We start from the raw sequence: 57,671 nt of genomic DNA, 5'->3' as shown, positions 1-57,671 counted from the left end.
AATATCGGAATCATAGTACATATTTAAAGCACCAGAAGCTCCTGCTCCCATGGCTATAGCAAAAATACTAATAATACCCTTTAAAAAACTAATATGTCCGGACGCTAAAACAATTCCAACAAGAGCAGTATACACTGCCAAAGACATAACGCGTGGTTTAAGAAGGGTAATAAAAAAATTAATCCTCAACCCTTCAAAATGCATTTCCTTATCCCCCAATTCCATAGGATTTGGTACTAGAAACCTTGCTCATAGCTATCTCGTTACATCGTCAAATATTTAAAACAGACTGAATTACTATCATAGTCAATCTAAATACGAATTATAAATCTTCCATTGAAGAAAGTCTGTGCAAAATGTAATACCAGTATAGTACGTACCAAAGTAAAGACAACTATCATCCTGCCATATTGGAAGCTGATACAAACCATTATGGGTGGATATGCAAACGAGCGCTACAAGGAATATCATCTCTGTAGAAGCGACAATAATGATCTTTTCTCTTCAAAGGCTTATAGAAATATTTTAATCAAAAAACATAATATTTCTAATAATTTTTTCTATTTAAACATGTTTGCAATAATCTAAAAATGCTCAAAAATCCCTGTAGATCCAAGATATTTTAATTAGAATGAACAACTCTATATAAAAACACTAAACCAGATTAATCCGCCCCCTTCAAACCTGTATTCTGTATTTTATATTGTTCATCTAACCAAACTAAAAATGATTAGGTTCATCTATAAAGACAATGATCCCAGTTATTCTTTATTCTTTACAACAAAAACCTGACGCCCACGATACATACCTGTTTTCATGTCAACATGATGGGGACGCCGTAACTCTCCTGATTTTTTATCCTCTACATAAGAAGAAGGAGGTAGAGCATCTGCAGAGCGACGCATACCTCGTTTTGATGGACTAGTTTTTCTCTTAGGTACAGCCATATAAAATTACTCCTTCATTACAAAATTCAAAATACCATCTTTAAATCTAAAAACCGATCTGATACGCCCCAAATCCCTTTCCAAAAAAAACCACATAACCCTTTTGGATTGCATAGTTTTCTAATATTTATTTTAAAGCATCAAAGTTATAGGGAACAGATAAACCATATCTCAATCATTATAATTGCGCAATTTAAAAAGAAGGAAACAACATATAGCATTTCTCTACACTCAATTTACATGCACATAAAAATTACTATAATCTCTTTTATAACAAGATTACAAAATATGCAATTTACCTGTTATCTAAAACCAATGAAATAATTTTCCAATACTATTTATTATAGGGGGGCATTTTCTTATGTATCATTTTTATGTTCCAGCAAATCGATTACTAACAAATATTCAATCCCTTATACGTCAAGATAATTTTACTGGCATCTTATTGATCAGTACGACTATCATGACAATCATAGTTGCTAATATATCGTTTTCTTCTTCATATTACTTTGATTCTTTAGAGTTTAAGATCTTTCATCTCACTCTTAAGGATTGGATTAATGATATCCTGATGGTATTTTACTTCTTCATGATTGGATTAGATCTCAAACATGCACTCATCCACGGAGAATTATCAAGCTGGACAAAACGTTCTCTCCCCTTATTAGGAGCCATCGGAGGGATAATATGCCCCGCTTGCATATACCTGCTCATTAACCGCCATACAGAAACTGCAATGAGAGGATGGGCTATTCCTACAGCAACAGATATTGCATTCACACTAGGAATATTATCATTGATAGGATCAAATTTTCCCCCTTCTCTCAAAATATTTTTTACAGCTCTCACAATTATTGATGACTTCTCCGCTGTTGCCATCATGGCAATTTTTTATACTCAAAATATAAATTTATCTGCTTTGAGCATTGCAATTGCACTAATCTCTTGGATTTTTTTATTAAATCTCTCTGGTATCACTCACTGCTTTATATATGGATTTTTAGGATTTTGGCTATGGTATTTCATATTCCAATCCGGAATACATACAACAGTCTTTGGAATTATTTTTGCCATGCTTCTTCCTGACATAAAGAGCTGTTGTGGACGAGCCAATAAATTATCATTTTATTTACTAGGAGATGGACTAAAATATTGGGTCAATCTTCTTATATTACCCGCATTTGTATTCGTTAATACTGGTTTTACCATATCTACGATATCGTACACAGATATCTCTAATCCTATTATATGGGGAATAACACTAGGACTTTTCATCGGGAAACAAATGGGCATTTTTTTATTTTCTTTTGCTACCGTAAAAATAGGATGGGGAGATATCCCCAAAAACTCCAGCTGGAATCTACTATACGGAGGATCTATTCTATGTGGAATAGGCTTTACAATGAGCTTATTTTTAACTGTACAAGCCTTTCCAAATGCCAATGACATGCAAGAAAAAGCAAAAGTCGGAATTCTATTAGCTTCTATAATATCAGGAATATTTTCTTATTTAGTGCTAAAATATCCTTGGAACAGAAAAGTGATATCTAGAAAAAATCTTGGATAATTCTGAATTTCACTACAATCTATTTAAGAGAAAACGCGCGTTCTATAACAAAAGTTCCAGCCCTACTATTAGATCCTTCTCTGAATTTTTGTGTTATCAACAAATTCTTCATATCAACTATCATACTAGGAGAGCCACAAATCATTACCCTATCAGTTTCGGGATTCAGCGGGGAAAGATCCATATTGCGATAAAATTCCCCTGATAATATTTGATCAGTAATACGGCCTTTATACAAATAATCTTCTTGAGTAACCGTCGTATAGTATTTAAGCTTTTGACCAACAAATTCTTTGAAAATATCATTTTCAGATATTTCACGTATCACATCAATCCCATATTGCAATTCAGAAACCTTGCGACAAGTATGCGTAACTATAACTTCATTAAATTTTTCATATGTTTCAGGATCACGAATCACACTTGCAAAAGGAGCAATACCTGTGCCAGTGGAAAATAAATATAGCCTTTTCCCAGGAATTAAAGCATCTAATACCAAAGTCCCTGTAGATTTCTTGTTCAACAAGATAACATCGCCACATTGAACATTCTGAAGATGCGTTGTTAACGGACCATTCTCTACTTTTATAGAAAAAAATTCTAATTTATCATCCCAACAAGGACTTGCAATAGAATAGGCACGAAATATCCGTTTTCCATTTATCGTAAGACCAAGCATCACGAATTCACCAGATCGAAAACGGAAACCCTTTGGGCGGGTTATGCAAAAGCCAAATAATTTATCTGTATAATGCTTGACCCATATAACATTTTCACAGTACACATTTGCAGGTTGTTTAGTAGGAACATCATACATCGTTTTTAAAAAGTCCATTTATTATAGTCTATACCCTGATTCCAGTATATCCCTATTCCAACAACCAGGCAATAAAGAAGCAATCCCAAGATTGCCCTATCGTTGCCCAGAGATAAAAATAAAAGTCATCCACAGTCAATGCTTCGCATCTAAAAATTGATTTTTAATGGTATTTAAACCTCTCAGACATTAATACTCTCATATTTTTATCAACTACCTATAATCACCACAATCAATGTGCATATTATAAATTCCACTATTTCAATGCGGATACAAGCGCCTTTAGATCAGTCTCTATATCAGAGCAAATATCTTGTCTAGCAAGAGCAAAAACAATATTTGCGAGAACAAATCCTTCTTTCGAGCCACAATCATATGTACGCCCTTTAAAATGATATGCAAAAAAAATCTGCCTTTCAGACAACTGTCGCATAGAATCTGTGAGATTTATTTCACCTTTATCTTTCTGTTGCTTCCAATTTTCTAAAATTCCAAAAATATCAGGATGTAAAATATAGCGACCATTAATATAAAATTTAGAAAAAAATGTATCTGGATTTGGCTTTTCAACCATGTCGGATATAAGAAAAGCTTGATCATCTACTGATTCTCCTACTTTAACCATCCCATATTTATAGGACATTTTAGGATCACATTCTGAAACAGCTATAATATTTGCGCCTTTTTTTTCATATAATTGTACCATATTTTTCATACAATTTTCCCCTTCAAAAGGAGATATAATCATATCGGGAAGCAACAGAGCAAAAGGATCATCTCCAATAATATGCCGAGCACACCATACTGCATGCCCTAGACCTTTTCTCTCATATTGTCTTGTAAATACAGCATTTTCAATTTTTGGAACAGCTTCTGTCAACAACGTTAATTCAGCTGTTTTTTCTCTTTTTTTAAGAGATTGTTCCAACTCAAATTGAATGTCGAAATAATCTTCGATCAAATTTTTTCCACGTCCTGTAACAAATACAAAATGCCGCAATCCAGCTTCCAAAGCTTCCTCTACAACATATTGAATAACAGGCTTATCCACTATAGCCAGCATTTCCTTAGGAACTACTTTAGAAATAGGAAGAAAACGCATTCCAAAGCCCGCAATAGGAAAAACAGCTTTTTGAATCTTTTTAAACGACTCCATTGTATTTCTTTTCTCATCCTCTTAGATATTTTCTATCTACAGATATGTTTTTTACTGTCAGTTATAACATGGAATACCATCACCATAAAAAAGACATTTTTGATCAATCGTCACTAAAATCTATCTACAAAACATAGCCTTACCCAAAAATAACCGTCTTCTTCTAGCAATATTATCCTGACAAAGAACAAACCCTGAGCATACGCTTAATTATTTATTTTTCATCTTTATTAGGTATTGTGGGAATCAAATTATTTTTCACAAAAAACAGGACAAATACTTTTTGCGCTATTATAATATACAATATTCGAAGATAGAACAATCATTTTACTTGCGCCTGCAATTCTCAAGTAACCATCGGGGCGTAGCGCAGCCTGGTAGCGCGCTTGGCTGGGGGTCAAGAGGTCGCTGGTTCGATTCCAGTCGCTCCGACCATAATTATGTCATCTAAAAAAATGTTTCAGGGGAAAAAACTATTCCCTTTAGAAAAAAGACACAAAACGCTCCATTAAAATATATAAAACGATAAAAACCCTAAAATAAAGATACTTTTTATCAAATAATAACTTAACATCCTTCATAGTATATTGAAATATTCACACCTACTTGAGTGCACATACTCAAAAAATAAATTGTCTTTCCTCAATGGGAGAATCTTTCCAATGATTAAATCGTTGTTATCTAAATTAGAAAATATATATATTATAAGAATTATAACAACAATCATTGCAGGAATAATTATCTCTTTTTTAACCATTCAACACGTTGGAGGATATGCTCCTTGCGATTTTTGCCTCCGCGAACAAAGACCCTATTACTATTGCTTTTTAATGGCCATAGCCGCAAACTTTTCTATCCAAAATAACCGCCTATACAGAACTACTTTTTTTCTATTAATGACAATTTCCTTGGTTATGCTGTATGACACAATCATTAGCATTATTCATGTTGGAATTGAATGGAATATATGGAGAGAAAACACAATTTGTACGAACGATTCTAAAATAGAATCGGTTAAAAATACAATAGATTTACTGACCCACATGGAACGAGAACATATTCTACGGTGCAATCAAACAAAGTTGTATATTCTAGGATTATCCCTTGCTTTTTGGAATGTCATCTTGAGCTTTATGCTTTCTGTTCTTTCCTACATAGCTGCGGGAAAAACATCTTCATTTTCTGATAATAATTTCAAGAAATAACATTTTCTAAACCTATTCATTTTGGATTCTAATATTCTTCTATTTCAAATACTATATTTTACTAAAATATTAAAATAAAACCATGTAACAATTGAAGCAGTACGAGATGTTGTTGTATCAAAAATATACTCGCCATGGAAGATAAATATTTTACTTTTACCATCAAGGTGGAAAACACACTTGTTTACCTGATTCAAAATAACCTGAATTTCAGCAACATATTCTTTGTCGTATATAGAGTTTTTAAATTAGGCAATTAAGCAAGAGTATATAAAAAACAATCCTTGCCTAGAGATAGAAAAATAAAAATACAAAAGAGATGGTTTTAAGCCATAGACAAGCAAAGACATGTATACATTTCAAAGTTATTGGAAAGAAAGCATACTGCTCACTTTGCTTTTTATTTTTTCTTTATTCAGCGCTACGGTGCTCAGGCAGCATGGAGAAAAGGACAATAACATTTGAAAGACAGTATCTTTTCTATTCAAATGCAAAAAGTCGAATCTCTTATGGAGAAAATAATGAAAAAAAAATTATTTATGCATTTTTTTACTATTATTACTTTCATATTAACTTTTCCATCCAATGTGTTGAGTGTTGTAATAGACGTTGATCCAATAGATGTATTGCGCAATTATGCCACCATCGCACATGCAAAATATGAAGATGCTGTTATATCTGCCCGTACGTTAAATCGTGCTATCGAAACCCTTGTTTCCTCTCCTAGTCAGAAGAATCTCGATAACGCACGTCTGCAATGGATTAAAGCACGAATTCCATATCAACAATCCGAGATATATCGCTTTGGAAGTACTATCGTTAATGCATGGGATAAAAAGATCAATGCATGGCCTATTGATGAAGGAGTTATAGATTATGTTGATATCTCATATGGCAAACATAATGATGAAAACGAACTATACGCTGCCAACATCATAGCTAATACCAAAATTTCCTTCGACGGAAAAGAAATTGACACATCCATTATATCCCCTAAATTGCTCAGGAAATTACATTTCATAAATGGCATAGATACCAATATTACAACTGGTTATCATGTTATAGAATTTCTCTTATGGGGACAGGACTTAAAAACAAATGTTCACGGATCAGGTGAGAGACCTTATACTGATTTTGATATAAAAAAATGCACAGGTGGAAATTGCCAAAGACGCATAGAATATCTCAAAGTTGTCTCAAAAATTCTCGTATCGGATCTGGAAGAGTTAATGAAAGTTTGGAAGCCTGATGGAGAAGAAACCTTAAATATTATGAAAGATACCAACCTAGGATTAGATACCATCATTACTGGCATGACATCTCTATCTTACAATGAATTGGCCGGAGAACGTATGAATCTTGGTCTTATACTACATGACCCTAAACAAGAACTTGATTGTTTTTCAGACAATACATATGCATCTTATTTAAATAATGTTATTGGGATACTCTCCAGCTATACAGGAGAATATACACGCATTAATGGAGAAGAAATCCATGGACCATCAATACACGATTTAATAAAAAACAAGAACAAGAATTTATCTGCAGAGATAAAAAATAAATTTGCTCATACTATGAAAGATTTTTATGCCCTAGCAGAACGTGCTGAACATATCGAATCCTACGATCAAATGATCAGTGCAAATAATCCTGAAGGGAATAAAATAGTACTCAATCTTATAGATGATCTCATTACACAAACAAATTCATTGAAAAAATTACGCATAGCATTGGATTTAAAAGAAATAAACGATTTATAGGGCAACCTCCCTTAGAAAAAAAATTGATTATTTGAAAATATTGGAAATTATTACTTTTACTATTGCTTCCAAATGTTTTTTAGGCGATACCATACCATGTTTTCTTTGTTTTAAAGGAAGTCAAGTTGAGCGGGTGTAGCTCAGGGGTAGAGCACAACCTTGCCAAGGTTGTGGTCGAGGGTTCGAATCCCTTCGCCCGCTCCAAAATTTGTGCTTTCTTGGCTTTCGCATCTTATGCCCAATAAATATAAGTGCAATAATCCTTAAAGATGGCATCTAATGTATGCTATTTTCCCTGAAAATATTGCATATGTATACTTGTTTAAACTAATCTGAGCCGTGTGAAAAAATATCAATATTATCCCAGCCTAATAGATCTAATTCGGCCCTACTCATTAAAAAATTAAAACAAGCTGAAGCAACGTCTGAACGCCCTAGACTTTGAAGTTTTGCTATGAATTTCTCACGCAGTGCATGCAAATGCACTACATCCGAAGCAGCGTATTGGAGCTGTTCATGAGATAAATCATCCTCACTCCAGTCAGATAATTGTTGTTTTTTCGATATATCCACCCCTAACAATTCTCTCAAATTATCCTTCAACCCATGACGATCTATATAAGTTCTAGTCAACCGTGAAGCAATCTTTGTACAAAAAATTGGTTTTACCCTTACTCCAAAAGTATAAAATAATACTGCTATATCAAAGCGAGCATAATGAAAAATTTTTTCTTGCGTTTCATTTGCAAGCATTGTTACAAGATTAGGCGCATTTTTTTGTTCAGCAGCAATCCGAATAATATCAGCGGTCCCATCTCCTGGAGATAACTGCACAACACACAGACGATCTCGACGTGGAATCAGACCAAGCGTTTCCGTATCAACGGCAATAGGGCCAGTATATCTTGCAATACATTCAGTGGGAATATCCCCATTATGCACACGTATAGTTGTCATAATATGAAATTTTACCTTTCCAAAACTATATCATAAAATTGAAATGAGAATTATTGCTAAATATAAAAAAAGAAGATACCATCTATTTTTAATGGTATCAATCTTTCATTTCAATAACGCTTATCTAATGAAAAATGAAAAAATATTTAGTTTAAAATAACATTGTATGTCCTTGGTAAGCATTAAAATTTTTCTAATATGTCATCTTTTACTGAATTCTTATTCAAACTGCTTCTTGTAGTTATGAAACTCCCTCCTTATATGTATTCAAGTAGTCATATTTGCGTTCATCCACTGTATTTTTATTAGGGGCTGTCAATGGAATGCTCTTGAAGAGGTCCAAGCAGCCTGCTTAAAGGAGAAAAGACCATGTCAAAAGTCATAGGTATTGACCTCGGCACAACCAATTCATGTGTTGCTATTATGGATGGGAAAAATGTTAGAGTAATCGAAAATGCCGAGGGAACTCGCACCACGCCTTCTATGGTAGCATTTACTGACGAAGGAGAAAGGCTTATAGGGCAGCCTGCAAAACGTCAAGCTGTAACCAATCCTTGCAATACAATATATGCGGTAAAACGCCTTATAGGGCAACGTTTTGCTGATAGCACTGTATCAAAAGACGCTAATTTAATTCCTTTTAAAATTATTGAAGGAAAAAATGGAGATGCGTGGATTGAAGCCCATGGAAAACAGTATTCTCCATCTCAAATATCAGCAATTATATTGCAAAAAATGAAAGAAACGGCTGAGAATTTCCTTGGAGAAAAAGTTGACCAAGCCGTTATTACCGTGCCGGCATACTTTAATGATGCTCAACGACAAGCAACCAAAGATGCTGGTCGTATAGCTGGGCTTGATGTATTGCGTATCATCAATGAACCAACTGCTGCCGCACTTGCATATGGATTAGATAAAAAAGACGGAAAAATCATTATCGTTTTTGATTTTGGTGGTGGAACTTTTGACGTTTCGCTTCTAGAAATGGGCGATGGTGTTTTTGAAGTAAAAGCAACTAACGGTGATACATTTCTCGGTGGAGAAGACTTTGATTCATGTCTTGTCGAACATATCTGTGACAATTTTCAAAAGGAAAATGGCATAGACCTGAGAAAAGATACCCTTGCTCTACAACGCTTAAAAGAAGCAGCGGAAAAAGCAAAGATTGAATTATCATCAGCACAACAAACAGAAATTAATCTTCCTTTTATTTCTGCCAATAGTGCAGGTGCTCAGCATCTCAACATGAAGCTAACCCGTGCTCAATTTGAACGCTTAGTTGATCATCTTATACAAAAAACTGTTGAGCCATGTAAGAAATGCTTACAAGACGCAGGATTATCCCCCAACGATATTGATGAGGTTGTATTGGTTGGTGGTATGACTCGCATGCCAAAAATCCAAAAGTCGGTAGAGGATTTCTTCCATAAAACTCCTAGCAAAGGAGTTAATCCGGACGAAGTTGTGGCGATGGGAGCCGCTATACAAGCCGGAGTCCTTCAAGGAGATGTTAAAGACGTTCTTTTATTAGATGTGACGCCTCTTTCTCTTGGTATTGAAACCCTGGGAGGAGTTTTCACCACTCTTATTGAACGTAATAGTACAATCCCAACGAAGAAATCCCAAGTATTTTCAACTGCCACTGATAATCAATCGGCAGTTACCATCCGAATCGGACAAGGTGAAAGAAAAATGTTTACTGACAATAAGTTATTAGGTCAGTTTGATCTTGTAGGAATACCCCCTGCACCTAGAGGAATGCCGCAAATAGCCGTGACGTTTGATATAGACGCAAACGGCATAGTACAAGTATCTGCGAAAGACAAAGGAACAGGGAAAGAGCAACAGATCAGCATTCAAGCCTCTGGCGGTCTCTCTTCTGAAGAAATTGAGAATATGGTCAAGGATGCAGAGATGCATGCTGAAATGGACAAAAAACGCCGTGAAACTGTTGAATCAAAAAATCAAGCAGAAAACTTGATACACTCAACAGAACAATCGTTAAAAGAACATGGCGATAAAATTTCTGAAGAAGATCAAAAGTCTATCCGAGAATCGATTGATGCACTACAATCTATCCTCGATGACAAGGATTCCGAAGAAGGGAAAATAAAAGAAGCAACTCAAAAACTGATGGAAGTATCTATGAATCTTGGAAAAGCTATTTATGAAGCACAAGCGAAAAAAGATGCAACAGCAGCAGAAGATGCTACTACAACTACTACAGAAAAAAAAGCTGAGGATGATGTCGTAGATGCTGATTATGAAGAAATTAAAGATGATAAAAATGACAAGAAAAAAACCTAATTTCTTAATATTATATGTAACATTATAAGAAGAAATCCGGTCATTTTAAAATGACCGGATTTCCATCATCGGAGGATAAATTTAGCATGACAAAGCCTGATTTTTATCAAGTACTGGGTGTAGAGCGCAATGCTAATGATAAAGAGCTTAAATCTGCATTTCGATCTCTGGCAATGAAATATCATCCTGATCGGAATCAAAATGATCCTAAAGCAAAAGAGAGATTCGGACAAATAAGCGAAGCCTATGAAGTGCTACGGGATCCTCAAAAACGTGCTCTTTATGATCAAGGTGGTCATGATGCTCTTGAACATGGAGGGCAATCATACAGCGCTGGAGGATTTGGAAATAACATGCATGGAAGCAGTGTTTTTTCCGAAATTTTCGAAGATATTTTTGGCGGTATGATGGGATCTGGGCGTAGCCATAAACGAAGCACAGCAACAGGAGAGGCCGGCGCAGACCTTCGTTATAATTTAGATATTTCTCTTGAAGAAGCTTTTTCTGGAAAAGCTATACAAATTAATATCCCTACTGCTGTAAAATGTAATTCTTGCTCTGGATCAGGAGCAAAACCAGGAACTAATCCAAAAACTTGTAATATTTGCAACGGATCTGGACGCGTTTATACTACAGCTCAAAATTTTTTCTCTATTGAGCGTGCATGTGTCACCTGCCAAGGATCTGGAAAAATCATCTCTAATCCTTGTTCTAAGTGTCATGGTCAAGGTCGTATAGCAGAAGAAAAGCTCTTGTCTGTCAACATTCCACCTGGTGTTGATGATGGAACACGTATTAGGTTATCTGGCGAAGGTGAAGCTGGTATTCATGGTGGTCCTCCTGGAGACTTGTATATTTTTATCTCTGTAAAGAAACATCAATTTTTTCAAAGAGATGGAGCTGATTTGTACTGTACAGTCCCCATTTCTATAGTCACTACCGCAATTGGAGGAACTTTTGACGTAGCAACGTTAGATGCCACACATTCGCGTGTTAATATTCCTGAGGGAACTCAGACTGGGAAACAGTTTCGCCTTAAGGGAAAGGGTATGCCAGTAGTCAATTCTACTCGCAAAGGAGATCTTTACGTTCAGCTTCAGGTAGAAACGCCACAAAAACTAAACAAACGTCAGCGTGAGCTATTAAAAGAATTCGAACAAATATCTTCAAAAGATAATAATCCCCAATCTACAGGTTTTTTTGTACGAATGAAAGATTTTTTTGATTCTCTAGGAAGATAACCGTATAAATCAATACTTAAATTCTTTTAAAAAGGCTATAATGATGTAGAGACTACACTAAAATTAAACATGTACACGCAAGCACTGAGAAGTAAGATATAAAACTGATCATATGCTTAACGAAAGTAGTAATGAACATTACTTTTTAGGAAACACAGTGATCTCTCAAATGATTAAAAATGTATCGAACACATTTTCTCTTATAAAATAAATTTACTATGGTTCATAATGGGACATAGCATAATTATCCAGCCATAGTTGCTACAATGTATCATAGAATAGAACCGCTATCTTTCATCAGAAAACGACATATTGAATAGCTCAAAGTGGAGCAAGCCATGTGTTTTTACCCGATTCATTAAAAATATCCCCATGGAAATTGATATTAATAGCACAAAAAGACGCATATCCCAATTATATAACCCATTACATATCGCAAGCGCAAAAGCCATTTGATCAACCTTTTTTGCAAAAAAGCAGATAATCATATTTTAAGAATAGTCGTTCCTATAAAATTGGGATAAGCGTTAATTGATGGAGGAGAGAGGGGGATTCGAACCCCCGATACCCTTAGGTACTCCGCATTTCGAGTGCGGTACATTCAACCACTCTGTCATCTCTCCATTAAATAAACTAATAACTTAATATAAATATGCGAACTTGCCTTAAATCTCATACTTTCCTTGACATAGAATTCAGGTTTGATTAGCTACTATGTTAGGATAGATTAGTAAATTATAAAATAGAATGTCATGATTGTTGCTTAACTTCAACGGATAATTTAGTCTTCACTAGTATTTGTTGATTGTGCTAACGAAAAAATCGCGCGATATTCAATATGATTGAAGAAGAAAGGAAATGCGTTATGTTTGCAATTATAAAACATGGAGGGAAACAGCGTCGTGTGGCTGCTACCGATACCATCACGGTAGAAAAAATCGTCGCTCAAGACGGTGATAATATACGATTTGATAATGTTCTTGCGATCGGAAATGATCAATCTCTTTCGATAGGGACTCCTTGCGTAGAAGGCGCTTATGTTGAAGCTGAAGTTATAAAACAGCTCCGTACGAAAAAAGTAATTATTTTCAAAAAACGCCGTCGGCAAAATTCCAAACGAACTCAAGGACATCGTCAAGAAATGACAATGGTACGTATTACTAATATTGTTGCTTAAGATAAGTGTTTTGAAAAAATTAAGATTCTATAGGAAAATATAATGGCACATAAAAAATCTGGTGGATCAACGCAAAATGGAAGAGATTCTGCAGGACGAAGGCTCGGTTTAAAAAAATTTGGTGGAGAATTCGTCACCGCAGGAAATATAATCGTACGTCAACGTGGAACACGTTATCATCCTGGATTAAATGTAGGCATAGGGAAAGATCATACTATTTTTGCACTTGTCGATGGCAATGTGCATTTTAAAACTATCGCTAAAGGAAGACCACGCGTATCTGTTATTCAAAACACAAAAGATGCTAAACAATGAGGATTCTATCTTAATTTACAAACACCTTCACTGCTGAAAGAAATACGTATTCCTTTATTGGATGCCCATATCTATTTCTGAAGAGATATTTAAAATAAAATAATGTTCTAAAACAAATAGGAAACATACCTGTATCACCTTAGCGTGTTCTATAGGAATATTTCTTAAACCATTCAGCTATACAAATTATTCTAATCCTAGCGGTATTTAATGAAATTTCTAGACGAAGCAAAAGTTTATATTAGATCAGGAGATGGAGGTGCCGGAGGTATTTCTTTTAGACGTGAAAAATTTATTGAGTTCGGTGGACCAGATGGCGGATCAGGTGGGCGTGGCGGAGACATATGGATAAAGGCAATTAATAATCTTAATACCTTGGTAGATTACCGCTATCAACAACATTTTAAGGCCCAATCTGGAACAAAAGGGATGAAACGCAATCGAACTGGAGCAAAGGGATCAGATGTCGTCCTTACCGTCCCCGTTGGAACACAAGTTTTTGAGGAAGATAGAACAAGCCTCATCTGTGATCTCGACCAAGAAGGACAATGTGTTTTATTAGCTCCTGGTGGCAACGGAGGTTTTGGAAATCTTCACTTTAAATCATCTACTAATCAGTCCCCTCGTTATGCTAATCTTGGCATACCGGGACAAGAGAAAATTATTTGGCTTAAATTAAAGTTAATTGCCGATATTGGTATTATTGGTCTTCCTAATGCAGGAAAATCTACTTTCTTAGCATCTGTAACCAGGGCAAAACCTAAAATTGCCGATTATCCATTTACCACCTTATATCCCAACTTAGGAATCGCAAAGGTAGGATACGAAGAATTCGTACTAGCCGATATTCCTGGAATCATAAAAAATGCCCATAAGGGCGCAGGCATTGGAGATCGATTTCTAAAACATACCGAACGCACCTATATCTTACTACATATAATTTCTGCCCTTGAAGAGAATATTCAAGAGGCATATCAATCTATCTTACATGAGTTGCATTCTTATAATAGCGAATTACGCCAAAAAATAGAGATAGTCGGACTTTCTCAAATAGACACGGTAGATAGCGATACTCTGATCAGAAAAAAGAATGAACTTGCTTCTATATGCGGACAGATGCCTTTTGCATTTTCATCTATTACAGGAAGTGGAATACCACAGATACTAGAATGTCTTCATGATAAAATTGTATCTATAAGGAAATAAAAAAATATAAAAAATACTATCGAAAGTATTCTGCGTTATTAACTACTGAATACGTGATAAAAAATCATTGAATACATTTATTTATATGTCATTTATTAAAAAACAAAAATAAATATTCTGAAAAAATACTTGGGGGCGAGTATCTCAAACATATTCAATTGAATAGCTTACTCTCTTTAACATAATAGATCTAAAAAAATTAGAGTCGCAATAATGCAGTACTATCAATCCCTTAAAGACATTACACGCATGCCAAAAGTAGAAGCCGGCATGAAGATTGGTCTATTCGGAGGAACTTTCAACCCTCCACATTACGGACACATAGAAATAGCTCATATTGCTATTAAAAAACTCAATTTAGATCAATTATGGTGGATAATAAGCCCATATCATCCTATTAAAAGTTATAACTCCCCTTCTCCGTTGATAAAACGGATTGCTTTAAGCAAGTCGCTAGTCAAAAATCCACGTATCCGTATTACTGCTTTTGAAAAACCTCTTTCTCTTAATCATACACAGACTTTTCACACAATACTTCAAGTCAAAAAACATAATAAATTAGTGAATTTTATCTGGATTATGGGAGCAGATAATATAAAAAGTTTTCATCACTGGCATCACTGGAAAAGAATTGTCATGACAGTTCCTATCGCAATCATTGATAGATTTGACGTAACATTCAACTATATATCATCTCCGATGGCAAAAACATTTGAACATGCTCGACTAGACGAATCATTAAGTCATACCTTATGCGAAACACCTCCGCCTTCTTGGACGTTTATTCATGATAAACATCACATCATAAGCTCTACAGCTATTCGAAAACAACAATTAGAGGAAAATAAATACAGCATCAAAAACAATAACTCAATCAACACTTATATTGATTGACTGTAATGATTCAATTATGACAACATCCCTCTTTTGAATTGAATATACACAAGCAAAGAAATAAAAATCACAAACCACCAAAAGAACAGATGATATACTGTTGCAGTCACTATCTTGTACTTGTAAAAAAAGAGAACTATGGAGAGAAAAAACGATTTTTAATGGCGATATAATAGCAATAATCATATAAAATAAAAGTTATATGTTATCCGAAATGTTATACTAGTAAGTAATGGTGCGCCCGAAGAGATTCGAACTCCTGACCCCCAGATTCGTAGTCTGGTACTCTATCCAGCTGAGCTACGGGCGCTTATAAAACACATATCTGTTTAAATGGATACGGGCAAGATTACAAGAAGATATGATCAAAAAAATAAAGTAATTTAAAAAAAGAATTTTTCGATTACTTTAAAAAATCTAAATCACAAGATAAAAAATATTTTACAAGAAAATAGTTTAGGATACTTATAACTTATATCCATTACGAGATACCCATCTAAATAACAAATAGCATAAATCTAAAAATTTTCAAAACAGGCTTCTAATAATTTAATTTGTGTTTGAACATGATTGGGCTTATGCGATACATCATTGAGATCTGTCCGGTATATTTCTTTATCTAGCAAAACTACTCGCTTTTGAAGTTGTAAAGAACGTTCCACAAGATTTCTAAAAAAAGATGGAAGATCGCTCCACTCAGGAATAGTATAATCCAAATGAGAAGAATCAAATTTTATTTTCTTTTTCTCTGCTATAACCTGTTCCAGAGTCATATTCCCATCTTCTAAAGCACGCCGCAGCAATAACCAAGAAACCATCTGCATTAAGCGCGTTGTTAACAGTACTGATTCAGAAGTATATAACGATGAAACTACACGTGACAATGTTTTGGATAATGAAAGTCCCTCTTCATCAAAATAACAAGACGTCTCTTCTACAAGAGACATACACTCTTTATAAAGAACTTTCAATCGAATAGAAGATACCGTTCTATCCATAAAACTAATTGCACCCGAAATACGATTAGACATAGATTAATCCTTATCTAAAATGCCCTAAATATATCAATTTTCAAGAAAGTGAGTATCTCTACTCACACTTTAAAATGAAAGGTCACCATTACTACAACATTATTGAGAAAGAATATCTTTCCAATAGAAGACCACTTCTTATGATTTTTAAATAGCCTATCATTCTTTTTCCAAAATTATTTATCATTATTTCTTTCTAGATGTCTTTCCCAACATCCTTTAGTTGCCAAACTATTCATCTGAGCACGATGTGATAAAACACGTTGTGCAGCAATGATATTTTCCTGTTTTCCGTTCCATACACGTAATGCAGATTCCTGTAATGCACGACCATAGGAAAAACTTAATCGCCAAGGAGAGTTTCCCATAGCATTCATTGCCGACAAACGTGCTGTAGCATCTTGTTCAGACTGTCCCCCAGATAGAAATGCTATACCTTGGACAGAACAAGGAACTACACGCTTAAGTATTCGTATGGTCTTGTTCGCAATTTCTTCATCTGATACTTGAGGAGCATCTTTTCCTGGAAGAATCATATTTGATTTTAGAACCAAACCTTCAAAACAAACTCTCATGGTGTATAATTCATCAAATAACGTACGTAACACAAATTCTGTCACTTCCGCACAACGTTCAATTGTATGATCTCCATCCATAAGAACTTCAGGCTCAACTATCGGAACAATTCCAGCACTCTGACAAAGAGCAGCATAGCGCGCTAATATGTGCATATTTGCTTTAACAACAGCCACACTTGGTAATACATCAGAAACAGACAAGACCACGCGCCATTTAGCAACACGAGCCCCAGCATCTTTATACAACTTTAATCTCACATCTAAATCATCTAGGCCTATAGTAATACATTCCCCTGGATATAGCGGACAAGGCTTTAATCCACGATCAACTTTGATCCCGATCAATACACCAGAAGAAGATATAAGATCCACTAATGGCGTACCATCCTGAGATTTCTGATAAAGGGTTTCTTCATAAAGGAGAATACTAGAAATGTATTGCATAGCATCTTTTGAACGAAACAACATTTCTCGATAATCACGTCTCAAATTTTCTGTTGATTCTACATTGATCGCATTAAAACGCTTTTGTATAGTAGCATTAGACTCATCAGCGGCAAGGATTCCTTTCCCTTCTTGAAGTATTGTAGCAACATTCCTTTTCAGTTCTTCGACCATTATCTGTTCTCTCCATAAAATATTTTCCGGCAATAATTTGTTTATTGTAGTTTAGTTACAACTCAACGGATACCTGATTCTTACATACGACAAAATCTCTTTCCCTAAGGAGTAAGCGTCCATCACTAGAAGATAATGCTGCTAGACCAGGTAAATCTTTTCCTTCTAACCATTCAAAAAAAGCTCCTCCAGCCGTGGAAGCATAAGTAAATTCATCAACAATACCTGCATGAGAAAGTGCGGTTATAGTATCCCCTCCCCCTGCAATTGAAATAATTTTTTTTTCTTTTGTAAGTTTAGCCACATAACGCGCTATCTCAACCGTAGCCAAGTCGAAAGGTTCTATTTCAAAAACACCAAGCGGCCCATTCCATATAACTGTTTTAGCTTGTGAAATTACCTGTTTAATATACTCTATCGTTTTAAAACCAATGTCCAAAATCATAGAATCTGATGGCACAGACCTCGTTGAAACACTTTGTGTAGCAATACCTTTTTTCATTTCTTTAGCGACCACAACATCTTGCGGCAAAATAATTTCACAAGAAGATTTCTGAGCTTCAAAGACTATCTGGCGCACACTTTCAGAAAAATCACGTTGACACAATGATCTGCCCACTCCCATTCCATCCGCCACTAAAAAACTATTAGCCATACCACCGCCGATCACTAGCTTATCAACTTTTTTCACCAGATTACCCAGCAAATCAATCTTTGTAGAAACTTTAGAACCCCCGATAATTGCAACCAAAGGTTTTTTTGATACGCTAAAACAAACTTCTAGCATACTAAGCTCTTTTTGCATGGCACGACCCATATAAGAAGGCAATAAACGAGATAAACCCTCAATAGAAGCATGAACCCTATGAGAAACAGAAAAAGCATCATTTATATAAAAATCTCCGTTTTCCGCCAACATATTGACAAAATCTGGATCATTATTCTCTTCTCCTGGATAAAAACGAACATTCTCAGTAAGAATAATACCGCCTTCTGACAAAGAGGATACCGATTGAGACAATGAAAAACCAATGCAGTCTTCAACAAAAAGAATCTTTTTTTTAAGGATGGATTCTGCAATAGGAATTACTTGACATAAAGAACTATCTTTATCTGACTTATTGTTGGGACGCCCTAGATGAGACAGAATCACAATTTTTGCTTTTTTCCTTACAAGCTCAAGGATTGTAGGAACTGAACGCTCAATACGCGTAACATCTGCAATCTTACCCTCTATAAAAGGAACGTTCCAATCAACACGCAACAAACAACGACGCCCTCTTATATCATTAAGGTCATCCATGGTCCTAAGATAACTCATAACTTCAACCTTTCCATACAAAACTCAGAACACATGAAAATTAGATCAATCTCATAATAAATTTCTCATTTCTTTTTTTAAAAGAATCTGCGATGAAAAAAGCTCTCACCTCTACAACAACTTTGCAATTGCTGATGCAGTATCCAACATACGATTGGAAAAACCCCATTCATTATCATACCAAGCCAAAACACGCACAAGATTGTTAGCGACTACCTTCGTCTGATCAGCTGCAAATATAGACGAATAGGCATTATGATTAAAATCTATCGATACTAAAGGCAGAGCAACATAATCCAGAATATTTTTCATATCCCCTTCAGCAAAATCTCTCATCGCCGCATTGATTTCATCAACATTCACATTGCGACTGGTTACACATTTCAAATCTACCATTGATACATTAGGCGTAGGAACTCGAACGGACGAACCATCCAATTTTCCTTTAAGATGAGGCAAAACCAATTCCACAGATTTAGCTGCTCCAGTCGACGTAGGAATCATTGATATCGCTGCTGCACGCGAACGATAAGGATCATCATGCCCTGCATCTAGAATATGTTGATCACCCGTATAAGAATGAACAGTCGTCATATATCCTTTTTCAATCCCAAACATTTTATCTAGAACATAAACTATTGGAACCAAACAATTTGTAGTACAAGAAGCATTCGAAATAATAACATCTCTTTCATTTAACGATGTATGATTGATACCATAGACAATAGTCTTATCCGCCCCCTTACACGGAGCAGAAACCAAAACACGTTTAGAACCATTAGATAAATGCAGCGAGGCTTTTTCCTTCGTTGTAAAAAAACCAGTACACTCCATAGCTATATCAACATCATTCCATGGCAGATTCTGCGGATCACGAATGCTTGTTACTTTTATTGCCCCAAACCCAACATCTATAGTATCCCCCGAAATCTTCACTTCTCCTGGGAATCTTCCATGCACCGAATCATAACGGAACAAGTGAGCAATTGTTTCTATGGAATTAAGATCATTAATAGCTACAATTCTAATATCATCACGCCCAGACTCAACTGCTGAACGCAAAACACATCGTCCAATACGACCAAAACCATTTATAGAAACCTTGCTAACCATATCTTTTCTTCCCCTTGTACTTTAAAAAAGAAACATCTAAAACAATTAAAAATTATGTTAATAATTTCCTCTCCACCAAAGCCACTATTGCAGTAGCAGTTATACCAAAATGTTGATAAAGAAGATCGCAAGATCCTGAAGATCCAAAACCTTTCATGCCAACAAAATCCCCATCACTTCCTATCAAAGAATCCCACCCTTGACGCAATCCTGCCTCAACAGCAATCTTAACGGGAGATGTCCCTATAATTTGTGCACGGTATGCGTCTGATTGTTCAAAAAACAATTCAAAACAAGGAACTGAAATCACACGAGCAGAAATATTCCTAGCAGATAAAAGATTACGCGCTTCTACAGCAATCTTTAATTCAGAACCTGAAGCAAAAATCGCTACTTGTGCATTAGGACAAGCAATATAATCATAAGCACCTAAAGAACATAAATTTTTTTCTTCATATTGAGTACGGAGAAAAGGCAAATTTTGTCTAGACAAAGATAATACAGATGGACAACTTTTCTTCTTAAGAGCTACCTGCCAACATTCTAATGTTTCTATCGAATCCGCAGGTCTAAAAACAAGAAGATTAGGTATAGCTCTCAATGCCGCCATATGTTCTACGGGTTGATGTGTAGGTCCATCTTCACCTACCCCTATAGAATCATGTGTTAAAACATGAACAACCCTTATTCCCATTAAAGACGCCAACCTTATAGAAGGGCGACTGTAATCAGAAAATACCATAAACGTTCCCGAGTATGGCACTAATCCCTTATGCAATGCTATGCCATTCATCACCGCAGCCATAGCATGTTCACGCACACCATAGTGTAAGTAACGACCTGAAAAATCACTCCTAGAAATAGATTTCATTTGACTGGTTTTCGTGCCGTTAGAACCAGTAAGATCTGCCGATCCTCCGATGATCTCTGGCAAACAATCATTAATCACTTCTAGTACCATTTCAGAAGATTTGCGTGTAGCAACTTCTGGCTTAGATTCCCCAATCTTTTTCTTCAATTGCATAATAGTATTATCAAAACAATCAGGCAATTCATCTGAAAAACGACGATTAAATTCTTTTTGCACATCACTCTCAATAGAAGAAAGATGGGATTGCCAATCTGCCCTTATTTGAGAAGAGCGTAATCCAACCGAACGCCATTCTTTCATTATTTCATCAGGAATCAAAAAAGGATCTAAATTCCAATTCAGAGCCTTACGAGTAGCTTTTATTTCTTCTTTACCCAAAGCAGAACCATGGACTTTATTCGTCCCCGCTTTATTTGGAGATCCAAAACCAATAACCGTCTCACAAGCAATCATCGTAGGTTTGTTGGATTCTTGGGCTTCTCTCAAGATAGATGCAATAGCATTATAATCATGTCCATTAACAGACAATGTATTCCATCCAGACGCACGGAAACGAGCATGCTGATCTGTAGAATCAGCTAAGGAAATAGAACCATCAATTGAAATACCATTATTATCCCAAAGAACGATCAGTTTATTTAATCCAAGATGCCCTGCTAAAGAAATCGCTTCTTGACTAATACCTTCCATCAAACAACCATCACCGACCAATACATAAGTATAATGATTGATCAATGCATCACTAAATTCATCTCTTAATTTACGCTCGGCAATAGCCATGCCGACAGCATTGGCAATTCCTTGCCCTAAAGGTCCGGTAGTAGCCTCAATTCCAGAAAGAAATCCATATTCAGGATGCCCTGCTGTTTTAGAGCCAATTGTTCGAAATTTTTTGATGTCATCAATTGTTATGTCCTGATACCCTAAAAGATAGAGCAATGAGTAATACAACATGGAGCCATGCCCCGCTGACAAAACAAAACGATCACGATTTGGCCATGATGGACATTTAGGATCAAACGCCATGAATTGTGAGAAAAGAACAGTGATCACATCTGCCATTCCCATAGGCAATCCTGGATGCCCAGAATTGACGTTCTCTATAGCATCCATTGACAAAAACCTAATGGCATTAGCCATCTTTTTATATCCATCGCACCGCATCAACATCTCCTCAACGACAAAACTACATTCCTTTGATTTGGCTCATAAAATTTTACTCAAAAAAACTAAGAATACCTTCATAATCAAAGATAATATTGACAATTATCTACGCGAATATACAACTGATGAATCCCATCCTTTTTAATGCCTTTTTTTTATGATCATGACCTAGAAATCTACACTAAACCAATAAAATAATTTGCTCAATAAGAACACTAGAATTTACTGAAGAAAATATTATAATTGTTGTAAGATGCTTAATACCTCTATGAGAATATCGAATCGACTATCGGGAATACTCTTTATTAATACTTTATAAGCGCAAAAGAAAACAAGAACTTAAACCTTTGCTTATAGTATTATTAAAAATTAATTGATTGATATTAATCTTGACAGCATACAATAGTATCGTAAAAATGAGATCTATAAAATATAAATTGAATGCTAAAATAAGCCGTCTCAGAAAACCGCCCTCTTATTATGCAGCCATGTTGAGGATTTCACATGATCTCGAAAGACCATAAGAAGCTAATACGCAAAAAAAAAAATAATACGTAATCTTCTCTCCCCCACATATCATCACACGAGAAGCGTTGCTCTAGCAACGCTCGGAGCAAAAAAAATACCGTTGAAAAATGGTATGAAAATTGCTACTTTTTACCCTATTCAGTCCGAAGTCAATGTAAAAATCTTTATCGAAAAAATAAGAAACAAAGGATGTTCTTTCTGTCTCCCAGCAATAAAAGGAAACAAAATGATTTTTCGCCAATACGATGATCCAAAATATCTGGTGAAGGAAAAATTTGGCATCCTATCCCCACCACGACATGCTCAGGAAATTAATCCAGATCTCATCTTGATGCCACTTGTTGCTTTTGATTCTCATGGCAATCGTATAGGATATGGTAAAGGATATTATGATCATGCTATAGCTAATGCTCGCCTTGAGGGGAAAAATCCTTATCTCGTAGGTATTGCATTTGATGTTCAGGAAACCTCCTACATAAAAGTGGAATCTACTGATATTCGCTTACATGCAATTCTAACTGAAAGTAGATTTGATCAATTTAATTAGATATAGGAAAAGTATGAGACTTTTATTCCTTGGTGACATAGTTGGAAAAGCAGGCAGATCTATTGTATATGACACACTACCTCGCCTCATTCGAGATTTTAAACTTGATTTCGTGGTAGCAAATGGAGAAAATAGTGCTGGTGGTTTTGGTATCACTGAAAAAATATTCCTTGAAATGATAGAGATTGGAATAGATGTCATAACCACAGGGAACCATTCTTGGGACAAACGAGAAGCCCTTATATTTTCTCAACGTCACCACCATTTCTTACGCCCCGCAAATTATCCTCTTGATACTCCTGGCAATGGATCTGGACTTTATAAAGCTAAAAACGGTGCGAATGTCTTGGTCTCAAATATTATGGGGAGAATTTTTATGAATCCTATATTAGACGATCCATTTAGAACATCTGATAAAATTTTAGAAACATGTCCTTTAAAAGAACAAGCCGATGTTATAGTCTTTGACTTTCATGCCGAAACAACCAGTGAAAAACAATGCTTTGCCCATTTTGTAGACAGTCGCGCTAGCCTTGTAGTAGGAACCCATACTCATATTCCTACTGCTGATGCACAGATTCTTGATGGTGGTACTGGCTATATATCCGATCTCGGAATGTGCGGCGATTATAATTCATCTATCGGCTTGGATAAAGAAGAGCCTATTAATCGTTTTATTTCACAAATTCCACATAATCGCTTCGTTGTTGCGAATGGACCCGCAACGTTATGTGGTATCTGTGCCGATATTTCCGATGTCACTGGACTAACCGAAAAGATTGCCCCCATACGTATTGGCGCTCGTCTTCAACAAACAAGCCCAGATTTTTGGACATAATAAACAAAAATTAAAGAAATAAATTTAATTTTACATCTTAGTAACTTCACAATTCAAACGAGATTATATTCATGGCTGGACATTCTCAATTTAAAAATATTATGCATCGCAAAGAACGAAAAGATGCTATGCGATCAAAAATATTCTCTAAGTTATCTCGTGAAATAACAGTTTCGGCAAAATTATCTGGACCTAATCCATTAGAAAATCCACGTCTAAGATTGGCTATTCAAAATGCTAAGAGTCAATCGATGCCCAAAGAAAATATTGAACGTGCCATTAAAAAAGCTGGGAACAATGATCTAAACAATTATACTAACATTCGATACGAAGGCTATGGCCCTGAAGGCATTGCTATAATTATTGAAACCCTAACTGATAATCGTAACCGTACTGCATCTAACATCCGCGCTATTTTTACTAAAGCCAATGGATCTCTTGGCGCCATAGGATCCACAACTCGTTTCTTTGAGCAAATTGGAGAAATTATTTACCATTCAACAGTTGGAGATCCTGATACAGCTATGGAGGCAGCTATTGAAGTCGGTGCCAACGAATTTCTAGACGAAGATAAAGAATATATCTTTCACTGTGATTTCAGCAATGTAGGGCAAATATCGAAACAATTAGAACAAAAATTTGGAGAAGCGAAAAGTATTAAAATTATATGGAAACCTCTAAACTTAATACAAATATCGGACGAAAATAAAGCAAAATCTATTATCAAAATGATTGATAATTTTGAAAATGATGAAGATGTCCAAGACGTATATTCCAACCTTGATATTCCCGATGACATAATGAAAAATATATGTCATTAAAAGGATAAAGTAGTTGGAGCCGATCCAACGCTTATCTTGTTTTTGATCATTATGCCGCTAGCTTTATGGCACTAAATTGAGCTTTTCGGCTTACTATAATCTAATGATCTTCAGAACACTTAATTTCCTAAATTTGTTCAAAATTCAATCAGTCCATAGAAAAACAAGATATAAAAACAAGACCTAATACCGTAGCAATGCTCCTTGTTATCTCAAGAACTTCTATGACAAAACTTAAAAACACTGAATTTCAATCAAAAAAAGAAACAACGATCGATTACTGGAGGAGAGGAAGGGATTCGAACCCTCGATACGTTTCCGCATACGCCCTTAGCAGGGGCGCGCCTTCAACCACTCGGCCACCTCTCCATCTAACTAACGAATATGTTGAGATTTCATCAAATAATCAAGCATTTTATTCTATAGAAGACAGAAAATAATCATTTTAAAACGATATGTTAAAACTTATCCATTAGCCCAATTTTATACTAGCTCCTTTTTCAGTCAAAATATTTTATTGATTAGGCATAAACTTTTGGAACAATCAGTTGGAGATAATCAAAAAGCAATTGAACCAAGCGCTCTTCCCGCTCGTTGCTTTTATAAGCGTTAAGGAGAGTATGTAGCTTGTTCTCATATTCTTCAATTCGAGACCGAGTAAAAATCGCCTTGCGATGTTCTAGCCAAGCCTGCTTCTCTTTACTATCTAATGTATGAGGAAAATTACGCGCTCTATACCGAAACAATAACTCAGGCAATCTCTGATCAGTAAATTGAAAATTTAACGTCGATAATTTTTCTGGTTCAGTCAACGGTATACAATCTCTCATTTTACAATCTTCATCACTCAAAAAACCATCATACAAACGAGAATCTACGTCTTCTGATAAAGAAACAAAAGGCTTATCATATATCGCAATGACTTTTTCTTGTAAGTCGACTTGTTGACGCAATAATTTCAAATTGTCTACACAACGCTTATCATCAATCCCTAAACGTTCAAATTTTTTTGAATGGAAAGAACCAATAGGGAAAAGAACTGGACATCGGTTAATATGTACTGATTTTAGAGGAACAGGAGATAATCCATTCAATTGATCATGACGTGTAAATAACCGTTTACCTAATTCGATGCTATCCAAATCTTGTAATACCTGCATATCCCCACTCAAATTACAGGCGATTATTTCATTAGCATTACGAGGATGCCATGCTATAGGAGCAATCAAAGCAGTATTTGCCTGAGCAGCCCCGAACTTACTCGAAACATGTACTAATGGAGTTAAATTCCTGATATCTATCAAACTTTTTAGATGCATTTTATTCCGCGAATTATATAAATAATTAAATAATTTAGGCTTTTCTCGACGCACTAACCGAGCTAGCGCAAGAGTAGCATCAACATCTTGCTCTGCATCATGTGCATTGACATATTCAATGCCATTAGCAAGCGCTAAATCCTGAAGCTTAAAACTAGGGAATCCATCGTCTCTATGTGGCCATTGAATCCCATCAGGAGAAAAAGCATAAATAGCACGCATAACATTTATTAAATCCCATCGAGAATTACCATTCTTATAACTCCAACCATAAGGATCATAAAAATTACGATAAAAAATGTTCTGACTATATTTATCATCAAATCGAATGTTGTTATACCCAAAGATACAAGTATTAGGCTTGCAAAAAAATTGATACACGCGTTGGGCAAATTCATGCTCTACAACACCATCACGCAATGCTTTTTGTGGCGTAATCCCCGTTATTAATACTGATTCTGGATCTACTAAATAATCATCAGAAGGCTTGCAAAAAAATACTTCTTTACTCTGTATTGTTTCCAATTGGTGATCAATGCGAATACCAGCAAACTGTGCTGGACGATCCCGAGCCACATCCAGACCAAATGTTTCATAATCATATATTACAAAGTGATCCATTTCAGGTTAAAACTCCATAAAGATGCAAAAATTATATCTTTTTAAAATAATAAACCAAGCAGAGAATACTTTTCTTGATTTCATAAAGATAATATTGATATTTCTGTCAAATCCCAACACTGAATAAAAGTAAAATAGGCTACCAACAGAATGAGCATCTTATTCATATACTGCAACCAATAATTCTACGCAAATGACAAGAAATCTTTACGCTAGAATATCTCTTTTGATAAACCCATTAAATCTTCAAGAGAAATCCTGATAAGAGATGAGTCGCAACAGTGATCTGAGCAACAGTCACTTCTTCCTCTTCAGTAGAAAGAATGTCAAAAACCTGATCTTTTACTTCTTGCCATTTCTCATTTTGCATAATAGTAGCAACAGAACTACCAGCAGTAATAGCCTTAGCAATCATCTCACGTCGCGCAGAATACATCCAATCTAAACCCGCAGACAATGCAAGATTCTCATAATGATCGTCTACAACAACGTTGTTAGCCACAGATAGCAATCTATCAACACCTAATCCCGCTGAAATAGCCGACCACATATCTAGAACTACTAACAAACTCGTATTACATGTTTCTGATATATCAATTAAATCTGGGACAACCATTAAAAATTGCATACGAACAATTTTGTTGGCAATATCGGGTGGAAAACCATTGCTAATGAGATTCATAACACGTTTATTGAAGCGCTCCGACCATTCCTCTGGTATCTTTTCCTGCAATAAGGCATCAAGCTTATGAAATGCTGTCAGAAGGCGCTTGACCGCATTACCTATATCCCCAATAAACGTTCCATTTTTTATGAGAAGACGTGTAAGATTAATAAAAATAAATCTAATCTCTTCATATATCTTGTTCTGTAGCTCACCACTAATCTGGTTATCCAATCGATCTACCTCTTTCCAAAGATAATCCAATTCATAACCAGCATACGCTATCACAGCAGAACGAACAACATTTTCAATTGAAGAACTAGTTTCTTTAGATAAGCTTACAACAAAGCAAGACCCTCCTTTATTAATAATCCTATTAGCCAAAACTGTCGCAATTATCGCCCTACGCAGTTGATGATTCATAATGTCTTCAGAATATAATTGGCTTAACTTCTCAGGAAAATAGTTCAGTAATAGATTAGTAAACCATGGATCATCTATAAGAGTACCCTCCAATAATTTTTCTGATAATTTAAGCTTAGCATACGAGAGTAAAATTCCAACTTCCGGACGACTAAGAGGAATATCCGCACTAATACGCTCTTCAAAAGCCGCAATGCTTGGCAAATGTTCAATTTTTCGATCAAGAGAACCCTCTTTTTCCAAAAACTTCATAAGTTGTGCAAAATTCCACATCATCGCCATACCCTTACGAACTTCCAAAGATATGGCTAAAGACTGCAAATAATTATTACGCAAAACAAGAGCTATCACTTCAGAAGTCATCGAGCTTAAAAGTTTATTACGATCCTCTAAAGTAAGCCTTCCATCACGCATCGCCGAAGCTAATGCAATTTTTATATTGACCTCTAAATCAGAACAATTCACTCCAGCTGAATTATCAATTGCATCAGAATTAATGCGCCCGCCACTTAATGAGTAAACAATACGAGCTCTCTGCGTAAGACCAAGATTAGCTCCTTCTCCTATAACCTTTGCCTGTACATTATCAGCAGTTACACGCACAATATTATTTGCTTTATCCCCTATATCTGCGTCACTGTCTTGAGATGAACTAATATAAGTTCCAATACCTCCAAACCACAAAAGGTCTACCGGAGCCATCAAAATTGCCGATACAATCTCAGAAGAGGTGTTTATCGCCTTCGAAACTCCTATTACAGCAGCAGCTTCCGGAGTCAACCGAACGGATTTCTCTCTTCTCGAAATAATCATCCCACCCTTAGATAAAACTTTCCGATCAAAATCCTGCCAACTTGAAGAAGGGGCATTAAAAAGCCTTTTACGTTCATTAAAAGTAGTTTCCAAATCTGGATCTGGATCAATAAATATATCGCTACGATCAAAAGCAGCAACAAGTTTAATCTGCCTAGATAAAAGCATGCCATTTCCGAACACATCTCCGGACATATCACCAACACCAGCTACCGTAAAAGGCATGGTTTGAATGTCAATATCCATCTCACGAAAGTGTCTCTTAACTGTTTCCCAAGCACCACGTGCTGTAATCGCCATTTTTTTATGATCATAACCCTTTGACCCACCTGAAGCGAAGGCATCATCTAACCAAAATTTTGCCTCTTGAGACAAGCTATTTGCTGTATCCGAAAAAGTTGCTGTTCCTTTGTCTGCAGCAACAACAAAATAAGGATCATCCCCATCCAAACACACAGTATTTGCAGGATGAATAATCTTTTGTCCTTCAAAATTATCTGTTACAGATAGCAATGCACGAATATAGGTCTTGTACGCTTTACGCCCTATTTTAATAATTTCATCGCGTGGACCCTCAGATGGCAATCTCTTCGGATAAAATCCTCCCTTAGCACCAACGGGCACAATAACAGCATTCTTAACTTTTTGAGCCCTCACTAATCCAAGAACTTCTGTACGATAATCTTCTGCTCTATCAGACCAACGCAAACCACCACGCGCTATCTTTCCACATCGAAGATGAACACCTTCAACCTCAACACAATATACAAAAATCTCTCGATGAAGTTCTTCTGCGCCAAGACTTTTTATTTGACTAGAATCAAATTTAAAGACGAGTGCAAGATCATAAGGATGTTTTTGAAAGTAATTAGTTCGCAGTGTCCCGATAATCAAATTGACATAACAACGCAATACAGTGTCGTCATCTAAACTAGAAACCTTTAATAAAGAAGAATCTATTTCCTTCAAAATTCCCTTAATGCTCTTATCCCTCTCCTTATTAGACAGATTGGGATCAAAACGGCTGTGGAAAAGACTGAACAATAACTGACTGATAGAAGGATTTTTACTCAAAATCTGTGCAATAAAGTCTTGCGACCATATAACAGATGTCTGCCGAAGATACCGAGCATATGAACGCAAAACGCTTATCTCATATACACGCAAATCCGTAAGCATAATCAAATGATTAAAAGAATCATTGTCCACTCTATCCTGGAAAATATATTTAAAAGCTTCAACAAGAGCATCCCTGCGATTTTCAAGATCAAACTGTACAGCATTAGCTGGCTTTAAATCCATCTGATACAAAACGACAAGATGTTCTCCATCATCTGCAATCATTTTAATTTCAAAAGTATCTTCACTAATGACTGTAAAACCAAGGTTTTCAAGCAATGGCACACGTTTTGATAACGAGAAAGGCTCATTTGCATGAAAAATTTTAATCTGAATGCCCCCATCTTCTTTACTAGAAAAATCAACGCATAGCTTTTCTTTTCCTTCAGTACAATTGGTAATATAGTGCAAATATTTTACAGCTTTTTCAGGAGAAAATACATCTTGAAAAGTCTGAGAAAATACAAAACGCGGAATCCCATCTCCAGCGCTTTTATAAAATTTCTCTTCCCAATATGCGACTATAGAACGCACTCCTTCTTCAAGATACTCTTGAGATGGATTAGGCGTCTCCCCCCCTGAACGGCCTATAACAAAATGAATCCTAACCAATCCTTCTTCAAGAAAGCTAGAATAAAACGCTGATACATGACCCACGTAAACTTCTGATAGATAATTGCCAATCTTCTCGCGAACAGAAGAATCAAAATATTCCCGCGGTATATAGATAAGCAACGAAACAAATCGATTAAAACGATCAATGCGAGGAAGAACGCGTGTACGCGGCCTATCAATAATATCAATAATTTGTTCACAAAAAGATGCTAAGAGCATTGGATCAATTTGAAATAACTCATCTCTTGGATAACTTTCCAACATATTTTGCAACATACGATCCGAATGACTGTCAGGATAAAAATTAAGAAGATTTTGAACCTTAATAATTTTTTCACGCAACAACGGGATCTTTGTAGCTCTCTGTGAATATGCCAAATGGGTGAAAAATCCAACAACATGTAACTCGCCAATGAGTTTACCCTTTTCATCAAAATGTTTAATGCCTATAAAGTCCATATATGCACGACGATATACAACAGACATAACATTTGATTTCGTGACAATTAAAAAATCCGGACCCTCTAAGAAATCACGAACTTCTGGCTCAACTAGCTTGTCTTCCCGATAAAAACTCAAAATCAAAAGATCGGGATTCTTCAAAATCCCTAATCCTGACGCAACGTCATGATTTAATCCTATTTTTTCTTGTTCCACTCCCTGAGAATAATAGCGCATTCCCATGAATTTAAAATTATCTTCTTTTAGCCAATCAAGAAAGGTCAGAGCCTCAACTATATCCTCTCCTTTGTTTTTATTACTAACATTAGTGAAACGCGAAAGAGAATTTTGTATCTCATCAATAGACGAATGCATCGCCTGTGAATCTTGTGCGATTAACTTGAGTTGATCAATAATAAAGATCAGTTGTTTTTTAATATCTTCAGCTTCTGCCGGCGATATTTTCGGAATATGAACTTGTATTAAACTGATTTGTCGTTGGGAAATATCATGGATTTCAGGAGAATATAAATGCCAATCACTATTTTTATCTTTTACCAAAACTGGATGGATGGCCATCATAATATTACGATGACTTGCTACTATCTCTCCTATGACAGATTGGTATAAGAAAGGAAGATTATCTACAATAACCGTTACAATACTAGTTGATGCACCAGAAGGATTAATGCCTTCTACCTCCCTAATATCTATACACTCCGCACTAGGAGAGGAATCCCAATCCATCAAAATATCGTGTGATACAATAGCGGTCAACGCCAGCATTAGTGGCGTATACCTCTCAAGATCATCAATGTTAGCTTTTTCAAACATCACAGAAGAACTAAATGATGGAAGTCCTAAAACAGCTATTGCTGCATTAACATCATCAATGATTCTACTACGTTTTAAATTTCTCGAAAACACCGTTATTATCCTTTAAGAATCACTCTTATTTCACTAACGAAGACGTACATAATCAAATTATTACTATCGCCTGGATTATGTAAATATATCAATAAAAACAATAAAACATTTATTTCTCATTCAAATCAATCATCATATTAATAGATCAATCAAAACTTGACCACTTTAATCTTTAATTATTTTTTCCATTATCATTTCCTCTATTTAAAGAATTTGTGAGTTTTAATCATATCACACTTGATTTTTACGATAAAAAACACATAACTAAGAGTTATGAATGAATTTCCCAAAAAACTACTTAAAAGCCACCGTCACTTCATCAAAAATCATTATGATGCAAAGTTATTCCAAACACTAGCAAACAAACAGAAACCTAAAATAATGATTATCTCCTGCTGTGATTCGCGCGTTACACCTGAGACAATATTTGACGCTCAACCTGGCGATCTTTTTGTAGTACGCAACGTTGCGAATATTGTACCACCTTATGAACCAGATGGACAACACCATGCGACCTCTGCTGCAATTGAATTTGCAGTTCAAGCCCTTGGTGTAGAGCATATAGTCATCATGGGGCATGGTCGTTGTGGAGGCATACAAGCCATCTTAGATCCCATAACCCTTCCTCTATGCCCCGGGGACTTTATTGGGAAATGGATGGATATCGTACGCCCTATTGCTCAAAAAATAATGACAAATGACCCTGTTGAAAAACAAACTATTCTCGAACAACTTTCAATTCGCAATTCCTTACACAACATACGGGGCTTCCCTTTTGTTAGGGAATTAGAAGAACAAAATTTGCTACACATCCACGGTGCTTGGTTTGATATTAGAACTGGTGAATTGTGGATTTTAAATCCTAATAGCAATGAATTTATTCTTAATACTCAGTGATGAATTCCTAATTTTTTACAATATCACTCAGTATTATTAATGACGAAAATGCCTTATCCCTGTAAAAACCATTGCAATATTATGCTGGTCTGCAACTGAAATGATTTCCAAATCTCGTATAGATCCCCCAGGCTGAATAACGGCAGTAACCCCCGCCTTAATGGCCTCTAGAATACCATCAGGAAAAGGATAAAATGCTTCTGAAGCAATAACAGCACCACTCGTTACAGATTTAATTCCTTCTTGTGCAGAAATTCCTTGAGATTTTATCGCCGCAAAACGAGTCGAGTCTACTCTGCTCGTTTGACCAGAACCAATTCCAATAGTACGACCTTCTTTAGCAAAGACAACGGCATTAGATTTGACATGTTTTACTATCTTAAGAGCAAATTTCATATCACTCAACTCTTTAGGAGTTGGGCTTCTTTTTGTCACTACCGTCAACTCTTGATCATCCACCACATTATTATCACGCGTTTGTACGAGAATACCACCCGAAACCGTTTTAAACACAATATCTTGAGCACGAGGATCAGATAACTCAAATGTCTTTAAAAACCGCATGTTCGGCTTCTCGGAAATAACAACCTCAGCCTCCTTAGAAATGTTAGGAGCTACAATAACTTCAGTAAAAATTTTTATTACTTCCCGCGCGACTTCTTGGTCTAGTGCTTGATTAAATGCAACAATTCCACCAAATGCAGACATAGGATCACATGATAATGCCCGACGATATGCTTCAAGAAGGGTATCGGCAATTGCTACACCACATGGATTAGTGTGTTTTACAATCACACAAGCGGCACAATCTTCGGAACTAAATTCTGAAACAAGTTCATACGCAGCATCAAGATCATTGATATTATTATACGAAAGTGGCTTTCCTTGAACCAAAGTAGCATTGGCTATTCCGGATTTTTTATTAAGGATAGAATAAAGTGCGGCTTTTTGATGAGGATTTTCCCCATAACGCATCTCTTGCTTCTTTGTGCCAGTAATATTCAAATAATCAGGGAAATCCTCATTTTTGGCATTTGCAAACCACCTGCAAATCGCCGCATCATAAGAAGCAGTTCTAAAAAAAGCTTGTAAAGCCATTTTTTTTCGAAAATTAAGCAACACCTTTCCATTATTGGATTCCATCTCAGATAGAAATAATGGATAGTCTTTTGAATCAGTTAAAACAGTCACATAATCATGATTCTTAGCAGCTGCTCTAATCATAGATGGGCCACCAATATCAATGTTTTCTACTATGGTATGATACTCATCTTCCCTCAAACAAGATTCTTCAAATGGATATAAGTTAACAACCACAAGATCAATTGATTCCAATCCATGCTCCCGCATAGCCATCATATGTTCTGGATTATCACGAATACCCAATAGCCCCCCATATATCTTAGGATGTAAAGTCTTGACACGCCCATCCATTATTTCAGGGAATCCTGTAATGTCAGAAATATTTGTGACCGGAATATTTTCTTTTTCAAGCAGTTGACAAGTTCCACCTGTTGATACGAGTTTAATCCCCCATGAAAGTAGTCGCCTAGAAAATTCAACAATACCAGTTTTATCATATACAGATATCAGTGCATTTTTTACCAAAATTTCATCGGAACCACAATATTTTCTATGAGAAAAATCCATGAAAAGATCCCTATTTTATATAGTACTTAAAAGATAATGAGCTATCATGCCCAACGTTTCCAACATATAAAAACAAAATCATCCCTATTTTTGAGAAAGTCACTAAACCGATTGATTGAACTTTTTACAAAAATGACAAAGTGTAACTATCATGTCAATTAATATAATTATAAACACAATATCCCCCTCTTTTAAAGGCTATATCCAACAAAAAATCATCCTTCATAATTTTAAAAAATGATAATGACAAACAACATCCTAACTATAGAAAAATTCCAATATTATCATTAATTTTGAACAATCAGCCGACGCAATGCAACAGCAAAGAAACCATCCATCCCTGAAGGCACTCCTTCAATCTCTCCCAACATGTCTGGAGTAATACGAAGCCATCCTTCAGGGGTAATCGCCATAGCCATATTATTCCAACTAGCATTGTTCAAGGACATTATCTCAACTGGAATCAACGAAGATCGAAGAACTTTCCGTACAACATCTTCACTATCTTGTTTGTCTAAAGAACAATTGGAAAAAACAACGATTCCTCCAGGCTTGACAAGAGCCAATCCATGTAAAAGCAATCTTTCTTGGAAACATGCCGACCTTACGATATCTTCCGCATCTCTCGTCCATAATACATCAGGATGACGCCTCATTGTCCCCGTAGATGAACAAGGAGCGTCTACAAGAACAGCATCAAATAATTTTTTAGGACGATAATCAAAGGCATCACCTTCAATGATATTATCAGCGCACAAACGCAACCTATTCAAATTATGTTGAAGTTTTTCTAAACGATTATTTGAAATATCAAGAGCTGTCACTTTCGCCCCCGACAAAATAAGTTGAGCGGTCTTTCCCCCAGGAGCAGCACATAAATCCAAAACAGAAAGACCATTTAATGGCCCAAATAGTTGCACAGGAATAGAAGCTGAAGCATCCTGCACCCACCACACACCTTCCGCAAATCCAGGAAGAGAAGAAACCGATCCCCGAAATTCCCTGAGACGTATTCCTCCGGTAGGCAACACAACAGCATTTAATTTATTCGCCCATATTTCAATATCAGACTTTACTGTTAAATCAACATAACTAGGGGTAAGACAAGCCTGAGATATACAGTAAGTAGATTCCTTTCCATAGAAGTCTTCTAAACGTTTCTTAAACCATTGAGGAATAACTGATATGCTTGAAAAACGCTGTAATAATTCTGTTTTTTCTCTGGAAACTCTACGCAAAATAGAATTGACAAGATTTGAAAAATGCCGATTTTCTTGATCGCGCTTAGCTTGTTCTACTGCCAAATCAACAACAGCATAATCCGCAACATCTAAATAAAGAATCTGAGCAATAGAAATGCGAAATAACTGCCGCAAAGATTGTTTTTTCTTTGAAAGAGAAGATACCAGCAACAAATCAAGAACAGCATCAATACGAGGAAGAAAGCGCAACGTTGTGCTTAAAATAGCACGAACTAATGCCTGATCCTTATGTGAAAGCTTCCGAAAGGCAATATCTCCACGCTCTGGATCCAACAAACAAGTTAAAGAAATACGTTTTCTCGTTACACAAGATAATAAATGAGCAGCAACAAGACGTGCATTCATCCCAGATTTCAACAATACCACCAATCTACAAACATCGTATCTTATCCTTAGTGTTAATAAATTATAGGGAAAAAACAATACTTCGCCACAAAGAAAGGAACACACAGTACATAAATGTTCCTACAAAATAACATGATTGGCATTATATCCATACTGCAATATCACGATAAAAATAACCTATATGCCCTCAATCCCCTAGAGCAATAACATCTATCAACCAACAAATAAGTTCGTATCATATAGCATGCAATATTACCAAAAATATTCTATAATAAAGTTCATTGTTCAATGATTATAATGTTTTATCCGCCCATATTCAAAAAAAAAAGCAAGATGGTTCATGTCCCTATTTTTAAACCTTTGCAAAAATTTCTCAATGCTGTAGGAGAAGATAGAGATACTTTCGTTACTTCTTCGCACGGCAAACATTTTTTCACTCTTAAATCTTTTGGGAACTAGTTTAAAAGCAGAGGCGCAGAAGCAAGGTTACCTATGAATGTACGATACATGGATTTAAGAGGAGCAACTATTTAGCCAATGCAAGAGCTAATCCTCATGAACTTATGGCAATGTATGGATTGGTCGACAATGGGAATGGCTTTATATATCAGAGAAGTTAACCTGAGAAAACTTACCTAAAAACAGCGACAATAATAGCAGAATTTGCCAAAAAAAGTTAGAAAGTGTATTTTATAATCAGTTCATTCTACTTATTTTTATTTTGGCACTAATTTTGCCTAATCTTAAGCTAAACACGTGAATATAAGTTATAATGACCAATACCATCATTCAAAATAAATACAGATCATATGAAAAACGAAAAAGTCGAGGATTTATGAACAATAATACAACTAAAAAATCGAAAGAAACTCTTTCTTCTATCGCAAAACGCGCCCTAGAAGAAGCACGTCAACGTCGCTCAGCTGAAAACAAAAACGCTAAACATCCAGTAGAAATAGGAGGAAGAGACGGTCCCGACCCTACTCGTTTTGGAGATTGGGAAAAAAACGGATTATCAATAGATTTCTAGTATCATTGTCCATAAAAATTGCATTTAATCCCTTCCTTTAAAAGCAAAAAATTGGAATGATAAATCACCAATATTTCAATTATTCATAAAATTACATATACGTAAATCGAGATGTTAATTAAATAAACTTGAAATAGATTGCTCTTGGAAAGTTCTACTAATAGCCTCTCCTAACAACTGAGCAATAGTAAGAACACGTATTCTAGGAGAAGATTTAACTAAATCCGTAGGCTGTATAGAATCAGTAATAATAAGCTCTTTTAGCTTAGAAGATTCTATGCGTTTAATGGCGGATCCCGACAAAACACCATGCGTAATATAAGCCGCTACACTCGAAGCCCCTTGTTCATACAAAGCATCGGCGGCACCACAAAGCGTTCCTCCAGTATCGACGATATCATCAATAAGAATACAGTCTTTCCCTCTTACCTTCCCTATAACATTCATAGCCTCAATTTGCCCTGGATGTTCACGCCTTTTATCCACGATTGCAAGCAAACATCCCAATCTTTTAGCGAGTGCACGGGCACGCACAACTCCCCCCACATCGGGAGAAACAACCATGAGATTCGCAATATCATGGCATTCTTTAATATGACGCTCTAAAATTCGTAAGGCATATAGATTATCGGTTGGAATGTCAAAAAAACCTTGGACTTGTCCTGCATGCAAGTCCAACATCATAACACGATCAGCGCCAGCCTGTGTAATCAAATTTGCAACTAATTTGGCAGATATAGGTGTACGAGGACTAGGCTTCCGATCTTGTCGACAATATCCAAAATAAGGAATGACCCCTGTAATACGCCCCGCTGAAGAACGACGCGCAGCATCGATCATAATAAGCAACTCCATTAAGTGATCGTTAGCTGGACAAGAAGTAGACTGAACAATAAAAACATCTTCTCCTCGCACATTTTCCCCAATTTCCACAAATACTTCTCTATCAGAAAAATATGTGACCGCAGCCTTTCCTAAAGAAATACCCAAGTAATCACAGATATCTTCAGCAAGACGCTTATTGGAATTACCTGCAAATATTTTCATATACAATATACCCTATTTAAAACGTAAAACGATTTCTTTAAACGCAACTTGTCCACCCTTTTCATCTTCCCAACATTTAATGATCTATATATAAATCCAAACCTACATGGAAAATATCTTTTACATTACGCAATTCACTTAAAAGATAATCAAATAAATTGTGATGATTCCCTTCTAGTATTTTTTGCAACAACCAAAATAATCTATTCTTGAATATACATATCTCTTTACAAATATATCAAGATACTTTTACTTGATTAATGTCTTCAGGGAAATACAAATACCTTTTTTGTCAATAAAAACCCTTAAAAACAATCGCAATTCACAAAAGGCACCAAGTCTACCTTCCTGTGAGAGACAACTAATACCTTAAATAATTCTCCCATACTTTTGTCGTCAGAAGGCATCCCCACTAAACGTCTAACAGAATCCAATAAAATATCTGCTCTATCTGTGTTTTTCATAAGAGAAAAAACCCTCTGCCAAATTCCAAGACATTCTAAAAATTTACCCTGCTTTACACATCCATTGATATATAATTTGCGTAAAATAGAAATTGAAGATAACCGCTGAAAATCAACATGACTGCTCAGATCTGCCTGTCCTGGATGCATTAATGGTGGATCATATTTATGCCCTTTAACTGCTTGCAGCGTATCACCCATGCCAGATTGTAAATGCCCATAATCAATCACAATTGCCGTGCCCCCCTCACATACTAATCTATCAGCAATAGATTGTATTGCGGAATCTCGGCATGGAGAAGTTTCTAATATCATACCAGGAAAATAATCATTAAACGGAGAAACAGGCGATGTTATCGCATTTTTTCCTATGCCAAAAACGAGCAACTCATGGTGATCTATATCAATCATGCGTTCACGCATTCCATCATTGGTTATAACAAATTGTTTGATTGGCAAACTATCAAAAAATTCATTCGCCATAAGAAAAGTAAACCCTGGCGGAACATCAGAGATACCAACACACCAATTTATCTTATCTCCATAAAATGAAAGATTCTTCTTTTGAATCGAAACAAGTCTTTCGCTATTCTCGATCATATAAATCGATAGGATAGCAAAAAAATCAGGCCTTAATTTGCAAATGGTGCGCAAAACATCCAACATCATGGTCCCCCTACCCGGACCCATTTCTATTAATCTAACACACCGTGGGAATCCATGCTGTTCCCATGCAAAAATCAAAAAGATCGCTAACATCTCTCCAAAAATTTGACTTATTTCTGGAGCAGTAACAAAATCCCCATCCACTCCAAATGGATTACATGTTTTATAATAGCCAAACTCAGAATCTGAAAGACATAACGAAAAATATTGATCAATAGTAATCTGACCATTTCTTTTGATGAGATCTACTATCTTTTGATACAATCCAGTCTTCACAAACATTCTCTACTTTTTGTTCGCACCGCCTGGAAAACAATCCAAATCCCAATAATCAGTGTCAGAATAGATAATACCATCCCCATTGTTACCCATCCGTCCAGTAAGTAGCCTAACTGATAATCTGGTTCGCGGAAAAATTCCATGCCAATCCTTGCAATAGCATAACAAATAGAAAAGACACCCGCCGTCAATCCCGGCTTTTTAAGAGCACCATGATAAACCATCCACTGCATAATCAAGAAAATAACTAATCCTTCAGAAAATGCTTCATATAACTGACTTGGATGACGTGGTAAATCGCCCCCATTAGGAAAAACCATAGCCCACGGGACCCAAGAAACTTTCCCCCATAATTCACCATTGATGAAATTAGCAATACGCCCTAAGAATATCCCAACTGGCGCAGATGCCGCAATAAGATCTAAAAACACCCAAAAAGAAAATTTAAAAATGCGTGACAAAACAAACAAGGATAAAAACGCACCTATCAATCCACCATGAAAAGACATACCTCCCTCCCAAAGGAAAAAGATATGTAATGGGAACTCCCAGAATATTTTCCAGTTATAAAAAAGCACATATGCTATACGACCACCGACAATCATACTTACAACTACCCAAAAAGAAAATTTTTCTTGGCAATCATCTGTCTTATAGACAAGATTCTTATGATTTTGCTCTTCTGTCCATAATAAAGGCTTGTCTAGCAAATATCGCATGTACCAAATGCCAAAAAAAATACCAACTAAATAAGACAATCCATACCAACGTATAGCAAGAGGACCTAATGATATTGCAATAGGATCAATATTTGGATACATCAAAACAGATAACAGCATGATTGGGTTTCCCATTTATTATTTTTTAAATTGCTTCATAAGCACTTAATGCTATCCTCATATTAATGATAGACCAAGAAGAAAAAATTCTTATTAATGCTACGACATCATAAATCCAACATACCTTGTTATTGCCATAACAATACGATACAATAAGTCTTTTTAGTCATCTTTGTATTAGGAATAGAGCAATGTCATTTAAACCCGACCAAATTTTTAATCAAGCTTCTCGTCTGGCCGATTGTGCATCTAGTGCTTTCCAAAACATATCCAAGGAAGCAGAATCTTTCGCTCAAGTAAAGCTCCAGAAAACATTGAATTCTATGGGAGTTGTGCGTTCAGAAGATGTTGAAGCAATTAAGAGCATGATATCTAATATTCGTGAAAATCTAACGTCTGTTTGTGAACGTTTAGAAACCATTGAAAAACAACTTGCAGACTTTAAATCCCCCGCAAAGAAAAAAGAAAAAGAATAATTTTTACTGTTTAATATGGACAATATATCTTGTCTTGTTTGCTTTAATATATGATCACCTTATTGTACCTAACGATAAATCCGCTGCAAAAATAACAAAGTTGTTAGTGAGGCAAAGCAAGGCATATTTAAAAATAAAAAGAAGATTTAAGACACCCTAAAATGAAATGTATTCTTCACATACCTATATCTAAAACACTCTAAAGAACCCCTCGTATCTCCCAATTACTTTAACAACCAATGTCAAAGAATAGATTGTCTCAATTTATCAAGAGGATATCAAAATAAAAACTTTATAATTTTTTATAAAATGTGCTCGTAAGAAAATAATTTAGGATATGTTATCCACTTGTACATCTAGCGATATAATAGAATATACTTTGTCTTTCTCGAAACCAAACGTTACTTATGACAATACAAAAAATATAGTAAAATTGATTGTTCAACCGCATTCTATAAAATAGCCTGCGAAAGCAGAATATCCTCAATAGTACGACTGTTTATGGTACGGTTGAGTGGATTCGAACCACCGACCTCAGGTGCCACAAACCTGCGCTCTAACCAACTGAGCTACAACCGCATAACAACATCACAGCAAATCCTAAAAGTACACCATATTCTGTAAATCATTGTTTAACATACAAAAATATATTCAGCTCTTAAACTGTATACTCTCATCTTATAACAAAACAAGATCTAAAATATCTCGTTAACCTTAATAGTAAATTAACGTTAATGACTACAAATTTACGCTTTCAGATCCCATGCTTGTTGGGTATTCTTATGATTAGATAGATGCCGAATGGGCGTCAACCCCCTTTTCTTGAACTTAATACATACTGTGGATACAAAATGCTTATCACACAATATCTTTTTATGAAAAAAATTGCCAATTTATATAGAAACTTAACGCAATGCAAAGCACTGTCTTTTTTAAATCAGCATTTTGTAAAAAAAGGTTGGATCAGCCAGATAGCACATTGTTTGTTGGGAAATTTCCTTGTTATCACTACTTGCTACAATAAAAAGATTCGTTTTGTTAAGGATTTAAACAAACCCAGCTTATCAGTACGAAAGTTAGAATATTGTATTGCTTCCTTGTTACAATTTTTTATTAAAAAGACCAACACAAACATTCAATTTGCAATATATCCCGTTAAAATAGACATAGAACAAATTCATCTTATCAGATCTAATAATGATGCATGTAAAGTCATTTATATATTCATAAGTAATGTATTATTCAAAAAACAAGATCATTATGCATATATAGAAATGAAAACCCAAAATCCTATTATAAAAGAGAAAAATATTTTTTCTAAAATATTCTACTATAAATATCCAATTATTATAAAAAATATAACTGTTATTATAGATTTTTTCTCGACAAAAAAACTTAAAACCTAACATGTGCCTATAAAAACCGAAAAATTTCTGAACTATTCTAGAAAGTACCAAAGGTTCAAAGATGAGTATTGATTCTATTACATTAAATCCCCCAAACAGTCCTACAAATAACTGTAAAAACACTTCCAAGGATTTGTCTCTCAAGGAGACAATCAATAATTTGGGAATAAGAGATTCGCACAAAGGCAATCCCTGCAATCAAAATCATTTGGAACAATCCAGCCCTACGGGTCAAAACCATGCTCCAAGAACACAGATCAGTTGTTCCAGAAATCTAGAACCAGAAAATTCGTTTTTATTCGATTCAAGCCCACGTACAGTTCGATTTACATGGAAAATAGATGCTCAAGGGCATTTGAACGCAGTTTCAGAAGAATTATCTCAAACCATTGGAACATATGCCCTTAAAATGATTGGTATGCATCTATGTGACATTAATCATATTCTTCAAATTGATTCTAAAGACCATCTTTTCGACCTTTTAACGCAACAAAATACTTGGTACAGTAAAACAACTTTCTGGCCAATTGAAGGAACCGATTTACATGTACCAATTGATCTCGCCGCTCTACCAATATATTCTCGCGATCGTGAATTTGTTGGTTTTAAGGGATTTGGAATTATTCGGGTGAATCAAACGAAGAATGATCCAAAAAAATTAGGAACAACACTAGGTGAAAAATTCTCCCAATCACATGAAATAAAAAAAGTTCATTCTTTCATTAAAAAAGAAAACTCTCCTTCCTTACCTTACCAAACAATTCCAGCGCATCTTGATATTAAAGACAGGGGGTCTTTTCCTTCTGGATATTTTCCAAAAGACAAAGATGATAATTTAGCAACAAATAAAAAAAACTACTTTTCGAAGAGAGATAATTTCCATACTATTAACTTAAATCAATATATAGAGAAATATCCTCACCCAAAAGAAAGCTTTGAAGATTCGTTTCAAATCAATCATCCATCATTATCTACATATTTTGGCGAAGGAGAAAATTTAACACCAGAAATTGTTGACAAACATCCGATATCTCTTTTTGTATGTTCAAAAGAACGTTTGCTCTATGCCAGCCCTTCTTTCCTCCTTCTCGCAGGCTATAAAAGCGTTGAAGACATAGAAAAAGTAGGGGGAGTATCCATGTTATTAGATGCCCAGAAATTATCGAACGGCAATACACATGGCTCTATTACCTTACATCGCTCTGATGGAACAAATATTGCTGTATCAGCTCATTTACATACTATTCAGTGGAATAGAGAAAATTCACTTGCTATGACTTTTGTTCCTTTTGAAAAAAACAATAAATTATCTGATCATATCTCTCAAAATGAGATAAAATCAGGATATAATAATACAAGAACTGATGCGAATAAAATGGAAATTGAGATAATGCAATTATGTTCCATCTTAGAATCAACTTCTGATGGCATCGCTATTGTTAACAGAGATGGAACGATTCTTTCTACTAACCGTGCAATCGGCACGTTATTTGACTATCCCGCACAAGATATCATTGGAAAACCATTCAAAATTTTTTTTACACACGATAATCAGATTATTATGAATCATTGTATGGCAGAAATTTCATCTATTGATCTAGGAAAGACACTAGAGAAAACTGCTGTTGGCTGCACAAGAGAAGGAAAGCTTATATCTCTACGCATTACTATGAAAAAACTTCCCTTCTCTGCCTGTTATTGCCTCATATTGCATGATATTTCTGAATGGAAACAGGAAAAAAATGAGTTGTATCATGCTAAAAAAATGGCAGAAAAAGAAAACTCTCATAAAAACGATTTTCTAGCACGAGTGAGTCATGAAATTCGCACCCCTCTGACTGCTATTATTGGCTTTTCTGAAGTTATAAAAAATCAAAGATTTGGACCTGTAGGTAGCCCTCGTTACATAGAATATGCTAATTATATAGACCGATCTGGAAACCTTGTTCTGGATATTGTCAATGATCTTCTTGATATATCAAAAATTGAATCTGGCAAAATGAACTTTCATTTCGAATCAGTGTCCTTAAATGAGACAATTTCTGAAGCAATTTCTTTAATGGAACTCTATGCGAATGAAAAACGTATCCTCGTACGCACTTCCTTTTCTAATGATATTCCCCCAATATTTGCTGACCTACGCTCTATAAAACAGATAGCACTGAATATATTATCAAATGCGATTCATTTTACGCCTTCAGGAGGACAAATTGTCATTTCTACTGCATATACAAGAAATAAAGAAGTGGTTTTACGCGTCAAAGATACTGGGATAGGAATGACAGATTATGAATTAGAAAAAGCCATGAAACCTTTTGGACAAATACCTAATTCTCAACAGGTACGTGGGGAAGGAACCGGTTTAGGATTGCCTCTTACTAAAGCAATGGTGGATGCTAATATGGGTAAATTTTCGGTTTTTTCAACTCCCTCAAAAGGAACTTTAATAGAGATTATTTTCACACCACAAAAAACTGCATAAAATGCATCAAGAAAAAATTTTGAGCATCATTCTAAGATATTCTCAAGTGTTTTTTAAATAATATTGTTTGTTTTGCTATTTAAAAACAACAAATATAGATAGGGGAAAACGTTACTTTATAAACTTTTATAACTATCACCTTAATTGATGTTGAAAATTATTCCCATTCAATAGTTGCAGGCGGTTTAGAGGTTATATCATATACGACTCTACTAATTCCCTTTACTTCATTGACTATTCGCGTAGACACTTGACTGAGAAAATCCATGTCGTGGTGATAAAAATCTGCAGTCATCCCATCTCTTGATGTTACCGCCCTCAGAGAACAAACACACTCATAGGTACGTTCATCACCCATCACCCCTACCGTTTGAATGGGCAATAAGACAGTAAATGCCTGCCATATTTCATTATAAATTCCTGCTTTACAAATTTCCTCACAATAAATAGCATCAGATTCACGCAAAATATTTATTTTTTCCTCAGTGACTTCTCCAATACAACGAATAGCAAGCCCCGGACCTGGACATGGATGGCGATCTATAAAACTATCAGACAATCCCAATTCCTTACCAAGAAGACGCACCTCATCTTTAAAAAGATCTCTTAATGGCTCGACAAGATCCATATTCATGTATTCAGGCAATCCTCCTACATTATGATGCGATTTTATAACAGATGAAGGCCCACCAAAGAAAGAAACACTCTCAATAACATCAGGATATAAAGTCCCTTGTCCAAGAAATTTAGCACCACCTATTTTTTCTGCCTCTTCTTCAAAAACTTCTATAAATAATTTTCCTATAATTTTTCTCTTATCTTCTGGATCAATAACATTTTTCAGTTTTCCAATGAATCTCTCTGAAGCATCTACAACTATCAATGGAAAATCCGGATATTTCTTAAATAAACCAACAACATTATCCACTTCGTTCTTACGCATAAACCCATGATCAACAAGCACACAAGTAAGATTTTTCCCTATGGCCTCATAGATCAAAAATGCAGCAACAGAAGAATCAACTCCTCCAGATAGGGCGCAAATTACACGTTCATCACCCACTTGTTTCTTAATACAAGAAACAATTTCCTTGCGATAAGAAGACATAATCCAATCACCTTGGATACCAGCAACATCACGCACAAAATTAGCTATTAATTGAGATCCACCTTCTGTATGAACAACTTCTGGATGGAATTGAACAGCATAATATTTTCTCTTTTCATCCGCGACAAAGGCAAAAGGGGTGTTGTCCGACGATGCAATTACCTCGAATCCTTCTGGCATGCGCTCCACTTGATCACCATGACTCATCCAAACCTGTTGTATAGAATCCTTTTCCCATAGGCCTTTTAATAATGAGCAATCTTTTTTTATCTCAATGAAAGCACGACCAAATTCACGATTCTGCGACTTTTTTATTGTTCCTCCAAGAGACGTACACATAATCTGCTGTCCATAACAAATTCCTAACAAAGGAGTATTTGATTCTAAAATCTCTTGTGGAATTTGAGGGCTATCAATATCCAAGGGTGAAGCAGGGCTACCTGATAAAATAATTGCCTGAGGCCTTGTCTTTCTAAAATAATCCAAAGCACATTCAAATGCTATTACTTCACAATAAACTTTGTTTTCACGTACACAACGCGCAATTAACTGAGTGAACTGACTTCCAAAATCAATAATAAGAACCTTATTTGATTTTTTCCCTGCGTGCATCATAGCCTTTCATTTTTTCTCAAGAATTCTAACTTACTGAAAAATTCAACCAGTTTAATCATAGAATGGGAACTACTAATCTCAATAATTCTGTAGCCTATTAAATATTTAAAATAATATACAGGCGGAATAAAAGAGAATATTAAAATTCATTTCAATTCAACTATTTAAATTCTGCAATCCACTAACTTTTACACGGTCAATATTATGACCTTGAAGTCGTATAATCTCAAATCTGATATTCATCTCCATAAAAACCTCTTTTTCTTGCGGCAAGTGCCCTAGTTTCCAAAGAATGAATCCAGCCAAAGTAGAATAACGATCGTCTTCATCTACTAAATCAACTCCAAATAATTTTGAAGCGTAACGTACATCAATCCAACCATCAACCGTTAAAGAACCATCTTCCCCTACCGTAATATCAAGCTTCTGATCATCTTCGTCGGGAAAATCTCCTGCAATAGCTTCTAGAATATTAGCAGGTGTAATCATACCTTCTAAAACACCATATTCATCTAACACCATAACAAATGTCTGCTCAGATTTACGCAAACGTTCCATTAGTTTTAAAACACTAATATTCTCATGGACGACCAACGGCTTTCTAATAGAGCTTTCTAAATTTATAGAACCTTCTTCGAGAAGATCTCGTAATAAGCCACGCGCTGATACTATCCCAATAAAATTATCTAAAGTTCCTTGAGCAATAGGAAATCGAGAATGCCCTAATTCAAGAATTTTATACTGTAAATCCTCATCAACGCAATCCATATCAAGCCATACAATATCCGTACGAGGTGTCATAATTGATTTTGCAGGACGATCAGCAAGAGTTAGAACACTTTGAACCATATCTTTTTCCTGATCTGATATGATTTGCTTTTCATGTTTTGGAAATGAAAGCACATCAGAATTCTTCTTAAAACCTGGCTGTATAGGCTTTCCCCCTAATAAACGCAATACAGCATCAGCAGCACGCGCCCTCAAGCGCGAAGTAGACATAAGCCGTTCACGATTACGTCTTGCCACTTGATTAAAAAATTCAATGATGCCGGAAAAAGCTATAGAAGCATAAAGATACCCTTTGGGTATCTCAAAATGCAATCCCTCAATAATCAGCAAAAAACCAATCATCAACAAAAAACCAAGACAAAGTATAACGACAGTCGTATGCTGTGAAATATAGCGTATCATTGGCTTGGATGCCGCCATCATCATCAATGCAGATACAACTACTGCAATAGCCATAACAGAAAAATCTTCTACCATACCGATAGCAGTTACAACACTATCTAGAGAAAAAATAACATCTAGAACAACTATTTGCAGAACAATGATTTGCCAAGATATAGGGCTAAAAAATTTATGCTTTTTATCAAACTCATCCCCTTCTAATCGCTCATGCAACTCTATGGTTCCTTTGAACAAGAGGAATAATCCACCAATAACCAGCACAATATCACGCCCAGAAAACGCTAAGCCTCTAAAAAAGAACAAGGGCTGCTGAAACATAACTATCCAATAAGAGATTGTAGCAAGTAAGGCAATTCGAGTTATCATAGCAAAAGTCAACCCGAAAAACAGTGCTTTGCCTCTTTGAGCCAAGGGCAATTTCTCTGCTAATAGGGTTATAAATATTAGATTATCTATGCCAAGAACAAGCTCAAGGACTATCAGAGTAGCAAGACCAATCCATACGTAATAATCGTATATCCAACCAAAAAACATCAAATCAAACTATAAAATCAGGTTGCAAAACAATAAATCCAAATTTCCTGGATCTAACCCCCTCGTATTTTGGAAGGGAAAAATTAGTCTTATAGCAATCATATTTGAGCAAATCTTCACAAAAAACCACAATAGTATTTTAAAAAAGGAACGTAAACCGCAAGCAAAAAAAATTATCATTCCTCATTAAAGAAATAATAATAAAAATATCCAGTCTAACTCTCAATAGCCCCTATGATTTCTTAAAGGACTAGCGTATTATTCAGCATGTCTACTTTAAAATAAAAGAAAATGCAATATCTCTTCAATTTGACTGGGGAAAAATATTCTTAATTTTTTATAATGAAGCATTCTTTTTCCTTGTCAAAACTAGCGGGAAGATAGCACCTCGTTCTGAATATAATCAAGCTATCTTAAAAATAAAACTATTAGAAAGGCAATGGTTTATGACATTCGTCGTCACTGAAAATTGCATATTATGCAAACACACAGATTGTGTAGAAGTTTGTCCTGTTGATTGTTTTTATGAAGGGGAAAATTTCTTAGTAATTCATCCAGAAGAGTGTATAGATTGCGGAGTATGTGAACCCGAGTGTCCCGTTGACGCCATCAAGCCCGATACTGAACCAGGATTAGAAATGTGGTTACAAATCAACTCAAAATATTCTTCTCAATGGCCAAACATCACAACTAAAAAAGCCAGCCTACCTAATGCCGCCGAAATGGATGGAGTTGAAAACAAATACGAAAATTATTTTTCTCCCAAACCCGCTAAGAATACTTAAAGTGCATACATTGATATAATAAAAAATTTAACTATTTATATATTATTTTACATGATGAGAAAAGTTAATTCTTGATTAGCATATATTTTCTGATATAATGATGATATCTTTGAATCTTTCATGACCTTTCTAAGGAGCCTATGTTTCTTATAGGAATGTTCTTTTTTTTTCAAAAATGACGTTGATCATTGGATTTATAGTGGATTATCGAGAATGTTGAAAAAAATAATCTTAATGATGTTTTGACTACTCGCTGATCCCTATTTTAATATTTATGTATATGAGGGGGTTTGATGACGGTCCAACAAAAAAAATCTATGATGCGTCAAGGGTTTAAGACTGGTGAGCATATTGTGTATCCCACCCATGGAGTGGGGACTATTACAGAGATAAAAGAACAAGAAGTTGCTGGCATGAAGCTGGAATTTTTTGTTATTGCATTTGATAAAGACAAGATGTGTCTGAAAGTTCCCGTAGGGAAAGCAATTGATATTGGTATGAGAAAGCTTTCAGAAGCGCATTTTGTAGAACGAGCTCTCAAGCTAGTACGTGGCAAGGCGCGGGTCAAACGTACAATGTGGTCTCGTCGCGCACAAGAATATGATGCTAAAATAAATTCCGGAGATTTAATCGCCATTGCAGAAGTTGTTCGGGACTTATACCGCACAGAAAATCAACCTGAAAAGTCTTATTCTGAACGCCAGTTATACGAGTCAGCCCTGAACCGCATGGTCAGAGAAGTTGCGGCTGTAAACAGTATCTCTGAGCCAGAAGCCATTGATCTCATTGAGGTCAACTTATCTTCAAAAAGACCTAAGGACGAAAAACCAACGAACGAAAACCAATGCAAAGCAGCGTAGTATTTTTATACTAAAAACATTGAAGACGCTGTTCATTTCTCAAATATAAGTTAGTGAATTTTTTATTTTTTACTTTGGCCGTTCTATTGATTATTATCGAACAACAGAGTAATGACTTATTCTCTAATTTTTAGTTATCCCGCCTTGATATTTCTATCTTGTTAGATCTAGGATAAACTTGAACAGCATTTCAAAAATCAAATATAATCAAAAGAAATTATAGCATTGATTTTCAAAGGTCATCGTATTATAAAATAATTCGTATATTTGATCATTCCAAACATACTGATAACAGGAAGTTTGTATATTTTCTAGATTCGTAACGTTTTATGTGATTGTGTAAATACTTGTAAATACAAAGGAAGTAAGGACCTATGAGTCAAGAAGAATATAAATTGAAAACGATAACTCGTGAGAAAGTTGGGAAAGGATCCTCACGTTTGTTACGCAGAAATGGTAAAATTCCTGCTACCATTTATGGAAATATTTCGAGTCCTAAATCAATTGCGTTATCTACAAAAGATATATCTAAAAGACTATACAGTAAACATTTTATGACGACCATCTTCACAATTGATCTTGGAAAAGAATCGATCCGCGTTCTTCCAAAAGATTACCAACTTGATCCCGTAAGTGATGTTCTTATCCACATGGATTTTCTACAAATATCTGAAAAGTCAACTATCTCTGTACAAGTACCTATTCGTTTTATCAATCAAAACAAATCTCCCGGACTTAAGATGGGTGGAAGCCTGAATATCATTTGTCATGAAATCCCCCTACTTTGTCCAGCGAATAAAATTCCTGATTCTATCTCTGCTGATCTTGATGGATTAAAAATTGGCGATAATATCCATATGACAGATATACGCCTTCCTGAAGGAATTACTTCTGTATCACATGCTAATTCTACAATAGCAAAAATCTCTGCACCCATATCGAGCTCTTAACGTAAAAATCTTTATTTTTTAAAAAATAGATTTACGCGGATGGCTACTTTTATTTTTTTATATATTTGAGATCAAATTCTTAGAAAAAATTTTACAAGCCTTACTTCACAACGATACACTGTAATAAGCAATATAAGGAACGATTTCCTCATCAACTGCATACAAAATTTATGTTTTTCAATTATAAAATTTTATTTTAGATACATGCAAGCACGGTGTAGTTTTAAGTAAAATTGTTATTATCCTACTTTTTTAAGATTGCCCTTTAGGCTTCTCTACTATCCGCAACCCCAATTCACGAAGTTGACTAGAAATAGCGGGAGATGGTGCTCCCATTAAAAGATCACAAAAATTCTGATTCATTGGAAATAACGATACTTCCCGCACACTTTTAGCCCTCAAAAGAAGCATGACTATGCGATCAATGCCTGCTGCCATACCTCCATGTGGAGGCATTCCATATTGAAATGCACGATACAATCCTCCAAAACGACTTTCGACAGCTTCTTTACTGATTCCCACATTAGAAAACGCTTGAATCATAATATCAGACATATAATTCCGAATCCCTCCCGAAGCGATCTCAAAACCATTACAAACTAGATCATATTGGAACGCTTTAACAGACAAGAGATTATCTCCTTTAAGAGATTTCATCCCTCCTTGTGGCATTGAAAATGGATTATGGGCAAATTCTATTTTTTTCTCTTCTTCATTCCACTCGTAGAAAGGAAAGTCTACAATCCAACATAATTCAAAACGATTAGAATCAATCATCCCCAGCTCTTGTGCGATATAATTTCGTGCATTAGCAGCAAATGCACAAAATTTCAGAGGATGCCCCGCAATAAAAAAACATGCATCTCCATCTTGCATATCAAGCATCGCACGAATAGATTCCGTACTTTCAATATTCAGATGTTTTGCAACTGGTCCCGCTCCTGTTACATTTCCCTTTTCATCCAAACGCCAAAAAATATAAGCAAGACCAACCTGTCCTTGTGATTGTGCCCATGCGTTCATCCGATCACAAAAAGCGCGGGTTCCACCTTTTTTAGCCGGAATTGCCCAAACTTCATATTCTGGATTGGAAGATAACATCTTAGAAAACACTCGAAATTCAGAACACGCAAAATGCTCGGTAACATTATTCATAATAATCGGATTTCGTAAATCAGGTTTATCTGTACCATATTTACGAATAGCATCATCATAGCAAATTCTCGGAAAATTTTGACTTACTGGATACCCCTCCGCAAATTCTTCGAATAAACCACGTAAAACATTTTCCATGGTATTCAAGACATCTTCTTGTTCTACAAAACTCATCTCAACATCAAGTTGATAGAATTCCCCTGGGAGTCTATCTGCCCTAGGATCTTCATCTCGGAAACAGGGAGCAATTTGAAAATAACGATCAAATCCAGATGCCATCAATAATTGTTTATATTGCTGCGGTGCTTGAGGGAGAGCATAAAAAGAACCTTGATTTACTCTACTTGGCACAAGAAAATCTCTAGCTCCTTCTGGAGAAGAAGCTGTCAAAATGGGAGTAGAATATTCAATAAAATTCTCCGCAATCATTCGATGTCGCATAGAAGAAATAATATTTGCTCGTTTTACAATATTCTTATGCAAAGTATCTCGACGTAAATCAAGGAATCGATATTTAAAACGAATATTCTCCGGATATTCTCTTTCACCAAAAACTGGTAGAGGAAGCTCTTCTGCTACAGACAGAACTTCTATCCCCTGTGCATACAACTCAATCTCACCAGTTTCAATATTAGAATTAATAGTCTCTGCAGTTCTAGACATAACCAATCCATCAATGCACACAACCCATTCACTACGCACAGATTTAGCTATATCAAAACAAGAAGATTCTGGATTGGCGACTATTTGCGTTAGCCCATAATGATCACGAATATCTAGAAAAATAATTCCCCCATGTGGACGAACACGATGTATCCATCCTGATAAACGAACAAAAGAACCAACATCAGAAACCCTAAGATCCCCGCAAGAATGAGTACGATAACGATGCATTTATACTGAAAACCTCATAATATCCAATACTTATTCACAATATTGGCAACAACCATTAATATATATTGGCAAATCTGCTCAGCAAAACTCTACCCGAAACATGTAATACTATTTTTATAATAGTTCAGCAAATAAAAAATCACCTACTCACCATTGTTCGCATAAATATTACAAGTAAAATTTATCAAAAAAAACCAGTAATGCACACGATACACGGTTTTTGTTGAAAATCCTGTTGACATCAATTACTAGAAGCAGATTGACCTGATTCTTTTCTCTGACGCATGAAATCCACAAAAGTAGAAAAAAGGTAATAGCTATCCTGCGGACCCGGAGAAGATTCAGGGTGATATTGAACAGAAAAAACCGGACGATCCACAAGACGCAAACCGCAATTACTATTATCAAATAAAGAAATATGAGTTTCTTCAAGTCCTGCAGGCAAAGTATTTGTATCTATTGCAAAGCCATGGTTCATAGATACTATTTCCACTCTTCCATTCGATAAATTTTTAACAGGATGATTCGCGCCATGATGCCCTTGATACATTTTAATGGTTTTAGCTCCAAGAGCTAGGCCCAATAGCTGATGTCCTAAACAAATACCAAAAATAGGAATCCCTGAATCGACAAGTTTGCAAATGACTGGAGAAGTATACATAGCCGTCGCAGCTGGATCTCCCGGACCATTTGAGAGCAACACACCATCTGGGTGAAGAGACAAAATATCTTCGTAAGAAGTGTCCGCACTCATTATGGTTGTCTTACAACCTAGATTAGCCAAAATCTTCAAGATATTGCTTTTAACGCCATAATCAATACAAACAACATGATAATGAGCATCATTTGGATTTAAAAAAGAAGGAACTTCTCCCCATTTCCAAGATTTTTCCAACCAATCTCTTTTTTGAAATACTGTAGCACGCTTTGCTAATTCAGCACCTTTGAGACCCGTCCAATTTCTTGCACGCTCTTTCAGATCATCAAGATCAAATTGACCTTCTGGATGATGAGCAATCACAGCATTTGTTGCTCCATGCTCACGTATCCAAATTGTTAAAGCCCTTGTATCCACTCCTGACAAACCAATAATTCCACAAGATTTCAACCAAACATCTAAATGAGTATTCGCACGATAATTTGATGAATCTGTAATATCAGCTTTAATAACGAGACCTGCTGCTCCCTGAAAATTTTTTGTAGAAAGAGACTCGAAATCTTCATTATTCACACCTACATTACCAATATGGGGAAAAGTAAAATTGACTATTTGTCCTAAATAAGATGGATCAGTTAAAATCTCCTGATATCCAGTCAAAGATGTGTTAAAACAAACTTCAGCCTGAACAAAACCTGTCGCACCGCATCCCATCCCTTCAATAACACTACCATCTGTAAGCACTAAAACTGCGGTATGCTTTTTTATTGTCCACGGCAAATTCACAATCATGGAGTTGATCCCTTCAAATAAAAACATACATCCATTATCATAATCGCTTTAAATGCTACTATAATCCAATATCCACTCTAATAATTAATAGTACATAGAAATCTATTCTTTAATTATTCTATTTTACAATCTTATACAATTGGATTACAATCAACTTATCATGACAATTTGTTTCTATGATAGAAAAATATAATTTTAATAGCCCTAAGTCAATTTTATCTTTAAAGAGATGCGGAAAGCTCAATCTAGATCTTTTAAACTATTTTCATTAAGATGATAATCAGCTAATTGGAATTTGATATTCTTAAAGACAAATAAATTGATGATTAAGAAAATGTGAATTAAAATTGATGGTTTGTGTATTTTAATTTTAATCCCCACGTGAGTATCTTTTATAGTGTTTTATGCTCTTATAATTTCTCAAAATAGAGTATATATAGATTGAAACAATGAGGAGAAGGTGATGAAATCTAACAAGGATACGAGTTCTTGCAAAGAAGGATGTAAAATAAAAAAATATGGCTATAAGTTAATAGTTCCCCTACTCATTCTAATTGTCCTATCTTTAGCATCGTGGCTTTATTTACATGGCTCGTATAATAAACCTAAAAATCCTGCTGGAGAAGATTTTTCTCAAGCTATTAGTTTATTAAACAACAATAAGTTAGACGATGCTCGCATTGCTTTCGAAAAAATACTATCCTATGACAATAGATCCTATGATTCTATTGCTAATATGTACATAGCTTCGATACTCGTCACTAAAGGCGATGTTAAGAGCGCTTCCGAAAAATTTTTAAAAGTTGGAAATGATGATTTAGCTCTTCCTGTTGTTCGTTATACAGCCATTCTCCATGCTGCATGGATCCTAGTTGATACTGTGTCATATGATGATATTTCAAAAATACTACAAAAATTAATTGATCCCTCAAATCCAATGCATCCGGCTGCAAATGAAATTCTTGGGATTTCTGCAATGAAATGTGGTAAAATTGAAAAAGCAAGATCTATTTTTGAGGAAATAGTTAAAGATCCAAATTCACCCCCTGGTATTTCAACGCGTAGCCAGATAATGCTTGCAAACATTATTGCTTCTAACAAGGAAACAAAAAAACAATCAGCTTAATATTATGACCTGTACAATTGCTATTGTCGGATCCCCTAACGTAGGAAAGTCCACTCTTTTTAATCGCCTTGTTAAAAGGAAAATGGCGATTGTTGGCGATTGTCCTGGAATGACGCGTGATCGTTTATATGGAAAAGCAATAATCAATGGGTTTGAGTTCAACGTTATTGATACCGCTGGAATAGAAAATGAAAATAGTCATTTTATTGCTAAGCAAACTAATGATCAAACAGAGATTGCGATTGATGAAGCTCATCTAGCTCTTTTCTTGATTGATTCTAAATCCGGTATTACACCCTACGATCACTTGATTGCGAAGTTTCTCCGGAAAAAAAACATACCCATTATTATTGTTTCCAATAAAATGGAAACACACATCGCTCAAAGAAATTTTCACGATATCTATTCCTTTGGTTTTAAAGAAATTGTAGAAATTTCTGCTGAACATGGGATAGGTATATCAGATCTCTATAGCGTCATTATAAAATTATTCAAACAACAATACCCCGATTACCAGCTAGAAATAAAAGAAAATCCTACAAAGACCAAAACTTCGCAAGATAAAAATATACTCATAGAGGGAAAAGAACCTACAGATTCAAGTAATATTTCATCTAAACCTTTACGCATTGCGGTAGTAGGAAGACCCAATGTTGGAAAGTCTACTCTTATTAATCGTTTACTCGGCTATAACCGTGTATTAATAGGACCTAAAGCTGGTACTACGCGCGATTCAATTCCCATAAGCTGGGAGTGGAAAAATCATCCAATAAAAATATTTGATACAGCAGGGATGAGAAAACCTTCTCGCATTATTGAACAAGTAGAAAAAAAATCAGTAACAAAAAGCATGCAATCTATCCGCGTTTGTGAAACAACTATTGTTCTTTTAGATGCCACAGTTCCTTTTGAAAAGCAGGACTTACGTATAGTTGATTCTGTTATTAATACGGGACGTGCTGCTGTTCTTGCCTTTAATAAATGGGATTTGGTAACAACAGACAAATCAATTTTGTTACAGAATCTACGTATAAAAGCAACAAATAATCTACCACAAGCTGGGAATATTAGAATAGAGGCTATTTCGGGACATACAGGAGAAGGCCTAGATAATCTCATGGCATCTGTATTAGAAATTAACAAACTATGGAAAACTCGCATTTCAACTAGCCGTCTCAATTCTTGGTTAGAACAAACTCAGTTAAAAAATCCTCCTCCAACAATTGCTGGTCGTTATCACCGTTTAAAATACATCACACAAACACAATCATCTCCACCTTCTTTTGTCATATTTTGTAATTCTCCCAAAGAAATACCCGAATCCTATAAAAGATATTTGATAAATAGACTACGTTTCGATTTCTCTTTATCAGGAATTCCTATTCGAATCCGTTTCCAATCATCTAAAAATCCGTATATTAAAAAATAATATTTTCTTGGACTGTTAAAGGCATTTTCAAACAATACTTTCGCTATAGTATATCATATTCATAATCAACAAATAATTTGTTCAATTAAATATTGTTGTCAAAAATAAAGATATTTTCCAATCTCCACATCAACGCATCTTTTAAGAGGTATTATTACGATTTCTAAAAACAAGATTCAAAAATAAATCCTCAAAATACCATTAAAGTACTTAAACTAGGATCCTTAGAGCATCTTACCATCTTACATGAAAAGTCCATGCGCTCTATCTTTCGTTCTCCTGACTCCATCAATAACATTATTAGGCATACGTATACTTACAAATAACAGGGAAAAAATATACTCTTAGGAGAGTATATAGATGCCGATAAGTCGGATTACCTCTTTGAAAAGCTTCAACTCTTTTAAAAACCTTACATCCACCAGAGTAGATGCATATTAAGATTAGAATTGTGAAAAATATTCTTGTAATATTTTCAGGAGATGATCATAGCCTTTGTTTTCCCTTAAATTAGCTTCCGAGTTAAAATCAATATTGTAAAAAATTCCTTTAAATTTGGGATGATTGTCGTTTTCTATTATTTCAAATACCCTATTAATACTATAATCAATATTAGCTTTGTTACGTTTCTCATAGAAATGAGAAAAACTAGTTGCTTTCGGCACAATAAAACCCTCATTACATCTTACAGAAGATACACTCTCATTCCCAATTACATTTGTTATGGTAATTGTGCTTACTATAAATCCTTTTTACATCTCATATATTTCAGAAAGAACTAAAATAGTTTACTGAGATAAAACTGAT

General features: G+C 35.4%; 43 protein-coding genes and 6 tRNA genes (1 of these 49 only partly in view). 23 read left to right on the top strand and 26 right to left on the bottom strand.

All coding sequences use genetic code 11. The features are described 5' to 3' along the window. Positions 1-204, bottom strand: partial view of a heme o synthase gene (locus CKC_RS02110; protein ID WP_044054259.1) — the beginning only. Its footprint begins 705 nt before the window's first position; only the first 204 of its 909 coding nucleotides appear in the window; the start codon lies at positions 202-204; the stop codon falls past the left edge of the window. Positions 205-761: 557 nt separating this feature from the next. Then, complete coding sequence (gene rpmF, locus CKC_RS02105) at positions 762-947, bottom strand: 50S ribosomal protein L32 (protein ID WP_013461835.1); 186 nt, start codon at positions 945-947, stop codon at positions 762-764. Positions 948-1,308: 361 nt separating this feature from the next. Here rpmF and nhaA point away from each other — a divergent pair, with 361 nt between their 5' ends. After that, complete coding sequence (gene nhaA / locus CKC_RS02100; RefSeq protein ID WP_013461834.1) at positions 1,309-2,514, top strand: Na+/H+ antiporter NhaA; 1,206 nt, start codon at positions 1,309-1,311, stop codon at positions 2,512-2,514. 19 nt (positions 2,515-2,533) lie between these two features. Here the strand turns inward: nhaA and CKC_RS02095 are convergent, their stop codons facing one another. Both CKC_RS02095 and CKC_RS02090 read right to left on the bottom strand, forming a co-directional pair. Further along, positions 2,534-3,349: a ferredoxin--NADP reductase gene (locus CKC_RS02095; RefSeq protein ID WP_050780878.1), complete on the bottom strand. Its 816-nt coding sequence runs from the start codon at positions 3,347-3,349 to the stop codon at positions 2,534-2,536. Between the two features lie 238 nt (positions 3,350-3,587). Further along, positions 3,588-4,487, bottom strand: coding sequence for a UTP--glucose-1-phosphate uridylyltransferase (locus CKC_RS02090; protein ID WP_013461832.1), 900 nt, complete (start codon positions 4,485-4,487; stop codon positions 3,588-3,590). Between the two features lie 358 nt (positions 4,488-4,845). Between CKC_RS02090 and CKC_RS02085 the strand changes: the two genes are divergently transcribed. The 4 genes from CKC_RS02085 (at position 4,846) to CKC_RS02070 (ending at position 7,659) form a co-directional block, all read left to right on the top strand. Further along, positions 4,846-4,922, top strand: a tRNA-Pro gene (locus CKC_RS02085). A gap of 227 nt (positions 4,923-5,149) precedes the next feature. Next, the gene (locus CKC_RS02080; protein WP_013461831.1) at positions 5,150-5,692 is read left to right on the top strand and encodes a disulfide bond formation protein B; all 543 of its coding nucleotides are present in this window, start codon (positions 5,150-5,152) and stop codon (positions 5,690-5,692) included. 521 nt (positions 5,693-6,213) lie between these two features. After that, a complete protein-coding gene (locus tag CKC_RS02075; protein ID WP_050780909.1) occupies positions 6,214-7,455 on the top strand; it encodes an imelysin family protein in 1,242 nt (413 codons plus the stop codon). 129 nt (positions 7,456-7,584) lie between these two features. Further along, positions 7,585-7,659 (top strand) — tRNA-Gly (locus CKC_RS02070). 123 nt (positions 7,660-7,782) lie between these two features. Here CKC_RS02070 and CKC_RS02065 read toward each other — a convergent pair. Further along, on the bottom strand, positions 7,783-8,415 hold the full coding sequence (locus CKC_RS02065; RefSeq protein WP_407059607.1) for a ribonuclease D: 633 nt from the start codon (positions 8,413-8,415) through the stop codon (positions 7,783-7,785). 366 nt (positions 8,416-8,781) lie between these two features. On the opposite strand from CKC_RS02065, the gene dnaK reads away from it, so the two are divergent. Together dnaK and dnaJ are read left to right on the top strand one after the other, a co-directional pair. Further along, positions 8,782-10,719 (top strand): molecular chaperone DnaK, encoded by a 1,938-nt coding sequence (gene dnaK, locus CKC_RS02060; RefSeq protein WP_013461828.1) that lies wholly within the window; start codon positions 8,782-8,784, stop codon positions 10,717-10,719. A gap of 86 nt (positions 10,720-10,805) precedes the next feature. Further along, positions 10,806-11,960 carry a molecular chaperone DnaJ gene (dnaJ, locus tag CKC_RS02055; RefSeq protein ID WP_013461827.1) on the top strand — a complete coding sequence of 385 codons (1,155 nt, stop codon included), beginning with the start codon at positions 10,806-10,808 and terminating at the stop codon, positions 11,958-11,960. A 535-nt stretch (positions 11,961-12,495) separates the two neighbouring features. Here dnaJ and CKC_RS02045 read toward each other — a convergent pair. Then, positions 12,496-12,583 (bottom strand) — tRNA-Ser (locus tag CKC_RS02045). Positions 12,584-12,825: 242 nt separating this feature from the next. On the opposite strand from CKC_RS02045, the gene rplU reads away from it, so the two are divergent. From rplU to CKC_RS02025, 4 genes are all read left to right on the top strand, one after another. Beyond that, positions 12,826-13,137, top strand: a complete 312-nt coding sequence (gene rplU, locus CKC_RS02040) for a 50S ribosomal protein L21 (RefSeq protein ID WP_013461825.1) — start codon at positions 12,826-12,828, stop codon at positions 13,135-13,137. Positions 13,138-13,179: 42 nt separating this feature from the next. Then, a complete protein-coding gene (rpmA, locus tag CKC_RS02035) occupies positions 13,180-13,452 on the top strand; it encodes a 50S ribosomal protein L27 (RefSeq protein WP_013461824.1) in 273 nt (90 codons plus the stop codon). 210 nt (positions 13,453-13,662) lie between these two features. Further along, positions 13,663-14,658 (top strand): GTPase ObgE, encoded by a 996-nt coding sequence (gene obgE / locus CKC_RS02030; RefSeq protein WP_013461823.1) that lies wholly within the window; start codon positions 13,663-13,665, stop codon positions 14,656-14,658. A gap of 213 nt (positions 14,659-14,871) precedes the next feature. After that, the gene (locus CKC_RS02025) at positions 14,872-15,552 is read left to right on the top strand and encodes a nicotinate-nucleotide adenylyltransferase (RefSeq protein ID WP_013461822.1); all 681 of its coding nucleotides are present in this window, start codon (positions 14,872-14,874) and stop codon (positions 15,550-15,552) included. A 233-nt stretch (positions 15,553-15,785) separates the two neighbouring features. On the opposite strand, the gene CKC_RS02015 is transcribed toward CKC_RS02025, so the two are convergent. From CKC_RS02015 to tkt, 6 genes are all read right to left on the bottom strand, one after another. Continuing rightward, positions 15,786-15,862: transfer RNA gene (locus tag CKC_RS02015), tRNA-Arg, on the bottom strand. A gap of 208 nt (positions 15,863-16,070) precedes the next feature. After that, positions 16,071-16,583 (bottom strand): DUF1465 family protein, encoded by a 513-nt coding sequence (locus CKC_RS02010; RefSeq protein ID WP_013461820.1) that lies wholly within the window; start codon positions 16,581-16,583, stop codon positions 16,071-16,073. 176 nt (positions 16,584-16,759) lie between these two features. Then, on the bottom strand, positions 16,760-17,779 hold the full coding sequence (locus CKC_RS02005) for a class I fructose-bisphosphate aldolase (RefSeq protein ID WP_013461819.1): 1,020 nt from the start codon (positions 17,777-17,779) through the stop codon (positions 16,760-16,762). Between the two features lie 55 nt (positions 17,780-17,834). Continuing rightward, positions 17,835-19,100 (bottom strand): phosphoglycerate kinase, encoded by a 1,266-nt coding sequence (locus CKC_RS02000; protein WP_013461818.1) that lies wholly within the window; start codon positions 19,098-19,100, stop codon positions 17,835-17,837. A 111-nt stretch (positions 19,101-19,211) separates the two neighbouring features. Further along, positions 19,212-20,213: a type I glyceraldehyde-3-phosphate dehydrogenase gene (gene gap / locus CKC_RS01995; protein ID WP_013461817.1), complete on the bottom strand. Its 1,002-nt coding sequence runs from the start codon at positions 20,211-20,213 to the stop codon at positions 19,212-19,214. A 52-nt stretch (positions 20,214-20,265) separates the two neighbouring features. Beyond that, positions 20,266-22,251: a transketolase gene (gene tkt / locus CKC_RS01990; RefSeq protein ID WP_407059605.1), complete on the bottom strand. Its 1,986-nt coding sequence runs from the start codon at positions 22,249-22,251 to the stop codon at positions 20,266-20,268. Between the two features lie 544 nt (positions 22,252-22,795). Between tkt and CKC_RS01985 the strand changes: the two genes are divergently transcribed. From CKC_RS01985 to CKC_RS01975, 3 genes are all read left to right on the top strand, one after another. Beyond that, positions 22,796-23,323 (top strand): 5-formyltetrahydrofolate cyclo-ligase, encoded by a 528-nt coding sequence (locus tag CKC_RS01985; RefSeq protein WP_338028866.1) that lies wholly within the window; start codon positions 22,796-22,798, stop codon positions 23,321-23,323. Positions 23,324-23,336: 13 nt separating this feature from the next. After that, complete coding sequence (locus tag CKC_RS01980) at positions 23,337-24,161, top strand: TIGR00282 family metallophosphoesterase (protein WP_013461814.1); 825 nt, start codon at positions 23,337-23,339, stop codon at positions 24,159-24,161. A gap of 71 nt (positions 24,162-24,232) precedes the next feature. Then, positions 24,233-24,982, top strand: coding sequence for a YebC/PmpR family DNA-binding transcriptional regulator (locus tag CKC_RS01975; protein ID WP_013461813.1), 750 nt, complete (start codon positions 24,233-24,235; stop codon positions 24,980-24,982). 281 nt (positions 24,983-25,263) lie between these two features. Here the strand turns inward: CKC_RS01975 and CKC_RS01970 are convergent. The 3 genes from CKC_RS01970 to CKC_RS01960 form a co-directional block, all read right to left on the bottom strand. Beyond that, positions 25,264-25,351, bottom strand: a tRNA-Ser gene (locus CKC_RS01970). Between the two features lie 152 nt (positions 25,352-25,503). Continuing rightward, positions 25,504-26,922, bottom strand: a complete 1,419-nt coding sequence (sbcB, locus tag CKC_RS01965) for an exodeoxyribonuclease I (protein WP_013461812.1) — start codon at positions 26,920-26,922, stop codon at positions 25,504-25,506. A 238-nt stretch (positions 26,923-27,160) separates the two neighbouring features. Next, a complete protein-coding gene (locus CKC_RS01960; RefSeq protein WP_013461811.1) occupies positions 27,161-31,924 on the bottom strand; it encodes an NAD-glutamate dehydrogenase in 4,764 nt (1,587 codons plus the stop codon). A gap of 273 nt (positions 31,925-32,197) precedes the next feature. On the opposite strand from CKC_RS01960, the gene CKC_RS01955 reads away from it, so the two are divergent. Then, positions 32,198-32,821, top strand: coding sequence for a carbonic anhydrase (locus CKC_RS01955; protein WP_013461810.1), 624 nt, complete (start codon positions 32,198-32,200; stop codon positions 32,819-32,821). Between the two features lie 36 nt (positions 32,822-32,857). Here CKC_RS01955 and purH read toward each other — a convergent pair whose 3' ends face one another. Next, a complete protein-coding gene (purH, locus tag CKC_RS01950; RefSeq protein ID WP_013461809.1) occupies positions 32,858-34,471 on the bottom strand; it encodes a bifunctional phosphoribosylaminoimidazolecarboxamide formyltransferase/IMP cyclohydrolase in 1,614 nt (537 codons plus the stop codon). Positions 34,472-34,758: 287 nt separating this feature from the next. Next, positions 34,759-36,099 (bottom strand): RsmB/NOP family class I SAM-dependent RNA methyltransferase, encoded by a 1,341-nt coding sequence (locus tag CKC_RS01945; RefSeq protein ID WP_407059604.1) that lies wholly within the window; start codon positions 36,097-36,099, stop codon positions 34,759-34,761. 814 nt (positions 36,100-36,913) lie between these two features. Between CKC_RS01945 and CKC_RS01940 the strand changes: the two genes are divergently transcribed. Beyond that, positions 36,914-37,108, top strand: a complete 195-nt coding sequence (locus CKC_RS01940) for a DUF1674 domain-containing protein (protein WP_013461806.1) — start codon at positions 36,914-36,916, stop codon at positions 37,106-37,108. A gap of 114 nt (positions 37,109-37,222) precedes the next feature. Here the strand turns inward: CKC_RS01940 and CKC_RS01935 are convergent, their stop codons facing one another. The 3 genes from CKC_RS01935 to lgt form a co-directional block, all read right to left on the bottom strand. After that, positions 37,223-38,155 (bottom strand): ribose-phosphate pyrophosphokinase, encoded by a 933-nt coding sequence (locus CKC_RS01935; RefSeq protein WP_013461805.1) that lies wholly within the window; start codon positions 38,153-38,155, stop codon positions 37,223-37,225. Between the two features lie 305 nt (positions 38,156-38,460). Then, positions 38,461-39,567: a class I SAM-dependent methyltransferase gene (locus CKC_RS01930; protein WP_013461804.1), complete on the bottom strand. Its 1,107-nt coding sequence runs from the start codon at positions 39,565-39,567 to the stop codon at positions 38,461-38,463. Continuing rightward, entirely contained in the window at positions 39,558-40,403 is an 846-nt protein-coding gene (gene lgt / locus CKC_RS01925) for a prolipoprotein diacylglyceryl transferase (protein ID WP_013461803.1), read from the bottom strand. The genes CKC_RS01930 and lgt overlap by 10 nt, the downstream gene beginning before the upstream one ends. Positions 40,404-40,594: 191 nt before the next feature. On the opposite strand from lgt, the gene CKC_RS01920 reads away from it, so the two are divergent. Beyond that, a complete protein-coding gene (locus CKC_RS01920; protein WP_013461802.1) occupies positions 40,595-40,879 on the top strand; it encodes an accessory factor UbiK family protein in 285 nt (94 codons plus the stop codon). Positions 40,880-41,381: 502 nt separating this feature from the next. On the opposite strand, the gene CKC_RS01915 is transcribed toward CKC_RS01920, so the two are convergent. Then, positions 41,382-41,458, bottom strand: a tRNA-His gene (locus CKC_RS01915). A gap of 888 nt (positions 41,459-42,346) precedes the next feature. Between CKC_RS01915 and CKC_RS01905 the strand changes: the two genes are divergently transcribed. Then, positions 42,347-44,767 carry an ATP-binding protein gene (locus CKC_RS01905; RefSeq protein WP_013461800.1) on the top strand — a complete coding sequence of 807 codons (2,421 nt, stop codon included), beginning with the start codon at positions 42,347-42,349 and terminating at the stop codon, positions 44,765-44,767. Positions 44,768-44,924: 157 nt separating this feature from the next. Here the strand turns inward: CKC_RS01905 and guaA are convergent, their stop codons facing one another. Continuing rightward, positions 44,925-46,487, bottom strand: coding sequence for a glutamine-hydrolyzing GMP synthase (gene guaA, locus CKC_RS01900; RefSeq protein ID WP_013461799.1), 1,563 nt, complete (start codon positions 46,485-46,487; stop codon positions 44,925-44,927). 159 nt (positions 46,488-46,646) lie between these two features. Further along, positions 46,647-48,215, bottom strand: a complete 1,569-nt coding sequence (locus CKC_RS01895; RefSeq protein WP_013461798.1) for a TerC family protein — start codon at positions 48,213-48,215, stop codon at positions 46,647-46,649. Positions 48,216-48,661: 446 nt separating this feature from the next. Here CKC_RS01895 and fdxA point away from each other — a divergent pair, with 446 nt between their 5' ends. The 3 genes from fdxA to CKC_RS01880 all read left to right on the top strand — a co-directional run bounded on the left by fdxA (position 48,662) and on the right by CKC_RS01880 (position 50,810). Next, positions 48,662-49,000 carry a ferredoxin FdxA gene (gene fdxA / locus CKC_RS01890; protein WP_013461797.1) on the top strand — a complete coding sequence of 113 codons (339 nt, stop codon included), beginning with the start codon at positions 48,662-48,664 and terminating at the stop codon, positions 48,998-49,000. A 293-nt stretch (positions 49,001-49,293) separates the two neighbouring features. Beyond that, positions 49,294-49,860, top strand: a complete 567-nt coding sequence (locus tag CKC_RS01885) for a CarD family transcriptional regulator (protein ID WP_013461796.1) — start codon at positions 49,294-49,296, stop codon at positions 49,858-49,860. A 374-nt stretch (positions 49,861-50,234) separates the two neighbouring features. Next, positions 50,235-50,810: a 50S ribosomal protein L25/general stress protein Ctc gene (locus CKC_RS01880; protein WP_013461795.1), complete on the top strand. Its 576-nt coding sequence runs from the start codon at positions 50,235-50,237 to the stop codon at positions 50,808-50,810. 252 nt (positions 50,811-51,062) lie between these two features. Here the strand turns inward: CKC_RS01880 and aspS are convergent, their stop codons facing one another. Continuing rightward, complete coding sequence (gene aspS, locus CKC_RS01875) at positions 51,063-52,859, bottom strand: aspartate--tRNA ligase (RefSeq protein WP_013461794.1); 1,797 nt, start codon at positions 52,857-52,859, stop codon at positions 51,063-51,065. 241 nt (positions 52,860-53,100) lie between these two features. Beyond that, positions 53,101-54,309 (bottom strand): glutamine-hydrolyzing carbamoyl-phosphate synthase small subunit, encoded by a 1,209-nt coding sequence (gene carA, locus CKC_RS01870; RefSeq protein ID WP_013461793.1) that lies wholly within the window; start codon positions 54,307-54,309, stop codon positions 53,101-53,103. A gap of 463 nt (positions 54,310-54,772) precedes the next feature. Here carA and CKC_RS01865 point away from each other — a divergent pair, with 463 nt between their 5' ends. Then, positions 54,773-55,435, top strand: coding sequence for a tetratricopeptide repeat protein (locus CKC_RS01865; protein ID WP_013461792.1), 663 nt, complete (start codon positions 54,773-54,775; stop codon positions 55,433-55,435). 4 nt (positions 55,436-55,439) lie between these two features. Then, positions 55,440-56,864 carry a ribosome biogenesis GTPase Der gene (der, locus tag CKC_RS01860; protein ID WP_044054069.1) on the top strand — a complete coding sequence of 475 codons (1,425 nt, stop codon included), beginning with the start codon at positions 55,440-55,442 and terminating at the stop codon, positions 56,862-56,864. Positions 56,865-57,307: 443 nt separating this feature from the next. Here the strand turns inward: der and CKC_RS06445 are convergent, their stop codons facing one another. Continuing rightward, on the bottom strand, positions 57,308-57,529 hold the full coding sequence (locus tag CKC_RS06445; RefSeq protein ID WP_013461790.1) for a type I restriction-modification system, M subunit: 222 nt from the start codon (positions 57,527-57,529) through the stop codon (positions 57,308-57,310). Between the last annotated feature and the right edge of the window lie 142 nt (positions 57,530-57,671).

The organism is Candidatus Liberibacter solanacearum CLso-ZC1, assembly GCF_000183665.1.
GTDB lineage: Bacteria > Pseudomonadota > Alphaproteobacteria > Rhizobiales > Rhizobiaceae > Liberibacter > Liberibacter solanacearum.
Note: the sequence above shows the minus strand (reverse complement) of the source record. Positions and strands in the feature narration are given on the sequence as shown.

Excerpts from the sequence above, each read along its gene's own strand:
- rpmF (WP_013461835.1), bottom strand. The coding sequence starts at position 947 with ATGGCTGTACCTAAGAGAAAAACTAGTCCATCAAAACGAGGTATGCGT.
- nhaA (WP_013461834.1), top strand. The coding sequence starts at position 1,309 with ATGTATCATTTTTATGTTCCAGCAAATCGATTACTAACAAATATTCAA.
- CKC_RS02095 (WP_050780878.1), bottom strand. The coding sequence starts at position 3,349 with ATGGACTTTTTAAAAACGATGTATGATGTTCCTACTAAACAACCTGCA.
- CKC_RS02090 (WP_013461832.1), bottom strand. The coding sequence starts at position 4,487 with ATGGAGTCGTTTAAAAAGATTCAAAAAGCTGTTTTTCCTATTGCGGGC.
- CKC_RS02080 (WP_013461831.1), top strand. The coding sequence starts at position 5,150 with ATGATTAAATCGTTGTTATCTAAATTAGAAAATATATATATTATAAGA.
- CKC_RS02075 (WP_050780909.1), top strand. The coding sequence starts at position 6,214 with ATGAAAAAAAAATTATTTATGCATTTTTTTACTATTATTACTTTCATA.
- dnaK (WP_013461828.1), top strand. The coding sequence starts at position 8,782 with ATGTCAAAAGTCATAGGTATTGACCTCGGCACAACCAATTCATGTGTT.
- dnaJ (WP_013461827.1), top strand. The coding sequence starts at position 10,806 with ATGACAAAGCCTGATTTTTATCAAGTACTGGGTGTAGAGCGCAATGCT.
- rplU (WP_013461825.1), top strand. The coding sequence starts at position 12,826 with ATGTTTGCAATTATAAAACATGGAGGGAAACAGCGTCGTGTGGCTGCT.
- rpmA (WP_013461824.1), top strand. The coding sequence starts at position 13,180 with ATGGCACATAAAAAATCTGGTGGATCAACGCAAAATGGAAGAGATTCT.
- obgE (WP_013461823.1), top strand. The coding sequence starts at position 13,663 with ATGAAATTTCTAGACGAAGCAAAAGTTTATATTAGATCAGGAGATGGA.
- CKC_RS02025 (WP_013461822.1), top strand. The coding sequence starts at position 14,872 with ATGCAGTACTATCAATCCCTTAAAGACATTACACGCATGCCAAAAGTA.
- CKC_RS02010 (WP_013461820.1), bottom strand. The coding sequence starts at position 16,583 with ATGTCTAATCGTATTTCGGGTGCAATTAGTTTTATGGATAGAACGGTA.
- CKC_RS02005 (WP_013461819.1), bottom strand. The coding sequence starts at position 17,779 with ATGGTCGAAGAACTGAAAAGGAATGTTGCTACAATACTTCAAGAAGGG.
- CKC_RS02000 (WP_013461818.1), bottom strand. The coding sequence starts at position 19,100 with ATGAGTTATCTTAGGACCATGGATGACCTTAATGATATAAGAGGGCGT.
- gap (WP_013461817.1), bottom strand. The coding sequence starts at position 20,213 with ATGGTTAGCAAGGTTTCTATAAATGGTTTTGGTCGTATTGGACGATGT.
- CKC_RS01980 (WP_013461814.1), top strand. The coding sequence starts at position 23,337 with ATGAGACTTTTATTCCTTGGTGACATAGTTGGAAAAGCAGGCAGATCT.
- CKC_RS01975 (WP_013461813.1), top strand. The coding sequence starts at position 24,233 with ATGGCTGGACATTCTCAATTTAAAAATATTATGCATCGCAAAGAACGA.
- sbcB (WP_013461812.1), bottom strand. The coding sequence starts at position 26,922 with ATGGATCACTTTGTAATATATGATTATGAAACATTTGGTCTGGATGTG.
- CKC_RS01955 (WP_013461810.1), top strand. The coding sequence starts at position 32,198 with ATGAATGAATTTCCCAAAAAACTACTTAAAAGCCACCGTCACTTCATC.
- purH (WP_013461809.1), bottom strand. The coding sequence starts at position 34,471 with ATGGATTTTTCTCATAGAAAATATTGTGGTTCCGATGAAATTTTGGTA.
- CKC_RS01940 (WP_013461806.1), top strand. The coding sequence starts at position 36,914 with ATGAACAATAATACAACTAAAAAATCGAAAGAAACTCTTTCTTCTATC.
- CKC_RS01935 (WP_013461805.1), bottom strand. The coding sequence starts at position 38,155 with ATGAAAATATTTGCAGGTAATTCCAATAAGCGTCTTGCTGAAGATATC.
- CKC_RS01930 (WP_013461804.1), bottom strand. The coding sequence starts at position 39,567 with ATGTTTGTGAAGACTGGATTGTATCAAAAGATAGTAGATCTCATCAAA.
- lgt (WP_013461803.1), bottom strand. The coding sequence starts at position 40,403 with ATGCTGTTATCTGTTTTGATGTATCCAAATATTGATCCTATTGCAATA.
- CKC_RS01920 (WP_013461802.1), top strand. The coding sequence starts at position 40,595 with ATGTCATTTAAACCCGACCAAATTTTTAATCAAGCTTCTCGTCTGGCC.
- CKC_RS01905 (WP_013461800.1), top strand. The coding sequence starts at position 42,347 with ATGAGTATTGATTCTATTACATTAAATCCCCCAAACAGTCCTACAAAT.
- guaA (WP_013461799.1), bottom strand. The coding sequence starts at position 46,487 with ATGCACGCAGGGAAAAAATCAAATAAGGTTCTTATTATTGATTTTGGA.
- CKC_RS01895 (WP_013461798.1), bottom strand. The coding sequence starts at position 48,215 with ATGTTTTTTGGTTGGATATACGATTATTACGTATGGATTGGTCTTGCT.
- fdxA (WP_013461797.1), top strand. The coding sequence starts at position 48,662 with ATGACATTCGTCGTCACTGAAAATTGCATATTATGCAAACACACAGAT.
- CKC_RS01885 (WP_013461796.1), top strand. The coding sequence starts at position 49,294 with ATGACGGTCCAACAAAAAAAATCTATGATGCGTCAAGGGTTTAAGACT.
- CKC_RS01880 (WP_013461795.1), top strand. The coding sequence starts at position 50,235 with ATGAGTCAAGAAGAATATAAATTGAAAACGATAACTCGTGAGAAAGTT.
- aspS (WP_013461794.1), bottom strand. The coding sequence starts at position 52,859 with ATGCATCGTTATCGTACTCATTCTTGCGGGGATCTTAGGGTTTCTGAT.
- carA (WP_013461793.1), bottom strand. The coding sequence starts at position 54,309 with ATGATTGTGAATTTGCCGTGGACAATAAAAAAGCATACCGCAGTTTTA.
- CKC_RS01865 (WP_013461792.1), top strand. The coding sequence starts at position 54,773 with ATGAAATCTAACAAGGATACGAGTTCTTGCAAAGAAGGATGTAAAATA.
- der (WP_044054069.1), top strand. The coding sequence starts at position 55,440 with ATGACCTGTACAATTGCTATTGTCGGATCCCCTAACGTAGGAAAGTCC.